Source organism: Psychrobacter sp. TPE 89C (genome assembly GCF_055522395.1).
Map to the genome: position 1 here is coordinate 57,672 of NZ_JBVFXW010000006.1, position 42,447 is coordinate 100,118.

General features: G+C 43.0%; 38 protein-coding genes (1 of these 38 cut by a window edge). 17 read left to right on the top strand and 21 right to left on the bottom strand.

The annotated features are described in order from the left end of the window. The 7 genes from ACZW67_RS03490 to ACZW67_RS03520 form a co-directional block, all read right to left on the bottom strand. Window positions 1-1,257, bottom strand: the 5' portion of a protein-coding gene (locus tag ACZW67_RS03490) for an MFS transporter (protein WP_465182170.1). The gene continues 228 nt to the left of window position 1, outside the view; only the first 1,257 of its 1,485 coding nucleotides appear in the window; its start codon is at window positions 1,255-1,257; its stop codon lies beyond the left edge, outside the window. Further along, a complete protein-coding gene (locus ACZW67_RS03495; RefSeq protein ID WP_465182171.1) occupies window positions 1,257-1,859 on the bottom strand; it encodes a GNAT family N-acetyltransferase in 603 nt (200 codons plus the stop codon). The genes ACZW67_RS03490 and ACZW67_RS03495 overlap by 1 nt, the downstream gene beginning before the upstream one ends. A gap of 61 nt (window positions 1,860-1,920) precedes the next feature. Continuing rightward, window positions 1,921-3,315 carry a lysine N(6)-hydroxylase/L-ornithine N(5)-oxygenase family protein gene (locus ACZW67_RS03500; protein WP_465182172.1) on the bottom strand — a complete coding sequence of 465 codons (1,395 nt, stop codon included), beginning with the start codon at window positions 3,313-3,315 and terminating at the stop codon, window positions 1,921-1,923. 117 nt (window positions 3,316-3,432) lie between these two features. Continuing rightward, window positions 3,433-5,262, bottom strand: a complete 1,830-nt coding sequence (locus ACZW67_RS03505) for an IucA/IucC family protein (protein WP_465182173.1) — start codon at window positions 5,260-5,262, stop codon at window positions 3,433-3,435. Window position 5,263: 1 nt separating this feature from the next. After that, window positions 5,264-6,769, bottom strand: a complete 1,506-nt coding sequence (locus ACZW67_RS03510) for a pyridoxal phosphate-dependent decarboxylase family protein (RefSeq protein WP_465182174.1) — start codon at window positions 6,767-6,769, stop codon at window positions 5,264-5,266. Window positions 6,770-6,896: 127 nt separating this feature from the next. Beyond that, window positions 6,897-8,246 (bottom strand): diaminobutyrate--2-oxoglutarate transaminase family protein, encoded by a 1,350-nt coding sequence (locus tag ACZW67_RS03515; RefSeq protein ID WP_465182175.1) that lies wholly within the window; start codon window positions 8,244-8,246, stop codon window positions 6,897-6,899. A gap of 375 nt (window positions 8,247-8,621) precedes the next feature. Then, complete coding sequence (locus ACZW67_RS03520) at window positions 8,622-9,335, bottom strand: DarT1-associated NADAR antitoxin family protein (protein WP_465182176.1); 714 nt, start codon at window positions 9,333-9,335, stop codon at window positions 8,622-8,624. Between the two features lie 404 nt (window positions 9,336-9,739). On the opposite strand from ACZW67_RS03520, the gene ACZW67_RS03525 reads away from it, so the two are divergent. After that, window positions 9,740-10,861 carry a Fic family protein gene (locus ACZW67_RS03525; protein WP_465182177.1) on the top strand — a complete coding sequence of 374 codons (1,122 nt, stop codon included), beginning with the start codon at window positions 9,740-9,742 and terminating at the stop codon, window positions 10,859-10,861. A gap of 184 nt (window positions 10,862-11,045) precedes the next feature. Here the strand turns inward: ACZW67_RS03525 and ACZW67_RS03530 are convergent, their stop codons facing one another. Continuing rightward, entirely contained in the window at window positions 11,046-11,552 is a 507-nt protein-coding gene (locus ACZW67_RS03530) for a GNAT family N-acetyltransferase (protein ID WP_465182178.1), read from the bottom strand. 226 nt (window positions 11,553-11,778) lie between these two features. Here ACZW67_RS03530 and ACZW67_RS03535 point away from each other — a divergent pair, with 226 nt between their 5' ends. From ACZW67_RS03535 to cueR, 4 genes are all read left to right on the top strand, one after another. Beyond that, window positions 11,779-12,534 (top strand): helix-turn-helix domain-containing protein, encoded by a 756-nt coding sequence (locus ACZW67_RS03535; RefSeq protein WP_465182179.1) that lies wholly within the window; start codon window positions 11,779-11,781, stop codon window positions 12,532-12,534. Between the two features lie 96 nt (window positions 12,535-12,630). After that, window positions 12,631-13,515, top strand: a complete 885-nt coding sequence (locus tag ACZW67_RS03540; protein ID WP_465182180.1) for a DMT family transporter — start codon at window positions 12,631-12,633, stop codon at window positions 13,513-13,515. 365 nt (window positions 13,516-13,880) lie between these two features. Next, complete coding sequence (locus ACZW67_RS03545) at window positions 13,881-16,343, top strand: heavy metal translocating P-type ATPase (RefSeq protein WP_465182181.1); 2,463 nt, start codon at window positions 13,881-13,883, stop codon at window positions 16,341-16,343. Between the two features lie 127 nt (window positions 16,344-16,470). Beyond that, window positions 16,471-16,863 (top strand): Cu(I)-responsive transcriptional regulator, encoded by a 393-nt coding sequence (cueR, locus tag ACZW67_RS03550; protein ID WP_465182182.1) that lies wholly within the window; start codon window positions 16,471-16,473, stop codon window positions 16,861-16,863. 128 nt (window positions 16,864-16,991) lie between these two features. Here the strand turns inward: cueR and ACZW67_RS03555 are convergent, their stop codons facing one another. The 9 genes from ACZW67_RS03555 to ACZW67_RS03595 all read right to left on the bottom strand — a co-directional run bounded on the left by ACZW67_RS03555 (window position 16,992) and on the right by ACZW67_RS03595 (window position 25,354). Continuing rightward, a complete protein-coding gene (locus ACZW67_RS03555; protein WP_465182183.1) occupies window positions 16,992-17,414 on the bottom strand; it encodes an acetyl-CoA carboxylase biotin carboxyl carrier protein in 423 nt (140 codons plus the stop codon). A gap of 24 nt (window positions 17,415-17,438) precedes the next feature. After that, window positions 17,439-18,626 (bottom strand): NRAMP family divalent metal transporter, encoded by a 1,188-nt coding sequence (locus tag ACZW67_RS03560; RefSeq protein ID WP_465182184.1) that lies wholly within the window; start codon window positions 18,624-18,626, stop codon window positions 17,439-17,441. A 54-nt stretch (window positions 18,627-18,680) separates the two neighbouring features. Continuing rightward, window positions 18,681-19,418: a 5-oxoprolinase subunit PxpA gene (pxpA, locus tag ACZW67_RS03565; RefSeq protein ID WP_465182185.1), complete on the bottom strand. Its 738-nt coding sequence runs from the start codon at window positions 19,416-19,418 to the stop codon at window positions 18,681-18,683. Beyond that, the gene (locus tag ACZW67_RS03570; protein ID WP_465182186.1) at window positions 19,408-20,331 is read right to left on the bottom strand and encodes a 5-oxoprolinase subunit C family protein; all 924 of its coding nucleotides are present in this window, start codon (window positions 20,329-20,331) and stop codon (window positions 19,408-19,410) included. The genes pxpA and ACZW67_RS03570 overlap by 11 nt, the downstream gene beginning before the upstream one ends. 52 nt (window positions 20,332-20,383) lie before the next feature. Continuing rightward, a complete protein-coding gene (pxpB, locus tag ACZW67_RS03575; RefSeq protein WP_465182187.1) occupies window positions 20,384-21,037 on the bottom strand; it encodes a 5-oxoprolinase subunit PxpB in 654 nt (217 codons plus the stop codon). A gap of 203 nt (window positions 21,038-21,240) precedes the next feature. Continuing rightward, window positions 21,241-22,587: an acetyl-CoA carboxylase biotin carboxylase subunit gene (accC, locus tag ACZW67_RS03580; protein WP_465182188.1), complete on the bottom strand. Its 1,347-nt coding sequence runs from the start codon at window positions 22,585-22,587 to the stop codon at window positions 21,241-21,243. Between the two features lie 79 nt (window positions 22,588-22,666). Beyond that, the gene (locus ACZW67_RS03585; protein ID WP_465182189.1) at window positions 22,667-23,197 is read right to left on the bottom strand and encodes an acetyl-CoA carboxylase biotin carboxyl carrier protein; all 531 of its coding nucleotides are present in this window, start codon (window positions 23,195-23,197) and stop codon (window positions 22,667-22,669) included. 190 nt (window positions 23,198-23,387) lie between these two features. Then, window positions 23,388-24,179: a putative hydro-lyase gene (locus ACZW67_RS03590; protein ID WP_194365333.1), complete on the bottom strand. Its 792-nt coding sequence runs from the start codon at window positions 24,177-24,179 to the stop codon at window positions 23,388-23,390. Window positions 24,180-24,475: 296 nt separating this feature from the next. Beyond that, complete coding sequence (locus ACZW67_RS03595) at window positions 24,476-25,354, bottom strand: LysR family transcriptional regulator (protein ID WP_465182190.1); 879 nt, start codon at window positions 25,352-25,354, stop codon at window positions 24,476-24,478. Window positions 25,355-25,444: 90 nt separating this feature from the next. Here ACZW67_RS03595 and ACZW67_RS03600 point away from each other — a divergent pair, with 90 nt between their 5' ends. Beyond that, window positions 25,445-25,885: a PACE efflux transporter gene (locus ACZW67_RS03600; RefSeq protein ID WP_465182191.1), complete on the top strand. Its 441-nt coding sequence runs from the start codon at window positions 25,445-25,447 to the stop codon at window positions 25,883-25,885. Between the two features lie 14 nt (window positions 25,886-25,899). Here the strand turns inward: ACZW67_RS03600 and ACZW67_RS03605 are convergent, their stop codons facing one another. Together ACZW67_RS03605 and ACZW67_RS03610 are read right to left on the bottom strand one after the other, a co-directional pair. Next, a complete protein-coding gene (locus ACZW67_RS03605; protein WP_465182192.1) occupies window positions 25,900-26,646 on the bottom strand; it encodes a carbon-nitrogen hydrolase family protein in 747 nt (248 codons plus the stop codon). Beyond that, window positions 26,643-27,554 carry a LysR family transcriptional regulator gene (locus ACZW67_RS03610; RefSeq protein ID WP_465182193.1) on the bottom strand — a complete coding sequence of 304 codons (912 nt, stop codon included), beginning with the start codon at window positions 27,552-27,554 and terminating at the stop codon, window positions 26,643-26,645. The genes ACZW67_RS03605 and ACZW67_RS03610 overlap by 4 nt, the downstream gene beginning before the upstream one ends. Window positions 27,555-27,693: 139 nt before the next feature. Here ACZW67_RS03610 and ACZW67_RS03615 point away from each other — a divergent pair, with 139 nt between their 5' ends. Then, window positions 27,694-28,563 carry a DMT family transporter gene (locus ACZW67_RS03615; RefSeq protein WP_465182194.1) on the top strand — a complete coding sequence of 290 codons (870 nt, stop codon included), beginning with the start codon at window positions 27,694-27,696 and terminating at the stop codon, window positions 28,561-28,563. 101 nt (window positions 28,564-28,664) lie between these two features. On the opposite strand, the gene ACZW67_RS03620 is transcribed toward ACZW67_RS03615, so the two are convergent. Beyond that, window positions 28,665-29,576: a LysR family transcriptional regulator gene (locus tag ACZW67_RS03620; protein WP_465182195.1), complete on the bottom strand. Its 912-nt coding sequence runs from the start codon at window positions 29,574-29,576 to the stop codon at window positions 28,665-28,667. A gap of 247 nt (window positions 29,577-29,823) precedes the next feature. Between ACZW67_RS03620 and ACZW67_RS03625 the strand changes: the two genes are divergently transcribed. The 5 genes from ACZW67_RS03625 to ACZW67_RS03645 all read left to right on the top strand — a co-directional run bounded on the left by ACZW67_RS03625 (window position 29,824) and on the right by ACZW67_RS03645 (window position 34,855). Continuing rightward, a complete protein-coding gene (locus ACZW67_RS03625; protein WP_197217208.1) occupies window positions 29,824-30,501 on the top strand; it encodes a glutathione S-transferase family protein in 678 nt (225 codons plus the stop codon). A gap of 133 nt (window positions 30,502-30,634) precedes the next feature. Next, window positions 30,635-31,762: a zinc-binding dehydrogenase gene (locus tag ACZW67_RS03630; protein ID WP_465182196.1), complete on the top strand. Its 1,128-nt coding sequence runs from the start codon at window positions 30,635-30,637 to the stop codon at window positions 31,760-31,762. A gap of 319 nt (window positions 31,763-32,081) precedes the next feature. After that, a complete protein-coding gene (locus ACZW67_RS03635) occupies window positions 32,082-32,744 on the top strand; it encodes a DUF4377 domain-containing protein (protein ID WP_465182197.1) in 663 nt (220 codons plus the stop codon). Between the two features lie 54 nt (window positions 32,745-32,798). After that, on the top strand, window positions 32,799-33,962 hold the full coding sequence (gene ampC, locus ACZW67_RS03640) for a class C beta-lactamase (RefSeq protein ID WP_465182198.1): 1,164 nt from the start codon (window positions 32,799-32,801) through the stop codon (window positions 33,960-33,962). A gap of 194 nt (window positions 33,963-34,156) precedes the next feature. Continuing rightward, complete coding sequence (locus ACZW67_RS03645) at window positions 34,157-34,855, top strand: VIT1/CCC1 transporter family protein (protein WP_465182199.1); 699 nt, start codon at window positions 34,157-34,159, stop codon at window positions 34,853-34,855. 102 nt (window positions 34,856-34,957) lie between these two features. Here the strand turns inward: ACZW67_RS03645 and ACZW67_RS03650 are convergent, their stop codons facing one another. Next, complete coding sequence (locus ACZW67_RS03650) at window positions 34,958-35,845, bottom strand: hypothetical protein (RefSeq protein ID WP_465182200.1); 888 nt, start codon at window positions 35,843-35,845, stop codon at window positions 34,958-34,960. A gap of 228 nt (window positions 35,846-36,073) precedes the next feature. On the opposite strand from ACZW67_RS03650, the gene ACZW67_RS03655 reads away from it, so the two are divergent. From ACZW67_RS03655 to prpC, 5 genes are all read left to right on the top strand, one after another. After that, window positions 36,074-37,084, top strand: coding sequence for a LysR family transcriptional regulator (locus ACZW67_RS03655; RefSeq protein WP_465182201.1), 1,011 nt, complete (start codon window positions 36,074-36,076; stop codon window positions 37,082-37,084). Between the two features lie 224 nt (window positions 37,085-37,308). Then, on the top strand, window positions 37,309-38,583 hold the full coding sequence (locus tag ACZW67_RS03660; protein WP_465182202.1) for an NRAMP family divalent metal transporter: 1,275 nt from the start codon (window positions 37,309-37,311) through the stop codon (window positions 38,581-38,583). A gap of 352 nt (window positions 38,584-38,935) precedes the next feature. Next, complete coding sequence (gene prpB / locus ACZW67_RS03665) at window positions 38,936-39,829, top strand: methylisocitrate lyase (RefSeq protein ID WP_465182203.1); 894 nt, start codon at window positions 38,936-38,938, stop codon at window positions 39,827-39,829. Between the two features lie 130 nt (window positions 39,830-39,959). Then, window positions 39,960-40,613: a DUF2059 domain-containing protein gene (locus ACZW67_RS03670; RefSeq protein ID WP_465182204.1), complete on the top strand. Its 654-nt coding sequence runs from the start codon at window positions 39,960-39,962 to the stop codon at window positions 40,611-40,613. Window positions 40,614-40,710: 97 nt separating this feature from the next. Continuing rightward, complete coding sequence (prpC, locus tag ACZW67_RS03675) at window positions 40,711-41,838, top strand: bifunctional 2-methylcitrate synthase/citrate synthase (protein WP_465182205.1); 1,128 nt, start codon at window positions 40,711-40,713, stop codon at window positions 41,836-41,838. Window positions 41,839-42,447 lie beyond the last annotated feature (609 nt).

A 42,447-nucleotide genomic window follows, 5' to 3' on the forward strand; every position in this document is an offset into this window, starting at 1 on the left:
GGGTAAGCTGCTAAACCCAACGGTAGTGGTTGGTAGGTATGCCAGACCCACTCCAACGCCTCGCATACTCATAATCAACATTAATAGCCAAAGCGTGGGCTGATACAAGCACCATGCCAGCATCAAAGTAGACAGCGCACTAATCGCAATTCCTACGATGCCAATCCCTCTGGCACCTTGCTTATCTACCATCTTGCCAGCGTAATGCGTGGTGATACTGGCCACGAGCGTCGCGACCATCAGGACAACACCCGTCCATAAAGCACTCTCGCCCATCACGTCTTGTATCAGCACGGGTAATAGCAAGAGACACAGCATCAAACCGACTGTTTGGCTAATGCTAATGATATTACTGTGCAAATAGGTCTTATTATTGAACAAGCGCACGTTTAATAATGGATGTTTCTGCCGCCGCTCATAGGCCCACCAAACCATCGCGGACAGTAAAAATCCGACAGACAATAAACCCAACGTGGCTATCTTTAATAAGCCGTCACTACTGAACAATCCACCAGTAAAATCTATTTTCAGCGTGCTCAGCCAAACCATCATCGCAAGCAGCCAAGTGAGTAAGCTGATAAACCCGATGATATCGAAAGGGCTTTTTTTGTCATGTGAGCGCATATCAGGTATTAGCCACCACACCATCGCCATGACCGCCACACTGAGTGGTAACGTAATGGCAAACAGTGTCCACCACGCAAACTGCTCAACCAAGTAAGAACCGACCAAAGGGCCAAACGCTAGCGACATCATAATAACAATGCCCCATATCGCCATTACTCTGCCGTGCTGCTGCTGCGGATAAATCTGATACAGCATACCAATAGACAGCGGGATAATCAGACCGCCACTCAGTCCTTGTATGGCTCTGGCAATGATAACAAAGCTCATACTATAGGCTAGCATGCCAATGACTGAGCCCAGCATAAATCCGAAAATTGCCGCCAAATAAACATGCTTAAAAGGGAACTTTTTGTTTAAGTAGCCGCTTAGCATAAGCCCTACACTCATGGCCAAGACATAAGCATTTAACACCCAGCCGCCCATCACGATATCGACATCAAACACCGACATAAAGACAGGAATCGCTGGATTAAGCGCACTATTACTAAAGCTGACCACCGTACCGCCGAGCAATAGTGTCAGTAATACCTGCTGTACTTGTTTTTTGCTCAAGCCATTACTACTACTCTTCGAGGCTTCGTTTATAGGCGACTCAGTTGTAGATGCCTTATTTATAGGGGCATTGCTCATTAAGCAGTGGCACCATAGAAATTCAGATACCCTCTAGATTCTAGAAACTCATCGCGATTGCAAAAATACAATGAGGCGGTTTTTTCTGGCATCTCAATCAGACGTTGTACGCGATAAGCGAAGCTATCAGCAATCCATTGATACACCTCAACCTTACTATCCGGCTCGACCACGATTTTTTTGGCCTCAGTATGCTCAAATATAAGCTTGGTAATCATCATGCCTGTTGGCTTAAGATAACCTTTACCCACTACTGCTGGATCGCCAAGCAAAATATGCCAGCCCATGTCCGTCTCTTTGGCTTTGTAATAATGAGATAACCGGTCACGAGCCGTTTCATAAATCTCTGTATAGCCAATCGGCTTATCATCACAAAGTATGAGGTAGAGACGCTGATGGTCATCGGCCAGCATTTTTTCAAAATGGGTTTTTAGCTGCGGCATCGGGAGATGTAGCTGCCATTGATCGACCACATGCTCAGCATGCATCCATTTATACAGCAATGGCATATCATCTGGGTATTTGACAGGTCTCAACGCAAACGTCTTTTGATAAGCTTCAATGCTAAACGTATCGGGTAGATTTTGGGTAATGGTCGGCATGACTTGCTCCTAGTTATTATTTTGTTAGATGGTTTTTATGAAATACGATGCTTATAAAACACTACGCGCCAAATTTTTGAAACACTTTTAAGGCATCAGTGTCGTAAGTCTGCTCACCTGTCAACTGATTGATAATGCATCCTGCTCGATAAGCACCCAGCCCCAAGTCTGGTGCGCCAACGCCATGAGTATGGACCTCTTGGTTTTGTACAAAAATCTTGCCATCAGTCGCATTATCTTTTTGATCCGTCAGCACATATTGCAGTGCATAGTCTCTATCAATGATTGGCTGCTCAAACGCATCGTGCGCGATGCTAGGCAGTAGCGTATTTAAGCACTCAGGCAGACCGTAACGATAGCCTGTACCAGCAATCACACAATCATACTCAGCAGTAAAATCTTGATTCTGCTCACGCTGTTTAACTACCAGTTTTATGGTGTCTGTCGGCTCTGGCGCTTCTAGCATTGTTGTCAGAGTAGCCTCAACCACTTCACAGTTAGACAGCAACGTCGAATACAAATCTTGATTGGTAATACTGCGCTCATAGAGGCGGTGGTAAATATCGCGTATGGTCTCAAAGCCCATGCCTTTATAGAGCAGGTCTTGCTTGGCAGTAACTTGTGGCTTGGTTGCTGAGTCTAAATCATAAAAGTAATCTGTATACGCTGGGCTAAAATGCTCCAAGCCTAATGGCGAATACTCCATGGGGAAAAACCCTGCCGAGCGAGTCATCCAATCTAACTGAAACTTAGGGTCGTCATTAGCACTATCATCGCCATCAAACTGCTGATCAAACAGCGTTCGATATACCTCTGCTGAAGATTGCCCAGATCCCAACACCAACACTTTTGTCAGTTTGCCTTCAGTCTTGGTGCTATTCAGATCAAGGCTACTAGCATTGAGGCTGTCCAAGTCAAAATTGTCTGCAAAATGGGCAGTGTGCATACAGCGGTTAGGCGCTTGTTTGGCAATGTTTTGCAACGATGGTGGTAGCGTGGCCTGCGTGCCCGTTCCTATAACTAAATTTTTAGCATGATAGGTGTTTTGTCTGCCTTGCTCAGAGACTGTCACTACAAACCCATCATTGGTGTCGTCAAACGCCACGTCTATCACTGCCGCATCAAAATTCAGACTATCCAGTTGCCCTGCTACCCACTGGCAATAGTGATTGTACTCTTTACGATAAATTTTAAACTCTTCTAAAAAGTAAAACTTGAGCAATCGGTGCTGAGTATGCAAATAATTCAAAAAAGAATACGGACTGGTTGGGTCTATCAATGTCACCAAGTCTGCCATAAAAGGCACTTGTAGTGTGGTGTTTGGCAATATCATGCCTTTATGCCAATTAAACTCAGCTTTTTGCTCAAAAAACTTGGCGGTTACGTCGGTCTTTGTCAGTAATGCCGCCAAACTTAGATTAAACGGCCCTACGCCAATACCAATAATGTCTAACACGGTCGCCCCTTAGTGATTTGGTAGTAGTGATTTGATAGTTACGTTAATTCTGATGCTAGTTCTTGTTGAACCCTAACTTCTATCCTGTGCTTATCTTTGCCGTCTCAATATGACGTGCTACGTCATCATAGGGTTTGGGATATCGACATAAATAGACTGGGTCTCAACAGGTGCGGTCAGCTCATCGAGTGCATAGAGTCTAGTGAGTAGATTGCCCTTGAACGGCAATGTAGGGCTACGCAACAACAAGTCAAATAACGAACGATGCGGGTATTGCTGCTCTAACGCTATTAGACATGCTTTAAACGTCGTAATTAATGTCTCCTCACTCACAAGCTGAGTACGAGCAATAGCAGTGATAAGACCAAATATACTGTTGCCAACTAAATAATAGGCAAATCTTGAGTCGGCAAAGTCTTCTGGAATGACACACTCTCCTTCGCTAATCAGCTCGGGATAAGCGTCAATGAGCGGCGTGGCATACTCAGCAATATAGCCAAAGCCTTGATTGTCTCTGGCCCAAAACTTAGTAGGATAGCCGTCTTTTAGCTCGATCAGACTGTTTTGCTGATGTACCTCAAACCCAATACCATGCTGATAATACATATGAACCAGCGGTATAAAACCAACTTGTAAATAAGTGTCAAACCACTGGACAGCCACCTGTTCTAAAGGTTCATCTGTCCGTTTATGGATGGACTTAAACAGTGTCTCTAAGCGATTGGTGAGACGGGTTGGATGGTCTTGGCTTAAGCTGGCAAGATTGGTGACTTGCGTATCCTCTGTAAAAGGGTTGTCACGTAAGATACAAATGGTCTCATCAATGATTTTGCCGTCGACACGTAAGGCAATCCAAGCAGGATCATTCAATACCGCAATCGTAGGATACTCGGTCTTGAGCTGAGTACCATAGTCGCTACGCCAGATTCGGCAGGCATGCATCCCGCGCTTGCATTCTTTGGGCAGGTTAATCCGCACCGAATTGGTAATCGCTACAGACAACGACAATTTAAACATCCAAGGTGCATCAAAGGCCGCTAGCGTGCGTACTGATGTAGTCGGATGCAGATACCAACCGAGCTCACCCAAGTCGAACAATTGACCTTTTTCTAGCAGCTTTTGATACCACGGCTGCTGCTGCAAAAACCTTGCTTGCCAAGGGTGCAATGGCAACAGCTTATAGTCAGGATGCTCATCCACAAGTTGCTGCTGATAGCCACTCATATCAGCTTGTACCTTTGATTTGAGCGCTGTGGTAATACTCTCGCCATCTACGAATTCTTCTGTAATGCAGCCAGGATGCACTAGCCAGTAATGCAGCTGGGTTTTGCTACTGGTCTCGGGCGCATACTTCGCCCATTCGGCACCATAAAAGCCGGCACGGCCTTTGGGTGTAGGATGCATGGCATGACCGTAAATAAGGTTTTGTTCGGTCTGAATAAAGTCTTGTTGATAGTCAACGATGTCATCAATCTCATCATTGCGATGCTCTAAAATAATCTGCAGCCCCTCATAACTCTCAATCCAGCGCTTTAATACGCCATTGGCATCTAGCGTCGCTTTGTCTTTATAACGATGCACGATGTCTTCAATAATCAAAGACGCTAGGCTCATAGCAGAGGATTTTATCCATCGGCTGTTTTGCAAAGGGTCGTCCAGTTGCGTGTCTAGTTTCGAGTCTAATCGTATGCTTACCTGCTTATTCAATATAAGCGGCGTGCCCGCCAAACGATGCTGACCCAATTGGCTCACTCTGTCGACAGGAACGACCATTACCGTGTTCGAAGGCAATAGCATTAGCACTAATAGAAGCTTATTTTGTGAGGCCTGCTTCTGTATATCATCCTGCTGCTCTACGGCAATAATATCGCCGCGCCCAGTCTCAAAACAGTAAGCATTAATTAGATTTTGTAGTGTAAGTCGATCAAGCGTTTTATGCTGCATCATGTTATTTTTTCCCATCAACGTTCAGGTTGTCAGAATTGAGTCGGTTAAAACCAGCAATAGCCATCTGCTCAATGATGTCTGCAATATCATTGATTTGGGTATTGGGATTTAGAATGGTGAATTTAAGGCAAAGGCGCTGCTCAAACTGGGTGGTGGCCACATTGGCAATGTTATTGACCAATAATTCTTGTGCGATGTGGCGATTAAGCTGTGCGAGTTGCTCATCAGATAGCGCGGTATCTTTGGGTGTAAAGTAAAACAAAACACTGCTGATGATGGGCTCATGTACGAGTACAAAATTTTCATTTGCATCAATCAGCTGTGCCGCCTGCTTAGCAGTATCCAGACAGCTATCAATCAAGGCTGCATAGCCATCCGTTCCCAGTAAGTCCAGCGCCATCCACAGCTTTAAGGCATCGAAACGGCGTGTGGTCTGTAAAGAGTACGTGACTAAATTTAAGATATTGTCCTGTTCGTCATCAGCAGAGTTTAAATACTCACTATGATGGCGAATACTCTCGAAATTTTGATTATCTCGTAAGAGAAAAGCACCACAGCTGATCGGTAAGAAGAAATGCTTGTGAAAATCTAAGGTGATAGAATCAGCTTGATTCAGCCCCTCAATCAAGTGTCGATAGCGTTGTGATAGTAGCAATGCCCCGCCCCATGCTGCATCGACATGTAGCCATATCTGTGCATCACGGCAAATTTTTCCGATAGACATTAGAGGATCAATTGCACCCAAGTCGGTGGTGCCAGCCGTTGCGATGATGGCCATTACATTGTCAGCACCCAGCTTATCTATCTGATGTTGTAAATCAGACATTAACATGGCACCTGATGCATCAGTCGCTACTTTAATGACAGATTTTTGACCCAAACCCAATAGCGCCGCGTTTTTTTCGATAGAAAAGTGCGCTTGGTCTGAGCACAGGATGTTGCCAACAGGCTGACCCATCAGGCCATCCTTTTGCACATCAAAGCCCTTAGCTTTATAGAATTGATTGCGTGCCAGCAGTAGACCCATCAGATTACTTTGCGTACCACCACTGGTAAAGACACCACCAGCGTTATGGCCTATCTGTTCATCAAAGAAGGCATCAGAGATGTCACCAAACTGACAACGTTGACACAGCCAATGGATTAAGTCTTTTTCGATATAGGTCGCTGCTGGGCTTTGGTTCCACGAGTCCATACTTTGGTTAGTAGCCGCGATAATCATCTCAGAAATCTGACCGATGACCAGTGTGGGCGGATGTAAGTGGGCTAAGCAATTCGCATTGGCCGTCGATACACAACTGGGTAAAAACTTGTTTTGAATATCAGCGAGTATCGTGTCGATGTCTCGGCCTTGCTCACGGATGCTAAAGGTATTGGTCGCTTGCACTTGTTGCGGTGTGCCGCCCAAATACACATTATTGTCGTCTAGCCACTGTTTGATAACAGCGCTGGTTTTTTGCATATGCGCGACATATTGCTCACTGGTTTGCTGATTTAATAAATGCAAAATGTCCTCACTTGTTTATTCTACGATTGTATAAATCGCAAATAAGTGACTTATTATTAGAGTCGTTATTAGAGTTGTTGTCAGGGTTTTTTATAAATGTGTGAATCATGCTAAGGCGCTGGCAAGACTATTGATTGTCTTCTAGCGCCATATCAAGCCTTTGCAAGACTTGCTGCAGCTCATCTTTGGTTATATTGAGGGGCGGCAATAATCGCAGTACGGTGCCACCGCGCCCGCCCTTTTCAATCACCAATCCATGCTTAAAACACGATTGCTGAATTTTGGCGGCCACATCGCTGTCTGCTGGATAGCTACCGTCATTTTGCTTAGGTAGGCTGGAATTGACAATCTCTATGCCAATCATGAGACCACGCCCTCTGACTTGACCCATTTTTGGATAGCGCTGTTGGCGTATTTTTAGCTGCGCTATAAACCACGCGCCTATTTCTAAAACATAATCAGCAACGTTATTGTCTTTTAAGTAATTGAGGGTGGCAAGGCCAGTCGCCATGGCCAATTGATTGCCTCTAAACGTGCCAGAATGATTGCCCGCCTGCCATACATCGTATTGTTTTTTGATACCCAATACCGCAAGTGGCAGCCCACCACCGATTGCTTTTGACATCACAATCATATCGGGATCAATATCAGCATATTGATAGGCGAACCAACGTCCGGTACGGCAAAACCCTGTTTGTACTTCATCGATGATCAGCATGATGCCCAGCTCTTTTGTCACTCGGCGCACATGCTTCAGCCACTCTATTGGCGCAGGATTGACACCGCCTTCCCCTTGTATGACTTCTAAAATGACCGCGGCTGGTTTCACTACACCGCTCTCTACATCTTTTAGGAAGTTTTCAAAATAGCTCATATGGGCTTGGATGCTTTGCTCAAAAGGTAAGCCAAACGCGCAGCGATACATATTTGGATAAGGCAAGAATTGCACCGAGCTCATCAGGCCTTCGATACCTTGTTTAGGTGCCAAGTTCCCTGTCACCGCTAGCGCGCCATGTGTCATACCATGATAGCCACCGCTAAAACTAACCACACCTGAACGACCCGTGACTTGTTTGGCCAATTTAATCGCCGCTTCTACTGCATCAGCGCCTGTCGGCCCGCAAAACTGCAAGCAATACTCATCGCTATTGGTCGCAAGTAACTTGTACATGAACTCGCTAAATTTATCTTTTAACGGTGTGGTGATATCCAATGTATGCATCGGTAGATTGCTATCCAATAGCGCTTTGATGCTTTCTATGACTACGGGATGATTGTGTCCAAGTGCCAGCGTGCCAGCGCCTGATAGGCAGTCGATATACTCATTACCTTCCACATCGGTAATCCATGCGCCTTTGGCTGATTGAATCGCAAAGGGTAGCTTACGTGGATAACTACGAACCTTTGATTCAAATTTTTCTTGACGGTGTAAGTAGCATTCGTTATCAAGTGGTTTGTCTAAAAGGATCGTGTCCATAGCTTTAGCCTTGTTATTGTCAGTCGTCTTGGATAAACATTCAAAAGTAAGTGTTGACGCTTACTTCTTAAAATACTGCTTATTTTTATTGAATAAAAATGTAAATGATAATCATTATTATTAATGAGGCGTAGTATCTACCTCTGATTATTTTCTGTCAACCCCTACTTATTGGTTTTTTCGATATGCTAGGGTTTATCTTCATTTCAAAAATGGAGATAAAAATAAGATAAATGGCCGTCAAACGAGAAAAAATTAGTGCGAATATTGAATTGATAAACGAAAAAAAAGCACAGAAGATATTCTGTGCTTTTTTGTTATACCTGCCTGCTATCTAATGCCTACTAACTACTAACGGATGCAGTAGTCTAACTATTAAACCCAACCATCTTCCAATAGATGCTCAGTATTACTAATTTTAAAACCGTTGCATAAGTCATAAAACGTCATCGGATCTTCAATATTTTCGAGCAATTCTCGTTTATGCAGCGCCACAAATAACGCTAACGCATACGCCGCACTATGGATGGACTTTTTAGGATTAAAAGTGATATCAGTGAACCCTTGATATTGAATCACTTCCTCATGTAGCTGAGGGTTTTGCTTTAGAGCATTCACGTACAGCCAGTCATAAAACGTCGTTAACGGCTCTACGCCCCACTCCATACCAAAGTAATTATAGCCAATGAGTTCACCTGAGGTCGTGAGTCGCTCATCTTTGCGGGCTTGTCTTGGCGCTACTGTCAGTAAATCAAGATAAGGACCACCATCTTCAAAGATCATGCTGGCTTGAAAGGCATTTTCGACACTATATGGATTGCCATCATGCTCATCCGTAATCTGTAAGCTGAAAGGGCTTAGCGGAAAACTTAGCTTATTACCAGACTTGCTAGAGAGCTCAAGTACCTGCTTAAATCCATACTTTTTGCGAATGACTTGTTGTAGGTCATTGATGGATTTTTTCTTTTGTCTGGTTGCAAACCCCACATGTCGCTCAAACATAACCATGTCTGTTTTTACCAAATTGTCACTGTTGACTTTGGGCATGAATACGGGTCTTTGTTCTATAGTATTTGGTGCGTCTTCCATAGTGATGTGCCTTAATATCAATGGTCTTGTATAAAGTGTGCTTTCATCATTAATCTAGCAAAAATGCTTATGACAGTTAATTCTGTCACTGCTATCAACGTTCTTTATTATTGGGGTTTTACTTTCTAGTAATAAAATATCGCTGCTCAATCTGAAATGCGCTGAACCGAGTCAACGCTCGCGGAGGCAGTTTATCTTATTCTTAGTCATTTATCCTACCCTATTTCAAGGTTATTGATAACCTTACTGAGTTTTTTGCATCAATGCTTTGCATGGTGTAAACATAAGCAGTGTATTTGACCTATATTCGTCTTACTTTATCCTAAATGCATTGAATAACTGCGATAATCTCCGCATAATATGCATTGAATAGCATTGTTAATCACCGCATTTATGAGAAAGTTATGAAATATGTGACATACAACCATGAGCGATCAGATTGGACACAGTGGCACTGGTCAGATAAACAGTTGCTGCCATTGGTTAGCCGTGTGCGTATATTACAAGGCCATCTGCTCGGGCAGCTATCAACACTAGGGTTTGACTTAAACGTTGAAGCACAGTTGGATGCGGTGACGCTTGAAGTGGTTAAAACGTCTGAGATTGAAGGTGAAACGCTGAATAATGAGCAGGTACGCTCCTCTGTCGCGCGTCACTTGGGTATAGATACTAGTGACATGCCAGCGGCGACGCGTGAGATTGATGCGATCGTTGAGATGATGCTTGCCGCTACCTATGGCTATCAATCACCGCTGACCCTGACTGATTTGCTAGGATGGCATCACGCTTTGTTCCCAACAGGATATAGCGGTCTGTACCGTATTAACATGGGAGAAATCCGTGATGACAGTAAAGGCCCTATGCAAGTGGTATCTGGCGGCTATGGGCGCGAACAGATTCATTTTGTGGCGCCAAGTGCGGATAGACTGCCTATAGAGTTAGAGCGTTTCTTGTTATGGTTCAATACAGCGGCAGATGCGCAAGACGACTTAGATCTGGTTATCAAAGCCGGTATCGCTCATTTATGGTTTGTCACCTTGCACCCTTTCGATGATGGCAATGGCCGTTTAACTCGTGCCATCACTGAGCGGGTGCTGGCGCAAAGTGATAATAGTCAGCAGCGATTCTATAGTATGTCGGCTCAAATACTCAAGCAGCGCAATGACTATTATAAAATACTAGAGCGCACACAAAAAGGCGACTCGGATGTGACTGAGTGGCTAATTTGGTTTCTACAGACGCTAGAGCAAGCACTTCTATCTGCTCAGACCACAACCAATAAGATTATCAACAAAGCAAAATTTTGGCAGACGCATCGTCAACAAGCTCTAAACACTAGACAGGTAACTATGCTCAATACCTTACTAACGAGTTTTTATGGCAAGCTGACCACCAAAAAATGGGCAACGATAACCAAGTGTTCAGCTGATACTGCATTAAGAGATATTAATGATTTGGTAGAAAAAGGTATGTTAAAAAAATCTGATGCCTCAGGACGTAGTACGAGTTATGAAATCATGCTGTGAATTTAGAATATTAATAAACAAGTATCTAAGGACGCTTCACAATTTGAGAAACGTTCAATTAGGGAGGATCCAGAGTATCAAGGATCGCGGGATATTATTAGTGGTTCCATTATAGCAGTCTGTTTTAAGTAGTCTGTTAATAGGTTTAAGGGCTAAAATAGCTGGTTCCCTTGGGTTATACTTTTTAAGATTCCAACAGCTTATAGAAATGTTTGATACTGATCATGATGTCATTTAGGCTTACAGCTTCATTCTCAGCATGTGAATACTCAAATCCATTTTTTAATAATATTTTTTCTGAGGCAGGATTGGTTTCTGAAACTACAGCATTAATCTGCTTTATACCTATCTGTATTGCAATAGCTATAATTTTTTTGACTGCAAGAGTAGCAATACCTTTTCCAACTGCTGATTGGCAAATGCGATAGCCCAAGTTAGCTTTACTGCTTCTAATATCGCGTAAGTTAATACGTCCAACCAATTTATCCTGTTGATATATCACATAGAAGGCAATGTCGCCCTTCGCTTGCTCTTGTAGGATATCGTTTTGAGTACATATAAAACTGTTATAATTTCGATAACTATCAGGTCTTTCGCCAACTGTTTGTGTAAAGTAATTCCAATTATACTGTTCAAATTTGAACAAATCCTGATATGCATTTTTTGATAGAGGTATTATTTTGATATCCATAATGTTATCCATTGAAGATTTTTTAGCTTGTTAGACTTTATGATAAATCATCCTAAGCATTAAAAAGTCAATTATTTAGAGGGCTTTTTTTAATGAATCTGCCCTAAAAACACCCAGAGCAACTATATGTTGAAAAATGATACTCTATCAATTGAAGAGTGACTTTCTTATTACACTTTCACAAATTTCTGTTGCCTACAAATATTATAAACAGTGAATAGACCTCATGAAAGAGACTGAGTTAACAAATCATTTATTTATTAGGACATACGACAGCCAACTGGAAGGTCATACTCATGATTACCATCAAATTCTCATGCCATTGGTGGGTGAGATTAGAATGATAATTGATAATCAGGCTATTAACGTCTCTTATGCGGAAGCATTAGTCATTAGAAAAGGGACTTATCATCAATTTCAGGCAAGAGAAGACTTTCGATTTTTAGTCGCAAATGTAGAAAACATTGAATTTTTACAACTGTCCTCAAGTGAGATCCATTTTGCAATGGATGAAAAAACGTTGTTATATATATCTTTCGTTGAAAAGCAATTGATCTCTGCTCATAACAAAAAAATAGAAGGGATGATGTTTGATTTATTAAAAGAGCTTCTTGGAGCCATTAAAATGAGTAAGCGATTGGATACTCGTTTAACTGCAGTCGTTCATACTTTAAAAAGTAATATTGCCACCAATCATACGGTGAAATCACTTGCTGAGATCGCCTGTCTCAGTGAGAGTCAGTTCAAAGTCTTATTTAAGGAACATCTTGGCTGTACCCCTAACGCCTATATTACCGACCTTCGCATGCAAGCTGCTCTTGGTCTCATCCTAAATACCGATACACCTATTACGATTGTGGCTGAGAAGTGCGGTTACGATAACGTGTCTGCCTTTATACGTCGTTTCTCTACTGTCTATCATCAGACTCCTTATAGGCTTCGCTGTCACAATCAGAATATGAAGCACCCAACAATCAGCTAATCAGCACATATTTCAATCTGTTCCGACAAACCTTTGAGCATCAATTTCATTACCATAGCCACATGATATAAATGTACGCTAGGTAAGGAAGTGCAATTGAATATTCACACTCGGTCAAAGCAAGATATTGTAAATCTTGCTGCACCTATAGGCTTTTTGGCAATATGGAGTGGCGGTGCCATCTTTGCAAAAGTTGGTTTGCAATATACAGACTCTTGGAGCTTTTTATTTTTAAGATCAGCAATCGCTTTGTCACTGCTACTAGCCATATATCTAAAATCTACTCATAAAAAAATAGACATTACTGAGCTTAAGAAGGATCAGGTCAAGGGCGTTATATTTTCAGGTCTATTGCTGCAAGTATTCTATTTAACCTTTTATTTCTCAGCTATCAATACGGGGCTATCCCTTGGCATCATTATACTTGTGCTTGGTATACAGCCGATTATAACGTCACTATTAAGTGGAAACACGGTTAGCGTTAAAAACGTCATACTATTAGCGATTTGTTTTTCAGGCTTGGTGCTATCTACATTAGGCTATCATAGCGTCGATAAAATCAATGTATCAGGTATCGTACTTTCTGTACTGGCGTTGCTATCCATCACGTTTGGTACTATCGCTCAAGCTAAGGTTAAAACGCCGCTTATTTTAACCTTATTGATCCAGACTATTTTTTCATTCTTGATATTCTCGGCTGTGATTGTTTATCAAGGATTGTCTTTTGAAGTCAATACTTGCTCTTTGCTGTCATTGGTATGGATGGGCGCAGTCGTTTCTGTAGGAGCTTATTTACTATTGATGCTTATGCTCAAATATAGCTCCGCAGACAAAGTAAGCACCTTATTCTTTTTGTTGCCTCTACTGACGATGATCTTGGAAAGTCTGATTTTTGATACTACTTTGAGTGTATTAACTATTTTTGGTGTCCTATTGGTCTGTGCAAGTTTGTTCATTTATCAGATTCAAAAATCCCCATAAGACAACTAATTAATAGTTATGAGGCAGATTAGTATCGAATATTAGATCATAAATAATTAAACCTATTCTTAAAATAGCTCACTACATGTACACAACGAAGTACACAGCCAAAGATTCAAATCTTCACTAGGGTACCGACCTTGTTTCCATGAGATAAGTTATCGGTAATATCCTCCTTTGTTATCTACAACTCCTCTCATTTCAACCTTCCGCACCCTTACTTCGTCATCACAACACGGTTCAAGAGTAATGTTTTGAAAGTATTATAGAAATACGCTTGACCTTACCATGATGTCAACCTATATGCTGTCGCTATAGATTTGGAAATAAGATTAAAAATATAGTTAAAAACGACAGAGGTTGTTATGAAAACAAAAAATACTAAAGCCCCTACTTATCATGAAGTGCTGAGCATTGAAGGCATGAGTTGCGCCTCGTGTGTCGGGCGTATCGAAAAACAATTAAAAAATATTGAGCATGTTGAAAATGCCGAGGTAAATCTTGCCACTGAACAGGCGACTGTTTACTCATCTCAGCCTTTAGATGTTGCCCAGTTAAACAAAGCGGTAGAGCGCGCAGGCTATAAGGTGACTGAAACCAAGCCTATCGAGCTATCTATAGAAGGCATGAGTTGTGCTTCTTGCGTTGGACGAGTAGAAAAATCTTTGGCCAAAGTCGCTGGCGTGCAACAAGCCACGGTCAACCTTGCGACTGAACGCGCTTGGATTAAAGGCGATGCGCAAATACAAACGAGCGACTTAATTGAGGCCGTTAAAAAAGCGGGCTACGAGGCCAAACTGGTAGAACAAGACCAAAGTGATCGACAAGATAAAAAAGCCTCAGAGCAAAATCAGCTTAAACGAGATTTAGGACTTTCTGCGCTGTTGTCACTGCCCGTATTCATTCTAGCAATGGGCTCGCATATGATTCCCGCCTTTCATATGTGGGTGGTGAATAACCTAGGCACTCAGCAAAGTTGGTTGATACAGTTTGTTTTGACCACATTGGTACTACTCTTTCCAGGCCGACGCTTTTATCAAAAAGGCGTGCCAGCCTTATTGCGTTTTGCGCCAGATATGAATTCGCTAGTGGCGATTGGTACTATCGCAGCATATGGCTTTTCTCTAATAGCGACCTTTATCCCGCAAGCGTTACCTGAAGGCACGGTGCACGTTTATTACGAAGCCGCTGCCATGATTGTGAGCTTGATTTTATTAGGTCGTTATTTTGAAGCAAAGGCCAAAGGGCGTACTTCTCAAGCCATTCAGCATTTAGTAGGCATGCAGGCAAAGACGGCCCGTGTACAGCAAGATGGCAAAGTCATTGAAGTCCCTGTAGAAAACGTCACCGCACAAATGATAGTTGAGATTCGTCCAGGCGAGCGTGTGCCTATCGATGGCGAAGTCGTTGACGGTCATAGTTATATTGACGAATCGATGATTACTGGCGAACCTGTTCCTGTAAAAAAACAAGCAGGCGATCAAGTGGTCGGCGGTACTATCAATCAAAACGGCACTGTAAATATTCGAGCCACGGCCATCGGTGAAGATTCTGTGTTGGCACAAATCATTCGTATGGTAGAACAAGCCCAAGGCTCTAAATTACCGATTCAAGCATTGGTGGATAAAGTCACTATGTGGTTTGTACCAGCGGTGATGTTTTTATCAGCATTAACCTTTATAGTTTGGTTGATTTTTGGCCCTGACCCTGCCTTGACCTTTGGCTTAATCAATGCGGTTGCCGTGCTCATTGTAGCCTGCCCTTGTGCAATGGGATTGGCCACTCCCACCTCTATTATGGTCGGTACGGGTCGTGGTGCAGAGTTAGGTGTATTATTCCGTAAAGGTGAAGCGCTACAAATGCTTCAGGATGTGAGCGTGGTTGCCGTTGATAAAACAGGCACATTGACTGAAGGCAAACCTACCTTAACGGATTTTCAAGTCCAACAAGGGTTTGAGAAAGAACAAGTCCTACGTATGGTGGCATCGGTTGAAGCAAAATCTGAGCATCCCATTGCCTTAGCCATTGTACAAGCCGCAGAAGAACAGAATATTCAACTGCTACCTATCACTGACTTTGAGGCGATGACAGGTTTAGGTATTCAAGCAAACGTGGCAGGCCAAGTGATTCACATTGGCGCAGATCGTTACATGCAGCAATTGGGGCTTGATGTTGCGCCTTTTGAACAAGATGCGCTACGTTTGGGGCAAGAAGGTAAAACCCCACTCTATGTATCTATTGACCAGCAGTTGGCCGCTATCATCGCCGTTGCAGATCCTATTAAAGAGACGACTCATGCCGCCATTGCCGCACTACATCAGTTAGGCTTAAAAGTGGCCATGATTACAGGTGATAATCGCCATACCGCCCAAGCGATTGCCGCAAAATTAAATATCGATCAGGTAGTGGCAGAAGTATTACCCGAAGGAAAAGTGGATGCAGTACGCCAGTTGCAAGAACAATATGGCCGAGTGGCATTTGTTGGTGACGGTATCAATGATGCCCCTGCATTGGCTCAATCCGATGTTGGATTGGCCATTGGTACAGGCACAGACGTTGCGATTGAGGCGGCTGAAGTGGTGCTAATGTCAGGTAGTCTGCAAGGTGTACCTACTGCGATTGCCTTGAGTAAAGCAACTATCAGTAATATCAGACAAAATCTGGCTTGGGCATTTATTTATAATGTTGCTTTGATTCCGATTGCCGCAGGTGTCTTGTATCCCGCATTTGGTATTCTGCTTTCACCCATTTTTGCGGCAGGCGCCATGGCACTGTCTTCTGTTTTTGTCTTAGGCAATGCATTACGCCTCAAGTACTTTAAAGTATAGTCAGCGAACTACTAAACCGCTACAGAGTGAATATAGAATCGTAAAGGATATCCATATAGGGTTTAAATACACAGGTTATTTAAACCCTTTTGTTATTTAAGTCCCTTTTTGAGTTAGGAGGACAATTATGAATATTGGTCAAGCATCAAAGCAATCAGGCATCTCTACCAAAATGATTCGCTACTATGAGCAGATTGGCTTGCTAGAAACAGTCAATCGCTCGAACTCAGGTTATCGCTTGTATTCTAAAGACGATATCGACGACTTATGCTTTTTAAGACATTCTCGCGACTTGGGATTCTCATCCAAGCAAATGAAAGAGTTACTGTATCTGCGCAAAAATGCCAACCGTCAGAGTGCAGATGTTAAACAACTGACACAAGAGCATATCGAAACGCTAAACCAAAAAATTGCTCAATTGCAGGAGATGGTCGATTCGTTACAGAACTCTTTTGATCATTGCGCAGGCGATAACAATGCAGAGTGCGCTATTTTAGAGGATCTAGGACAGAGTAAATAACTTATATCAGATGTACGAAATACATGATGAGGCCAATACAAATACTCAGCACATAAAAAACCCTTTAAGCGACAGATGACGCTTAAAGGGTTTAGATTTTGACTTAACCAAAACCATGTTAACGGTCTTTAACGACGGGCTAACTCAAAAATAGGCTGTCCGTATTCAACGTTCTGGCCACTTTCAACCAAAACTGCCGTGACAACACCTTCTTTATTACTAATCACTGGCTGCAAACGGGTCAACTCATCAATGAAGCAAACGGTTTGACCTTTTTGAATGTGGTCGCCTTCTTTGATCAAGTTGTCTGTTGCATCGTCTTCACTTAAGTAGACCTTCCCCACGTAAGTGGCACCTATTTGCAATACGTCACTACCCGTCTGTTCAGGCTCATGAGTAGGTGTTGACTCTATAGGATTAGCGCTCACATTATTCTGCGCACCTAGATTATTAACCACCGTAATAGACTGCCCGTTGTCTGCAATCGTGACTTCGTGCAGCTGACTGCTTTCAACCAGTTTGACCACACGTGCTATTTGCTCTATATCCATAATACATTCCTTATCTTAATTTTTTTAACTCATGCCCAGATATTTAGCAATGGTCATGACACTTAGGATACTCATCACGATGGCGATTAACCAACCAAATACCGCAATCCAAATAGGATGCTTATAATTGCCAACGATATTTTTTCTGTAGGCGGCAATCAAGATGATAACCATGGCGATAGGCAATACCAAACCATTTAGCGTACCGACCAATACCAGTACTTGGGCCGGTTTACCGATAGTGGCAAACACCATTGTCGAGATCACGATGAAACCAATAATGAAGTAGCGTTTATAAGTCTCAATGAACGGATGGAAGTTGGTCATAAAAGACACAGAGGTATAAGCAGCACCAATCACCGAGGTCACAGAAGCCGCCCAAATCACCATACCAAAAATAACTTTACCTGCGTTTCCTAGAATGTACTGAAACGGCGACATAGCTGGGTTGGCAGGATCCAGTGCAAAGCCTTGAGATACCACGCCTAATACTGCAAGGAATAAAAATACGCGAATCACCGAGGCAATTAAAATACCAGAGACAGAGCTTTTGGTTACTGAGCTTAGGTTCTCTTCTCCGCTGACACCCGCTTCTAGTAAGCGATGCGCACCTGAGAAAGTAATATAACCGCCAACCGTACCGCCGACTAGCGTCACGATAGCCACTGCATCAATTTTGTCAGGCATGATGGTTTTGCTGACGGCTTCTGCTAATGGCGGATCAGATTTAAAGACCACATAAATGACCAATACAATCAGGATAAAGCCCATTAACTGAGCGAACTTATCCATCATAGGCCCAGTTTCTCGGCCTAAAAATATCGCGACGGCAATCACACCGCTGATCAGAGCGCCTGTGATGGGCGACATATTAAACATGGACTGCATGCCAAGTCCGGCACCGCCAATATTACCAATATTAAAAGCCAGACCACCCGCAATGATTAAGAACGCGAGCAAGTAACCGACACCAGGAAACACCAAGTTGGCGATTTCCTGTGCACGTTTTTTGGAGACCGCGACTACTCGCCAAACATTAAGCTGGACGCCGATGTCCATAACAATGGATATTAAGATAACAAAGCCGAAACTTGCCATTAGGCTTTCGGTGAATGTAGCCGTTTGGGTCAAAAACCCTGGCCCTACGGCTGATGTAGCCATCAGGAAGGCCGCGCCTAAAATGGCGGTATTGTGTTTTTTTATAGTGCTCATAAACATCCTTGTGCTATATGGAATTATTTAATCAAATGATTAGGAAACGGATATTTAGTGGGCAGATATAGTGATACCTTTGAGCTCTAGTTGTTTCTTTATCTCTTGCGCAAATAAAATAGCGTGTTCACCATCCCCATGTAGGCAGATGCTTTGCGCTTCTACTGGTACGGTCTGACCACAAACACTGGTGACGGTTCCTTCAGTAATCATCTGCAATACATGCTTAATCGCATCATCCGTATCGGTTATCAGGGCGTTGTCTTTGCTACGAGAGACCAATGAACCGTCTTTTTCATAGTTTCTATCAGCGAACACTTCTGATATCACCTCTAGACCATGTTTCTTAGCTGATTTGACCAAATAGCCGCCAGACAAACCCATGACCTTTAGGCTTGGATCAAATCGTTTGATTTCACTCGCCAAAATATCTGATAAATTTTCATCGATTGCAGCTTGGTTGTACAACGCACCATGCGGTTTTACATAGTCCAAAGTCACGCCGACTAAGTCGCAGAGTGCTTTGGTTGCACCCAGCTGATACACTAATAAAGCACGATAATCGGCTTCACTTAACGGCTGATGAATACGGCCAAAGTTTTCTCTATCGTTTAGACCAGGATGCGCGCCTACGCTCACGTTGTTTGCTTTTGCCAATTGCAACGTTGCTAGCATCTCGCTGTAAGAACCAGCGTGCAAGCCGCAGCAGACATTGGCTGAGCTGACTATCGTCAATAACTTATCGTCTTGCCCGCAGCCTTCCGCCACATCAGCATTTAAATCAATTTTCATTGGCATACTCCTTTATTTGATCGATGTAATGTTGTCTTTTCTGTTGTTCATACAGCGCCTGCTCTAACGACACAACGACGAACTGACAGGCTTTGCCAAATCTAATCTGTGCCATCAGACCTATGTCTGCTTGAATCACAGTTGCAATTTTAGGGTAGCCACCCGTTGTTTGACCATCTGCCATTAGGACAATCGGTTGTCCTTGCGGTGGTACTTGGATCATCCCAATATCAACGCCATGTGAGCTCATTTCTACTGGCTGACTAAATTCAAGTGCTGTAGCTCCTTCTAAGCGGTAACCCATACGGTTGCTACTGGTTTGTAGTTTCCATGGCTGGGTCTCAAATGCTTGTTTAGACGACTCAGTGAAGCAGTCGTATTCACTGCTTTTTATCACTCGAATAACCTCGGTTGGTGCAAGTCGAGCCACCCCAATGACAGGCAGGTTTGATTCAGTTTTTACCGTTAAGCTGTCATCGGCTTTTAGGTATCTGCCTTCAAATCCGCCAAATCCTGCTTTGAGATTGGTGCTGACTGACTGCAATACTGGCTCGATATCAAAGCCGCCATGCACACATAAATAGGTATACATACCTTGTAGCGGACGCAAAAGTTTGAGCGTTTGCCCAGCTGTTGCATTGATACGCCAATAGCAAGGAACGCGTTTGTCATCTAGATAGGCCTCGTATAAAGCGCCTGTTAAGCAAAAGCTGACGCTTTCTTCAAACTGTATAGTTAGCTCACCGAGTGCTATTTCAATAGCAGGTTCGTTGGCTTCGTTTTTCATCAAAGCGTTGCCAGCTTGTAGCGCCCAGCTGTCCATCACGCCATTTCTACCCACGCCCATACTGCGGTAACCCAGTCGTCCCGAATCTTGAATACTGGCAAGGGCACTTGCGGTTAAAATTTTCATTGATACCACCTGTTTATTTGTCTTTTTGATTCATGCATCTTTTATTTATCGCTTATTGATGAATATCAATCGCTTTAAATGTCAAAGTATCGCCTGCGTTAAGCAACGTCGGAGAAGACTTGGTTAAATCAAATAAAGCAGTATCCGTCTGGCCGAGTAACTGCCAACCGCCTGGAGACTCAAAAGGGTACACCCCTGTCTGCTCGCCGCCTATACCCACTGAGCCTGCCGGCACTTGAGTTCTAGGGATGGCATGCCTTGGGAAATACAGCGACTCAGACAAGCCGCCAAGATAAGGAAATCCTGGCTGAAAACCGATAAAGTAAACGGTATAAGTGGCTTTGGTATGTAGCTCAACAACGGCTTCAACCGAGAGGTTTAGGTCATTCGCCATGGCCGCTAGATCGGGGCCATACTTACCGCCGTACTGCACGGGTATCTCGACGTGCTTGCCTTGGATGGTTTTTGAAGGGATATCATTGAGCAGATCTGACAGCCTATCTTTAAAGGTAATAAGCTCAGCCCATGTTAATGGCATGATGAATACACTGAGCGTATTCATACCAATCACCACTTCGATGACTTCTGGCATTTTCTGGATGCTGTCTGATAAAGCCCAGCATTTTTGTTGTTTTTCTAAGGTGATCGGTTTAGGGAAAAACAACGCGAGATTGGTTTCACTGCATAGTTGCCATTGTAGGTCCATTAGCACGTACTCCATTATTTTTATCTGCTATAGTCAAATCCCCTATAAATTGGAGACGGTGTCAGGCTTGCTTAGTCTACGACTTGTAGTACTTTCACTCGCCTTCCTGGTATCCAAATTATATTGAACCGACTATATCTTGATTCTGACGCTTCTGACGCTAATGTCAGATTTGGTTTTCGCTTTTGCGGGCAAGAACTGATTTATATATTGTCTTGTATCCACTGTTCCAGATAATGAATGCTCATTTGACCTTCACAAAACACCTCATCTTCAAAGAGTCGTTGATGCAGACCAATATTGGTATCAATGCCCGTAATTTGCGCTTCCGATAGAGCCGCACGCATTTTTTCTATCGCTTTTTCTCTTGAACGATCTTGTACACATATCTTGGCAATCAAGCTGTCATAAGATGGCGGCACAGTGTAGTTCGACTCAGCATGGCTATCCACTCTGATACCAAACCCTGCTGGCATGTGGCAGTAGTCTATGCGCCCAGCATTTGGCAAAAATGTCTGCGCGTTTTCAGCATTGATACGGCACTCAAAAGCGTGTCCGGTAATGGCGATATCACTTTGCTTGTATGCCAATGGAAGCCCTGCAGCCACTCTGATTTGTTCTTGCACAATATCGACACCCGTCACCATCTCAGTAATGGTGTGCTCAACTTGCACACGAGTGTTCATCTCGATAAAGAAGAACTCGCCGTTTTCATATAAAAACTCAAACGTGCCTGCGCCTCTATACTGCATTTGCTCGCAAGCTGTGACACATGCTTGACCGATTTTCTGACGCTGCTCTTCGGTGATACCAGGTGCTGGCGCTTCTTCAATGACTTTTTGATGACGACGCTGCATAGAGCAATCACGCTCGCCTAAATAAATAGCATTGCCGTGAGTATCAGACATGACTTGCACTTCGATATGACGCGGTGCTTGTAAGTATTTTTCGAGATAAACGATAGCGCTACCAAAATTCGCTTTGGCTTCTGTTTGCGTCATAGAGATCGCAGAGAGTAAGTCGGCTTCTTTTTCGACCACACGCATCCCACGACCGCCGCCACCGCTTGCCGCCTTGATAATGACTGGATAACCGACCTCACTGGCAATCTTGATAGCTTGCTCTGAATCAGCAGGCAATGCGCCATCAGAACCAGGTACACAGGGCACGCCAGCCATTGTCATTTGTTTTTTGGCTTCAACCTTGTCGCCCATGTTTCTGATATTGTCAGCCGTTGGGCCAATAAACGTGAGACCTGAGTCTTCAATCAAGGCCGCAAAGTCTGCGTTTTCAGACAAAAAGCCATAGCCTGGATGGATGGCTTGTGCGTTGGTGATTTTTGCAGCAGAAACCAGCGCTCTTTGATTGAGGTAGCTGTGTGTGGCATTGGCAGGCCCGATACAGATTTTTTCATCGGCTAGGCGTACGGGCAATGAGTCTTTGTCTGATTCAGAATGCGCAATGACGGATTTAATACCCAACTGCTTACAAGCTCGGATAATACGTAGAGCAATCTCGCCACGGTTGGCAATTAAGATTTTTGTGAACATATTTATTCCCTTAAAAATATAGTGTCAAATACAGTGTTTGTGCAGCGTCTATACAATATTGAGCGGCTATTGAGTGACTTTAACTGTCTGGCGCTATAATAAATAAAGGCTGTGCATATTCTACGACATCACCTTCATCGATCAGAATCTCTTGAATCGTACCGTCAGCTTCTGCTTTTACTTCATGCATCATTTTCATGGCTTCAATGATACATAGAGTCTGCCCTGCTACTACCTGATCGCCCACTTCAAAGAACGCTTCAGCGGTTGGCTCAGAGCGAAGATAGAAAGTACCGAGCATAGGCGCCAATACTTGGGATGAAGATGAAGAAACAGATGAATTGGCGACCTCAGTAGTCACCGTTTCATCCATAGAGCCGTTGTCTGCACTGGTATTATTAGGAGTGTTATTGTGGGAGGTTACTGTACGTGATTCTGAATGAGCAGTTTTTGAGTGACGAGTATTACCAATATGATTGCTGCTTTCATTGCCATTAGCCTGACAAACGATAGAGATACGTGCATCACCATCGGTTACTTCTAATGATTGTATGTCAGCGCTTTCTGCGATTTTGATCAGCTTTTCTAGATCTGTAAAGTTAATATTCATATTGTTAGCTATTCCATTAGAGTAAAAGTGAATAATTATTTTTTATAAAAAATTTGTGCGATATAACTGATGTAAATAGGGCCCTACTTTTAAACCATACGCTTTTATTTACTAAGAGCTTTGTGGACAAACAAGATTGGATGCCATTACATTTTAAAATGGCGTTTTAAAATAGCCTTGTCACCCAACATTATAGAACTGCCAAGTCTTCATCTTTTGGGTCGCAGATAAACATATGTCCCGGCGCGTGCGTTATCATCAGTTCAGGTTTACTGGTCATTGCGATGCTTTGAGGCGTCACGCCGCAAGCCCAAAACACAGGCACTTCACCTTCCTTTATGAGTGATGCATCACCAAAATCGGGAGAATGGATGTCTGTTATACCGATGACACTAGGGTCTCCAATGTGGATAGGCGCGCCATGTACTTGCGGAAACCGAGAGGTGGCTTGTACGGCTCTGGTGATTAATGGATAAGGTATCGGTCGCATGCTGACCACCATTTTTCCATAAAACTGTCCTGCAGGCTCAGTTTCTATATTTGTGATATACATCGGCACATTGTGATTGTCTTCGATATGTCTGACAGGAATAGACGCATTGAGCATGGCAGACTCAAAGGAAAAACTACATCCTAAAAGAAAGCAGACCAAGTCCTCCCTCCAATAGTCTGTTAAGTCTGACACCTCAGCTACTAGCTCGCCGAACTCGTATATTCGATACTTTGGGACATCAGACTTTAAGTCTGCGCCCTTCGCCATCAGCCGTGGTTCCGAACTACCAACATCTGTTACGTCTAAAATAGGACAAGATTTTGGGTTTCTTTGTGCAAACAATAAAAAATCATAGGCCAATTTCTTGGGTACTATGACTAGGTTTGCTTGTATGTGACCTTTGCACATGCCAGAAGTCGGCTTGTTGATTTCGTTCTTACCAATTAGTGCTCTGACCTCTTGTGGCGTCATATTTGCTAAATCTAACATAATTACAACCTCTTACGTTTTGACATTTCTGGCAGATAAAAAATCATCTAATAAAAACTGTATGAAGTTGGCGCTTTGTAACAGTATTTTATATATAGATAACTATATTATCGTTATGTAACCTAGCAGAACATTTTTAAAATGACAAGACGTAAGCGTTGTGAATAAACGCATGTGATACATAAATGAGAGTAGACAAGGAGGGGGTGGTTATAATTATGAGCACTTGTGCAGTGTTTATTGTAGGCATTGACCAACAACTGTTTTTTATTGGTACTTACTGGCATTTATTGACGCTACTTATTTAAAGCAATCGCTGCTGACTTTAGCCAAGTCGCCGCTTTGCCTAAAGAGCGCTGCTTGTGCCAAATCAGCTCTAATGCGACTGGCCAATCATGATCGTCAAAATCCAGTATCGGTGCGACCAGATAGCCATTATCTAAGGCACTAGCAACCACGTGCTCAGGTACAAACGCCCAGCCTAGATTGCGCTGTACCAATTCAACGATTACCCACTGACTCTCCACCCACCAGACATCAGAAGCGACTCGTAACCGGGCTTTTTCATCGCTGTGATTGCGTGTGGCTACCATTAGCTGTCTGTAGCGTTTTAGCTCCTCCCATGCGACTGGCTGATGTGCCAGCTCATGTTCTGGTGCGCATACCAATGTCAATGATACCCAGCCAAGCGTATGAAAATTCAATGCTGAAGGGAGGATTTCTTGACGCCACATAATGCCCAAATCCGCGCGATCTTCTAATACCAAACGGCTGACATCCTCCATCAGTGGAAACAGTAGCTCTAGCTCTACACTGGGGAAGCGACGAGAGAACTCTTCCATTAGTGTGCCCAGTTTGGATTCCGGATACAGCTCATCAACCGCTAATACCAGCCTGCTCTCTACTCCTTCACCCAAACTCTGTGCAACCCCGCGAAAATGCTCACAACGCTCAAGTATCACCCGAGCTTCGACCAGTAACCGCTCTCCAACGGGCGTTAGCGTTGGATAACGGCCACTGCGTACAAATAAACTACTATCTACATCGACTTCTAAATTTGAGACAGCCGTGCTGATGACTGACTGCGCCTTACCCAGTTGCCGCGCTGCTGCTGAGAATGACCCTGTTTCCACGGTCGCTACAAAGGCTTTTAGTTGCTCTAATGAAAAGCTCATCTATCTGTATATCCTATAGGTCCCAACTTGGTTATCCGATTTTAACAGATACAATAGCCCGATAAATCACTAATTCAATTGGGAAGTTCGATGCGTACTACTAAAGACCGTATTCGCCATACGCTAGGTTTTGAGATAGTTGGCTTAATCATATTTATACCGCTGGCAAGCTGGTTATTCGGCTTTGATATTCATGCGATAGGTCTGATTGCGGTGGCTGGATCCATCATTGCAACAGGTTGGAACTATTTCTATAACCTACTGTTTGACCATTCTATGGTGAAGCTGCGTAGAAATGTGCATAAGACGGTGCCAATACGATTGCTACACGCCTTTTTATTTGAAGGGGGCCTACTGTTATTATTCTTACCGATGATTGCATGGTATTTGGGTATCAGCCTATGGCAGGCCTTTATGATGGATATTACGATGGCTACTTTCTATGTGGTCTATGCCTTCTTCTATAACTTAAGTTACGACAAGGTATTTCCTATTCCAGAAAACCACCTTGCCACTCAATTCAATCATTAGATTCTATGGTTGAATCAAACTAGGTCTATATAACGGTAGTTTTTCTCAGATTGTTTTATGTCTGTTAAATCGATATCCACTACGGCTATTTCTTGCGTCGAACCAAGTTTTTTTATAATGCTTCCTGTAGGAGAGACGACTAGACTCTCTCCTACAAACTCACCGCCATGACCGACGCCCACACCGTTGCAGGTAATCACAAAACATTGGTTTTCAATGGCACGCGCTTGAGTCAATACATAATGGACATTCGCATAGGGAGACATATTGCCATTTGGCATAAAAATAATTTTTGCGCCTTTCTTTGCCAGTGCTCTAGAACCTTCTGGAAACTCTAGCTCAAAACAAATCTGAGCACCGCAAACCACATTATTGATTTCAACGACGAAAAACTCATCCCCACTGGTAAACACGCCAACATCATCAAGCCAAAGCTTTGACTTTCGGTGTTTATGAATGATTTTGCCGTTTTTTATAAAAGAACATGCGTTATAGAAAAGTTGATCCTGTTTGTCAATATGCCCAATAATAATGGTTGAATCGGTATTTTTGCTGGCTATTAGTAAGTCTTCAAAATGTGATTGTGACTGACTGCATAAAGAGTCAATATTATCTGCTGTCGGAAATCCTGTAAAAGCAAGCTCTGGAAAAATCATAAAGCCTTGACAGTCTTTGTGCTCATTGATGGATTTCAATATCAAGGCGGCATTTACCGACACTTGATAATCAGTGATATCAATCTGGTTGATGACGATTTTCATAGAATATTATTCTCATTAATATTGCACTGCAACTCCAACCAACGGCTCAATTTAATAATGTCAGCTTGATTTGACTTTAAATCATTATAAAAGAAATAGAAACTGTCGCCAGTGAGTAATTCATGCATTGGGATTTTGACAAGATTTTGCTGATGTGTTTGTTCTAGCATCATATAGTTGTCGATAAGCGTAATACCCAAGTTATAACGCGCGGCCTGTGCGGCAAGAAGTACGTGGCTAAACTGATTGACTTTTACATTACTTGGTAACTCGAACCCACCTGCTTTGCACCACTTTAGCCAATCATTGGCCGCGTTTTCACTTTTTCCAGCGTATTTTACGGACAGTATGGGATGTTGCCATAATGCCTCAGGTAACGGTTGATCCTTTATTTCCTCCCATAGCCTTTGACCACAGATAGGAAATAGCTTTTCAGCGAATAAAAACGTGCTGACCACGTTACGCTTTGGCGGATGGACGGTAATAAAACAATCAGAACATTGCTCATTATAATCGTCTTGGTCTGTCACCATATTTAAAGTGAGCTCAATCTCTGGATGCTGTGTATGAAAGTCCTCTAATCGAGGAATCAGCCAATTAACAGCCACCGAGCTATACAGTGCTAGGCGAATATGTCCAGGTTGGTCATTTCGAATGGCCTGACTGGTGTTGGACAGCGCCGTCAGCGATTGATTCACCTCTGTGAAATAACGCCTCCCTATCTCCGTCAACGAAAGTGTCCTACCCTGCCTATAAAACAACGCTTCTCCAAGGTACTCCTCAAGCGTCCGGACTTGATGACTCACAGCACTTTGCGTCACGTTGAGACTCTCTGCTGCCTTTGAAAAGCTATTCAGTCTTGCAACGGATTCAAAACATTGTATCGCACGCAATGGTGGTAGTTTCATTATTATCTCAGCTAATACTAAAGGGCTTTATATCATTATACGTCATGTAAATATATGAATATACTGCTTACTCAAGTATTAAATGAACGTCATTTGATGTCAATTTCTATCTATTTTTAGAGTAACGCTAAGGGTTGTTATGCCAAAGATGAGTGTTGGGTTTGCCATGATTCTATTGGTTGTGGGGAATATGATTGCCGTCCTATCAGATGCGTTGATCAAAGAATTGCCAGATGGCGCAGCGGTCTATCAATTTGTCCTACTACGTCAGCTGACAGCTGTTTTGATGCTACTACCCTTTTGCTTTTTGAATAAAAAAACCAAGTTGATTAGTAATATAAAATGGCATTTTGTACGGGGCCATATTTGGTTATTTGGTGCGGTATTTATGGTGTTGTCTATTCAAGCGCTACCGCTGGCAACGGCGAATGCTATTTTTTATACCGCTCCTTTAATGATGTTGCCGTTAGGATTTTTGTTTTATAAAGACAGACTCAACGCGCCAAGCATCATTGTGGCAATATTGGGGTTTGTCGGCATTCTTATCATTGTAAAGCCAACGCAAATTAATATGGGCGCTATCTTTGCACTGATAGTCGCCTTAACCATGGCGACGAACAACCTACTAGTGCGTAAACTGCCTTCAAATCATACCGTTGCACAAACACTGTTTTTGACCAATTTAGTCGGCATACCATTTGGGCTTAGTTTGGCCATTTGGGAAAATGCCCCTTTGAGTTGGTACGCGCTATGGATAGCAGCCGGCTCAAATCTGTTTATTTTGATTTATGCGGGTATCTGCGTACTGGTGTACCGAGCGGTGGAAGCCCATAAAATATCTAGTGCAGAATATACGGGTCTGTTAGGAGCAGTATTCATCGGCATCGTATGGTTCCATGAGATACCGGATATCAGCTTATTGATAGGTTCAGCATTGATTATTATTCCTCTTATCTGGCTCGCCACACGAGAGTCTGTCAAATACAAGAGATCGGTCCCGATAGAGTAAATCTTAATCTTAGCAATCTATCTATCCTTAACCTCTATTGAAAATCAGGCATCACGTCAAAAAATTACATCGAGTTGATGTGATTTTTTATCGATGAAATCTTACTGCGCATTTTTCACTTTTATTTTCTCAACCAAAAAATCGACGGCAGCTTTCACTTTTGGGACTAGATAGCGCTGCTTTTGATACAGCAAATACACAGCCATATCAGCATGTTGCGTAATCGCTAATGGATGCTCAAATTTAATCTCTTGTAATGCGCCTGACTCTAGATATGACGACAACGCCCAGTGTGTTGACATTAAAATACCTTCACCATTACAAGCCTTTTTGGCAAGCCATGGTCCATTGTTTGAGATCGCAACTGCGGGGCCCGAGACATCATGCCACTGATCATCCACATGACAGAGCCAAGGCGTTGGCCCATTTGGCGCTTTGAAATACAGGCCTTTATGTTCTTTTAACGCCATTACATGGTTAGGTGTACCATATTTTTCTAAATAACTGGGAGAGGCAACCGGAATAAACCCATTGTCCATTAGCCTAATAGCAATCACGCGCTCATTGGGTGCATAACCACCCCGAATCGCAATGTCCACATCGTCACGCCCTAGTGCTGATAGCTCATCGCTGAGACTGACATCCAATACAATCTCTGGGTACAACTTACCAAGTTCATCTAACAACGGCAGTAGTATCCTTTCACCAAAGCCCACCATCGAACTGATTCGTAAGCGTCCCATTGGCGTGGTCTGGTAACTGCGCACCGTTTCTTTACTTTGTTCTAGTTGGTTCAATATGTGCTGCATATCATTGTAATAAACCTGCCCCACTTCGGTCAGTTTAACAATTCGGGTCGAGCGCTTTAATAATGTCGCGCCCAGACTTTTCTCCAAATCAGACACCCGTCTAGATAGTGAGGATGGTGGCACATTAAAGGAACTTGCTGCTTTAGTGAAACTGCCTGTTTCTACGACTTTGCTGAAATACCGTATCGCACGTAATTGATCCAACTGACCTCTCCATTGAGTAAATAGTTTAGGGCGTGTTTGATATTCGACCATGGCACTGACAGAGCGTATTTGTGAATATCAAGCACGCCCTAGTATTCTCGCTTTATTATTGTCTTAATAGCAATAGTGATTCACGTTATTCCTTATATATAACCACATTAAAACCAGTAATAATGTGGTTAACTTAAACGTCGCAATGAAAACACGATTAAAAATAACCTTTACGTCAACAATGGAAGAATGACTTATGATTACTTTGCACGGCTTTGCTGCAAGCAACTATTACAACATCGTAAAACACGCTCTTTTATATAAGGGCATTCCGTTCCAAGAAGACCTTTTATACGCTGGTAGTGATGATCTACTAACCGTCAGTCCAGTGGGCAAAGTACCTGCAATCACCATGCCTGACGGTTTTAATCTGTCGGAATCTAGCGTGATTTGTGACTTCCTTGAAGAAACCTATCCTGAAAAGCCGCTATATCCTACCAATGCAACAGAACGCGCGGCTGTACGTCAGATTATGAAAATAGCAGAGCTTTACTTTGAGCTACCATGCCGCCGACTGATTCCTTATGTGTTTTCTGGTACTCAAGCACCTAACGCAATCAAAGATGAAGTACGTCAAGTATTGGGCCGCGGTATTATTGCCATGAATCGCCTATGTAAATTTTCTCCTTGGATTGCAGGCGAACAATTCACCATGGCCGACATCTATGTGCATCACGTCAACACCATTGTCAACGCTTTTGGATCTACTCAGCTTGAGTGGGATGTACTGGCAGAAGTGGAAGGCATGAAAGAATGGAACAAGGCCATGAGTAAAACCGACATTGCACAAAGCGTTCAGGCAGATAGCCAAGCGAATATGCCTGAGTTCATGCAGCATGTGACTGCCCAAATTAAAGCCGCAAATGCTGGCTAGTTCGATGCTAAAAAGCATTCAACGATAAAACAATCGCTATTGAAATTCTTACTCACAACTAAACGACCAAAAAATAGGGCCAATGCCATCACGTGATTGGCCAAAAAAATAACTATTTGCAGGAGCAAATCTTATGACCGATAAAAATATCCAATTGACCTCAACCATCAGCGAAGACAATAAACTAACCTTGGCTTTGCAAGAAATCGATATGCCACAACCGGGTGCCGACGAAGTTGTTGTTCGTATCGAAGCCGCACCGTTGAACCCATCTGATTTAGCCGTTCTATTTAGCGTCGCTGACATGTCGACTGCCGCGCAATCAGGCACAGACGAGAACCCAGTTATCACTGCTGACGTGCCAGCTAAGTTCATGCCATCCGTCAAAACTCGTGTGGGTAAAAACACGCCAGTTGGTAATGAAGGCGCAGGTACCGTAGTCGCCGCAGGATCATCAGATGCCGCACAAGCATTGATAGGTAAAACCGTTGCTGTGATCGGTGGTGGTACGTACCGTCAGTATCTTCGTGCTAACGTACAGAGCTGCTTAGAGCTAAAAGAAGGCACTACAGCTAAAGAAGGCGCATCTTCTTTCGTGAATCCCCTTACTGCTCTAGCCATGGTCGAAACCATGCGCGCTGAAGGCCACAAAGCCATCGTACATGCGGCTGCTGCTTCTAGCCTTGGTCAAATGCTAAACCGTATCTGTATGGCAGACGGTGTTGACTTAGTGAATATCGTCCGTAAAGACTCGCAAGAAAAGCTATTGCGCGATATGGGCGCAAAATATGTGGTCAACTCAAGCAGCGATACGTTTATTGCTGATTTAACAGCGGCCATTACTGAAACAGGTGCTACGATTTCATTTGATCCAATCGGCGGCGGTCAATTGAGCAGCGATATTCTGAACTGCATGGAAGCGGCTATCAATGTTGATGTAGAAGAATACAGCGTTTATGGCTCTAACACGTTCAAGCAAGCCTACATCTATGGCGCACTAAACCGTGGCCCTATCACGCTAAACCGTAACTTTGGTTTTTCTTGGGGTGTGAATGGCTTCCTACTGTTCAATGCGCTAGGTAAACTGGGCACCAAAACTGTCGTGAAAATGCGCCAACGTGTTGCAGAAGAAATCACCACCACTTTTGCAAGCAGCTACACGCATGAAGTGTCATTGGCAGAAGTGTTGCACTTACAGTCAATCGCTGCTTATGGCAAACAAGCAACAGGTGAGAAGTACTTAATCACGCCTCAGGCTTAATAAGCAATAAAAGTTGTTGTATATCCAATATATAGTGAACTTTAACTGAGGGATTTTGAATATATAAAAAGGCAGATACTGATAATGGTATCTGCCTTTTTTTGTGTTTGATTATTGACCTACTTTATCAGAGAATTTTAACTTGAGATATTTGTATTCCCAACCATCATTGTGGTTATATGGCTTCTTTGACATAATTAACAAATAGCGCTGCTGCAACAGTTGAAGGCAAATACAGTTTTGGTAAAAAGGGCGACAACATGTCTGTATTGACCATCGCCAATGACAACCAAGTCTCTCACTTTAAAAAGGATATGTTATGTCGTTTATCAAAATATGCACATTGGCATTAGTTACCGCCTCGTCTTTAGCGGCGTGTAGCAGTTATAATCAGACAGACTTGAGCAATAAAACGAGTGTCAGTCAAATCACAGACGGCAACTCATTTATGAATACGATAAAACCAAGCAGCGCTCAGGCGATAATTGGTCAAGTGACTGTCATTACCTCACAAGACCGAACGCAGCAAAAAGTCACCATAGTGGCTCAAGATGGTAATTCTTATATAGCATCCATTAGCAAGTCTGATTTTGATCAGCAGAATACCTATCAAATGCAAAAGCTGGTCATAGGCGACTATGTAGAGGTAATGGGCGAGCAGTCACAATTAGATGACGAGCGCCAGCTTACTGTACGTGCGATGCCATACGTATTACGCAAAATCATTATCGCTGACCATCAAGTAGATTGTGTGGGCGTTGCTCCGCAGTCTTGCTGGTTGACGAAGCCTGCTGGACTCACCGCCGATAGTCAGGCAGATTGGAAGTATAGATATAGCGGCATAGAAGGCTTTGACTACGAACCTAACTATGAATATACCTTGCTTATCAAGAATACGGCCATTGACAGACCACCTGCTGATGCATCGTCAATTCAAAGCACTCTAATACAAGTACTTGAGAAAAAAAGAACCAAACCTTAATTGGTAAAATATAAATAACCAAAGCGGACAAATAACCACATAATGAAAAAATCAGTGCAAAATACCTTAAATCGGGTCGGACTTACCATTTTGGTTGCCGCTTCATTGATGTCTGGAACAGTACAAGCAGCCGACAGCAATCATACTTTGAAAATTGAAGTTGATAAGCAAGCCAAATTATTGATGGAAGAGCATGACATCCCCGGCATGTCCTTTGGCATTATTATCGATGGCGAGTCTTATCTCTATAATTATGGCCTAGCGGACAAACAAGCCCGCATACCTGTCTCAGAAAACACGATTTTTGAATTAGGCTCTATCAGCAAGACATTTGCCGCTACTCTAGCCAGTTATTCTGAACTTAATGGCACGCTATCATTAGAAGATACCGCTGATAAATATATCCCTTATCTAAAAAACAGCGCTATTGGTGATACCAAACTGATTAATCTAGCCACTTATTCGGCAGGTGGTCTACCGCTTCAAGTACCTGATGATGTCACCGATAATCAAGCATTGTTCCGCTATTATAAGTCTTGGCAGCCTGTATTCCCTGTCAACTCAAAACGTCTATATTCCAATGCCAGCATCGGGCTATTTGGCTACATATCTGCCCTAAGTATGGGCTCTGACTACACACAGCTAATGGAAGATGAAATCCTGCCAGCACTCAACATGCCGAATACCTTTGTCAATGTGCCTAGTGACAGAATGGATGATTATGCGTTTGGTTATAATGCTGCTGGCGATGCCATTAGAGTCAATCCCGGTATGTTAGACGCAGAAGCCTACGGGATCAAATCAACCAGTGCAGATATGACTCGATATATGGCTGCGAATATGGGATTAGTATCTCTTGATAAAGATACTCAGCAATCATTGAAGAATAATAGAAAGGGTTACTATCAGGTGAGCACCTTTACACAAGGATTAGCGTGGGAGATGTATCCATTCCCTACTTCACTGGATACCTTGCTTGAAGGTAACTCGATGGATGTAGTACTGAACGCCCAAACCATTACCGCAGACAACCGCCCTACACCCGTTTTAAACAACGTATGGGCCAATAAGACAGGTGCTACCAATGGGTTTGGTGGGTATATCGCTTATATCCCTTCCAAAAAATCAGGCATCGTCATTTTAGCGAATAAAAACTATCCTAATGCGGATAGAGTCAAAGCAGCCTATACGATTTTGGAAAGTGCCATGACTCACTGATTTTTTCATTCATTTAATATGAGCCACAAAATGATCGGATGAGATAAAAGCTCGTTTTATGAATAGCTAGGGCGTGTTATCAATTAGCACATTTATGCATTTAGTAATAAAGCTAAAAAAATCTTACTGTATAAAAAACTGAGTAATAGTAGATAATTAAGTCTCAAGTGTTTAACGACTCTCTAAGGATATCTATGCATCACTCTATTCATGACGAGCCTCATCTTAGCAACCGCAACCATTGGTTAAGGGCAGCCGTATTAGGTGCGAATGATGGGTTGATTTCAACTGCCAGTTTACTGGTTGGCGTAGCAGCGGCAAATCCTAGTAGTCAGACAATGCTACTGACCGGACTGGCAGCATTGACAGCAGGTGCGTTATCAATGGCGGCTGGCGAGTATATTTCGGTGTCTTCGCAAGCAGATACCGAAAAGGCTGATTTAACCAAAGAGCAGTATGAGCTGACACATAATGCTGATCGCGAGCTCTTGGAATTAACGAAAATTTATGAAACGCGCGGACTTGATCACACGTTGGCTCATCAAGTCGCGGTGGCTTTAACTGAACATGATGCCCTTGAAGCCCATGCTCGTGACGAGATTGGTTTGACCGATCTTAGCCAAGCAAAGCCGATTCATGCATCCGTTGCTTCGGGATTATCGTTCATTGCTGGGGCGATATTGCCTGTGATTGGTATCATGGTATTACCAGCGCAGACATTGGTCTGGTCATTGGCATCTATTACCTTACTTGGTCTCATTATGTTGGGTGTGATATCGGCCCGTTTAGGCGGTGCGCCCATTATCCCTGCTATCGTTCGGATCGTTTCGTGGGGAGCGATTGCAATGCTAGCCACATCGATGATTGGATGTTTGTTCGGTGTGGCAGTGTAGAGGGGATTTCATTGAAAACAGTACCATCTTAATGGTAAGTTCATTAGATAGAGCAAGGAGTATCTGGCCAATAATACAAAGCATATATATAGTACTTGAAGCCTAGTCGTTGGTCTCACGATACACTGTGCTTTGTGATTCTTGTCTAAACACCTCATAACTGATAGCAGTATCAGCTTGCGACTCATTAGAGGCAGCTTCTGATAATGGTGCCTCAGTTGCCTTTGCTCCATTAGGTATACTGTCTTGACTCTCACTAATAGCCTCACCTTGTTTCGCAGCTGCTACTGGCGTCTCTATAGCGCTTGGGTCAGCCTCAGGTTTACTATCATCTATGCTTGTTTCTGATTCAGTCTCTTCAGCCGGTATATTGTTTGTCGTTACTTCTGTCTCAACTGCCTCAATATTGCTATTGAGAGTTGAGTTTGCATTATCAGGCACAGCGGTATTCGTTGAAGTGGATAGAATCCCAGTGAAAATAAGTGCTGCTACGATGACAGCAATCAACAATGAGCCAAAAAACATACCAATAATGAGGGGTTTTTTACTACTTGCCAGCTTCTGCGTCGCTGCTGGCTCGCTTACCATGTCATCTATCTGCGCCTCTTGAGTGTCCCAGTCATCATAAGTAGTCGCTTCGGGAGCAGAGGGTACGTCCGTTTCTGAATCCAGAATACTGTTATGGTCACTATCCAATTGACTGTCGTTAGAGTCCATTTCTAATAACTCATCTGTATCAAACATGCCTTCTACAAATGCGCTTTGATTTGAGAAATCAAAGACCGTCTCAGTATCTGCTGTCTCGGTCGCTATTAAATCTAACCGCGCCTGTGTATCATTGTCAGCATGGCAGTCACCTTCAATGCTTTGTACACGAGTGATGAAACGATTATAGATATCGTTATTGGTACGAGTACGCCATTTTCTATTGGCAATATCCGCCCATTTTTCTTCAAAATCTGTATCAATATCCGTTTTCTTGTCGCTCATAAAATAATACCAAACCAGTTTATTCTACTGGTATTAAATGACTGCTAGAATGAGTTGTGATATTTATCACCAAATTGTAACTATAGCGTAAACAAACAATATAGTTGCTCACTGTATTATCTTCAAGCACAATTTATTTGATATCAGTAATATTTGTAAAATGCCTAGCATACTATCGTCAATATGCTGATGAATATAAAGACAATATATAAAAACAGGTTTAAGAGTATGGACTTAAAACAGCTTAACGCCTTTATTGCTATCGCAGATTTGCGTAGCTTTAGTGCAGCCGCAACCAAAACAGGATTGTCACAGCCAAGCTTGAGTCGTCTACTTAAACAGCTAGAAATAGATATGGGTGTAGAGTTAATCGATCGCTATCATAGACCGTTAGATCTGACCGAAGCAGGCACGTTTTTTTATGATAAAATCAGTACCATACTGACTGAGATTGATACCGTTACCAGTATGACTCAACGACTGTCTGCACCAAGTAGCATTTTAAACATTGGCTTTGTGCCTTCTGTGCTTTATGGCTTGCTTCCTGAAATAATCGCGATGCTCAAGCAATCCAGCCCCGACATCGAAGTCAATCTAAAAGACATCAGCTCATATCAGCAAATCGAGGCACTCAAATCTGGTGAAATCGACATTGGCTTTGGTCGTTTTGCTCACAAAGACCCTTGGATTCAGCAGATATTACTACGGCATGAGCGTTACGTCGTCGCGCTACCAAAAGCACACGCCTTAGCGCATATCCATGAACAGCACTTGATAGATTTGGCAAACAACCGCTTGATTCTATACCATCAAACGCATTTACCAATAGCCACAACCGTATCGACTTCGAACGCACAGAGCGCAAAATTGACCGCTCATACAAAAAACCGTGCAACCAACAAGCAGTCCACACTTAATACGCCTATTACCGAGCCATTGCTGCATTTGTTTGCACAATATGGCATTTCGCCATTTATGACCACAACTGTGAGCGACTTACAGGTCGCGCTGGGTTTGGTGGCTGCTGGCGAAGGTATTACCCTCGTACCTGCCAGCCTAAAAACGGTGCGCACCGAGCAAATCAGTTATCAAAGCTTGGTGCATGAGAATGTCACCTCCCCTATCTATCTACATACGCTCAAAGACTTCGTTCACCCTAGTATTCCTGACTTACTCAGTGCGATTTATCACGTTTATGAGCAGCGCGGTATTACTTATCGTCAGCAGAAATTTATGTGAGTATTGTCAACCTTGACTGTTAAGTGCTAATCTCGCTATCACGCCCAGTAAAAAACGGTCAATCGTTAACTATCTATTGGCGTTGACCGTAAAAATAATCATTATTACGAGCCGTACAAGGTGTGATACAGTCACCGCTTATTTTTTGTACACATTGCTGTAATGGTTGCTGGCAGTACATCACAGGACGTGATGGCTGGCTATTTAACTATTTCGAGGGACTCATGACCACACAACAACTCAACAATTCCGACATGGCTAGCACTGCCCAAGAAGGCTTTAGCTGGCGCATTTTTGGTCCTGGTATTTTAATGGCGACTGCTGCTATTGGTGGCTCGCATCTTATCTCCTCTACGCAGGCTGGTGCTATCTATGGCTGGCAGTTGGCTATCATGATTATCTTAGCCAATGTGTTTAAGTATCCTTTCTTTCGCTTCGGCACTGACTATGTCTATGATACGGGCGAAAGCTTGATCGCAGGTTATGCCAAACGCTCAAAAGCATATTTGTGGATTTACTTCGTCTTATCTATCCTATCTGCAGTGATTAGTACAGGGGCGGTGACCCTGCTTGCTGCGGTGATACTAGGCTTTATGCTACCCGCGTCCCTTGGTCTATCAACGATGGCGCTGTCATTGATCATAGTGGGAGTGTCTTGGTTCTTTCTACTTGCTGGACACTATAAACTACTGGATGGTGTGACTAAGTGGATTATGATTGCTCTGGTCTCCGCTACAGTATTGGCGGTACTGATTGCTGCTGGCAAGCCGACGGTGATGACACCTGATTTTATTCCTACCTCTCCTTGGAATTTAGCAACGTTAGGCTTTATCGTGGCGCTCATGGGTTGGATGCCAGCGCCGCTTGAGTTTGCTGCCATTACCTCAATGTGGACATCTGCAAAGCGAAAAGCTGACAACACCACTCTCAAACAAGGTTTGCTTGATTTTAATGTGGGATTTTTGGTTTCTGCTATTTTAGCGTTGTTCTTTTTATCATTAGGTGTATTCGTTCAGTATGGTTCTGGTCAGGAAATTCAAACCGCAGGCGTCGCTTATATTGATCAGCTCATCAACATGTATACGGCGACCATCGGTGAATGGTCAAGGCTTCTGGTCGCCTTTATCGCCTTTATGTGTATGTTCGGCACGACGATTACCTGTGCTGACGGCTATGGCCGTGCGAATGCTGAGTGCTGGCGTCTACTGAAAGGTGAAAGCGAGATTAATAAAAAACAAGTCGCTTTTTGGACGACTTATGCCATCGGTGGTGGTCTAGTGATTATCACTTTCTTCACCGGACAATTGGGTGCCATGCTGAAGTTCGCCATGATATCAGCATTTGTGTCTGCGCCTATTTTTGGTTGGTTAAATTATTCATTGGTCAAAAAACATAAAAAACTATCAGCAGGTATGAATGTTTATTCAATTATAAGCTTACTGTTCCTAGGTGGCGTTGCCTTGTTATTCTTAGCCAATCTTGCCGGTCTCTTTGGTTAGACGCTTATCTAGAGTACGTCTAATCATTTATAAAGCCCTTTTAGCCTTGCTATCAGGGCTTTTTTCTTGCGTAATATTTATAAAGCGTGACAAGTACTTAGCCTATCTTTGTAAGTAAATGTAAATATTAAAGGTCAATCAATGAAGTCGTTTTACTAAAATGAATAGTAATGCATATGAACCGTTGATTTATGGATACCATTATTTATAATTCAAATAATATTAATTTTATTTAATTCATAATTTAAATTATATAATCAATTACAGCAAAAACCCCCTTCCCAGTGACTGATAATTGGGTATAATCGATAACAATAAAGAGAATATCATCCCTCCAAGTAAGGATTACAACATGACTTTATCATCTGCTGGCGCGCGCTTCCGTAGTGCCTTAAAACAAAAAAACGATAACAACCAACCACTACAAATTGCTGGTGCTATTAACGCTTATACTGCGATGATGGCAACCCAAGTTGGTCATCAAGCGTTGTATCTCTCTGGTGCTGGCGTGGCCAATGCGTCATTTGGCTTGCCTGATCTGGGTATGACCAGTCTTGATAACGTCCTAGAAGATGCCCGCCGCATTACCGATGCCGTTGATACACCGCTACTGGTTGATATTGATACTGGCTTTGGTGGCGCCTTTAATATTGCTCAGACCATCAGAAAAATGGAAAAGGCCGGCGTGGCAGCGGTACATATCGAAGATCAAGTGGCGCAAAAGCGCTGTGGTCATCGCCCTAATAAAGAAATCGTTAGTATCTCAGAGATGGTTGATCGTCTTAAAGCAGCACTAGATGCCAAAACCGATCCTGACTTTGTGGTGATGGCGCGTACAGATGCCTTATCTGTAGAAGGTTTAGATGCTGCTGTTGAACGTGCTGTTGCCTTCCAAGAAGCTGGCGCAGATATGATTTTTGCGGAAGCGCTAACCGATATCGAGATGTATCGTAAGTTTACCGATGTACTAGACATTCCTGTGCTAGCGAATATGACTGAGTTTGGTCAGACTGATTTGTACACCACTGATCAGCTGCATGGCGTTGGAGTTGATATGGTGTTATATCCGCTATCAGCCTTCCGTGCGATGAATAAAGCGGCATTGAATGTCTATCAGCATTTACTGAACGACGGTACGCAAGACAAAGTTGTCGATACCATGCAGACTCGTATGGAATTGTATGATTTCTTAAATTATCATGAATTTGAGCAGACACTAGACAAACTGTTTTCTGATAACAAGTAGTTAATGATTGGCAGCTAGTTGCTAGTTAGTTTAATTAGTGATCTTAATTAGCACATATCAACGCCAAAAAGACACATTGCTATTGCTGTTATCTTTACGACACTCATCTTCATTTACCTTTAGGTTATTTATGTCATTTTTTACCCCTAGTTCTATCGTTAAATCTTCAATTTTTAGCTGCACGCTCGCCGCGTTGTTGCTTACGACGGGCTGTGATAAAACACCAGAAACCGCTGACGACACGACTAGCGATGCAAGCACTGCTGAAGTCGTTGCCACAGATAAGGCTGCTGCACCCGCCACTCAAGACGACTTAGTAATGACGACAATTACGCTAGACACTGTCAACAAGCTATTATTTGCACCGATTATCAATAGCGGTACACTCAGCGCAGAGCAAGTAAGCTGCCTTGAGTCGCGCGATGAAGACTTAGGTAAAGCAGAGGTCGACAGCTTTTATAAAAGTCAGTTTACCGATGCAGAGCTGCAAGAGCTGGATGACTTCTATACGTCAGAGGTGGGGAAGAAGTTGATTGCTTTTGGCAATGAGCAATTGCTTGTCATGAATGGCGAAGAAATCGCAACGCCAATGGCTGAACCTACTCCGGAAGAGATGACGGAAATTCAAACGTTTATGGAGTCACCGCTTGGCGTTAAGTATATGAAGATTAATAATGCAGAAGGCGAAGGCAGCGCAATGGAAGTGCTTAACGTGCCTATCGAAGCCGAATTTAAGCGTTGCAATGTCGAGTTAGGTGGCCCACAGCCTGAACAGCCTGCGTAACGCTCAACTGGCGCTATAGTCAGTTATTAACCAATAAATTCATTATCAGAAACACCGTTTTTCACCCAAAAAAGCTACCCACAAAAGGAATTTAATCATGGCAGCACAGAAAGAACTTTCAGGCGCAGGTTTACGCGGTCAAGTCGCTGGCAAAACGGCACTATCTACTGTTGGCAAATCAGGCTCAGGTCTGACCTATCGTGGTTACGACGTGTCAGAACTGGCAGACAAATGCATTTTTGAAGAAGTGGCTTACTTGTTACTTTATGGCAACTTGCCAAACCAAACTGAGCTTGATGCTTACCAGACCAAGCTAAAAGGCTTACGTGGTCTGCCACAAGCACTAAAAGACGTATTAGAGCGTATCCCAGCGACCGCACATCCAATGGATGTATTGCGTACTGGTTGCTCTATGCTTGGCAACCTTGAGACAGAAATGGACTTTGCAGAAGAAAACGATCAAACCGATCGTATGCTTGCTGTTTTCCCATCGATTATCAACTATTGGTATCGCTTCACGCATGACAACGTGCGTATCGAAACCGAAACGGATGATGAAACCATCGGCGGTCACTTCTTGCATCTGCTAAAAGGTGAGAAACCAAACGAGCTACACACAAAAGTGATGAACGTGTCTCTTATCTTGTACGCAGAGCATGAGTTCAACGCTTCAACCTTTACCGCTCGCGTTTGTGCTTCTACTTTATCTGACATTCATTCTTGTATCACAGGCGCGATTGGCTCATTACGTGGTCACTTGCATGGCGGTGCGAACGAAGCAGCGATGGATATGATTGAAGGCTTTGGTTCAGCCGATGAAGCCGAGACAGAAATGATGGCCATGCTGGCACGCAAAGACAAAATCATGGGCTTTGGTCATGCGATCTATAGCGAGTCAGATCCACGCAATGTCGTGATTAAAGGTTGGGCTGAAAAGCTGGCAGCGGATGTCGGTGATGAAGTGCTATATCCTGTATCAGTACGCTGTGAAGAAGTCATGTGGCGCGAGAAAAAACTGTTCTGTAATGCTGATTTTTTCCATGCCTCTGCTTACCACTTCATGGGTATCCCGACCAAACTGTTTACCCCTATCTTTGTCTGTTCACGCTTGACTGGCTGGGCAGCCCACGTGTTTGAGCAACGTGCCAATAACCGTATCATTCGCCCAAGTGCGGAGTACATTGGTGAAGAGTTACGTCCAGTACCAGAGATGAGCGCGCGCTGATTATTTAAAGTAGAATAATTATTTTTAAGATGTGCTTTGCGTGCTGAGAGTTAGACAACCTTTAACTGGCGCGCATGGCACACTCTATACTTAACTTTTGATATCTATGTTTACGTTTGGAGAAGTATGATGACAGTATGGCCATCATATGTCGTTTGGGTGGCAAGCTTCTTATGGTTAGTGGTATTACTAATCAAACCTATCGTCTATCCTCACCAAAACCAAAAGACGTCAAAAGTAGATATATTTATTTTCATAATATCAGCAATCACTCTACTCAGTTTTAGTTATACCAGTATCAAGTTTACGATAGATTTTTCTCAGAATAGTTTAAGTCGAGAGTGGTTAGATTTTTTGCTCAACTTATGGAGTTCTTTGTTTGTCATCAATATAGTATGCATGATAATGGCTTGGGCTAAATTATTTCGCCAAAACTATCCGTCCTCGCATACCAATTGGTTTTTTGTACTCATTACGACATTAGGAGTCGGTCATATACTGGCTTTAGGATCTTATGTTTAAACGTTCAATATTATTTTTTTAGCAAAGTCTTTATTTATCGCTAATAACAAGACTATCAACGATTTTTCTAAGAGAATATTTTTTATT

Bases quoted from the DNA above. Each gene is read 5' to 3' on its own strand.
- ACZW67_RS03535 (WP_465182179.1), top strand. From the start codon at position 11,779: ATGAAAGAGACTGAGTTAACAAATCATTTATTTATTAGGACATACGAC.
- ACZW67_RS03630 (WP_465182196.1), top strand. From the start codon at position 30,635: ATGACCGATAAAAATATCCAATTGACCTCAACCATCAGCGAAGACAAT.
- ACZW67_RS03615 (WP_465182194.1), top strand. From the start codon at position 27,694: ATGCCAAAGATGAGTGTTGGGTTTGCCATGATTCTATTGGTTGTGGGG.
- ACZW67_RS03545 (WP_465182181.1), top strand. From the start codon at position 13,881: ATGAAAACAAAAAATACTAAAGCCCCTACTTATCATGAAGTGCTGAGC.
- ACZW67_RS03555 (WP_465182183.1), bottom strand. From the start codon at position 17,414: ATGGATATAGAGCAAATAGCACGTGTGGTCAAACTGGTTGAAAGCAGT.
- ACZW67_RS03560 (WP_465182184.1), bottom strand. From the start codon at position 18,626: ATGAGCACTATAAAAAAACACAATACCGCCATTTTAGGCGCGGCCTTC.
- ACZW67_RS03585 (WP_465182189.1), bottom strand. From the start codon at position 23,197: ATGAATATTAACTTTACAGATCTAGAAAAGCTGATCAAAATCGCAGAA.
- ACZW67_RS03670 (WP_465182204.1), top strand. From the start codon at position 39,960: ATGTCATTTTTTACCCCTAGTTCTATCGTTAAATCTTCAATTTTTAGC.
- ACZW67_RS03570 (WP_465182186.1), bottom strand. From the start codon at position 20,331: ATGAAAATTTTAACCGCAAGTGCCCTTGCCAGTATTCAAGATTCGGGA.
- ACZW67_RS03655 (WP_465182201.1), top strand. From the start codon at position 36,074: ATGGACTTAAAACAGCTTAACGCCTTTATTGCTATCGCAGATTTGCGT.
- cueR (WP_465182182.1), top strand. From the start codon at position 16,471: ATGAATATTGGTCAAGCATCAAAGCAATCAGGCATCTCTACCAAAATG.
- prpC (WP_465182205.1), top strand. From the start codon at position 40,711: ATGGCAGCACAGAAAGAACTTTCAGGCGCAGGTTTACGCGGTCAAGTC.
- ACZW67_RS03645 (WP_465182199.1), top strand. From the start codon at position 34,157: ATGCATCACTCTATTCATGACGAGCCTCATCTTAGCAACCGCAACCAT.
- ACZW67_RS03635 (WP_465182197.1), top strand. From the start codon at position 32,082: ATGTCGTTTATCAAAATATGCACATTGGCATTAGTTACCGCCTCGTCT.
- pxpB (WP_465182187.1), bottom strand. From the start codon at position 21,037: ATGGACCTACAATGGCAACTATGCAGTGAAACCAATCTCGCGTTGTTT.
- accC (WP_465182188.1), bottom strand. From the start codon at position 22,587: ATGTTCACAAAAATCTTAATTGCCAACCGTGGCGAGATTGCTCTACGT.
- ACZW67_RS03515 (WP_465182175.1), bottom strand. From the start codon at position 8,246: ATGGACACGATCCTTTTAGACAAACCACTTGATAACGAATGCTACTTA.
- ACZW67_RS03530 (WP_465182178.1), bottom strand. From the start codon at position 11,552: ATGGATATCAAAATAATACCTCTATCAAAAAATGCATATCAGGATTTG.
- ACZW67_RS03525 (WP_465182177.1), top strand. From the start codon at position 9,740: ATGAAATATGTGACATACAACCATGAGCGATCAGATTGGACACAGTGG.
- ACZW67_RS03610 (WP_465182193.1), bottom strand. From the start codon at position 27,554: ATGAAACTACCACCATTGCGTGCGATACAATGTTTTGAATCCGTTGCA.
- prpB (WP_465182203.1), top strand. From the start codon at position 38,936: ATGACTTTATCATCTGCTGGCGCGCGCTTCCGTAGTGCCTTAAAACAA.
- ACZW67_RS03660 (WP_465182202.1), top strand. From the start codon at position 37,309: ATGACCACACAACAACTCAACAATTCCGACATGGCTAGCACTGCCCAA.
- ACZW67_RS03520 (WP_465182176.1), bottom strand. From the start codon at position 9,335: ATGGAAGACGCACCAAATACTATAGAACAAAGACCCGTATTCATGCCC.
- ACZW67_RS03600 (WP_465182191.1), top strand. From the start codon at position 25,445: ATGCGTACTACTAAAGACCGTATTCGCCATACGCTAGGTTTTGAGATA.
- ACZW67_RS03505 (WP_465182173.1), bottom strand. From the start codon at position 5,262: ATGATGCAGCATAAAACGCTTGATCGACTTACACTACAAAATCTAATT.
- ACZW67_RS03590 (WP_194365333.1), bottom strand. From the start codon at position 24,179: ATGTTAGATTTAGCAAATATGACGCCACAAGAGGTCAGAGCACTAATT.
- ACZW67_RS03650 (WP_465182200.1), bottom strand. From the start codon at position 35,845: ATGAGCGACAAGAAAACGGATATTGATACAGATTTTGAAGAAAAATGG.
- pxpA (WP_465182185.1), bottom strand. From the start codon at position 19,418: ATGAAAATTGATTTAAATGCTGATGTGGCGGAAGGCTGCGGGCAAGAC.
- ACZW67_RS03625 (WP_197217208.1), top strand. From the start codon at position 29,824: ATGATTACTTTGCACGGCTTTGCTGCAAGCAACTATTACAACATCGTA.
- ACZW67_RS03595 (WP_465182190.1), bottom strand. From the start codon at position 25,354: ATGAGCTTTTCATTAGAGCAACTAAAAGCCTTTGTAGCGACCGTGGAA.
- ACZW67_RS03605 (WP_465182192.1), bottom strand. From the start codon at position 26,646: ATGAAAATCGTCATCAACCAGATTGATATCACTGATTATCAAGTGTCG.
- ACZW67_RS03495 (WP_465182171.1), bottom strand. From the start codon at position 1,859: ATGCCGACCATTACCCAAAATCTACCCGATACGTTTAGCATTGAAGCT.